We start from the raw sequence: 57671 nt of genomic DNA, 5'->3' as shown, positions 1-57671 counted from the left end.
TCATTGGAACTGCTCCGGCTTGTTTAACTATAGCCTGTCCTTCAGCACTCATTGTAAAGTCTATAAAGTCTTTAACGATGCCAGTAGGCTGGCCTTTAGTTAAGAAAATGAATGGTCTTACTATTTTGTAAGTATCATCGCTGACTGTTTTTTCTGAAGGAGCTACCCCGTTAATTGTAACTGCTTTAACATCACCACTAAGGCTTGCTAATGATATGTATCCAATAGCGTTAGGGTTTCCTTTAACTGCCTGTAAAACAGCTTCTGTTGAACTCTGGACTATTGCATTGCTTACAATTTTAGTTCCATTCTTACCGCCCATTACTATATTCTGGAATCCATCTCTGGTACCTGAACCATCTTCTCTGGTTATAACACTTATAGTACCTGATGAACCACCTACTTTGCTCCAGTCGGTGATATTTCCACTGAATATATCTTTTGTCTGGTTAACTGTAAGGGCACTAACCTTATTATCGTTGTTTACTATAACAACTATTCCATCTTTTGCAATTTGAGTTTGTACTAATCCTTGTGCATCGCTATCTTTAGGTTTGGAAGATGCTGTACCGATATCCGCTGTACCTTGTTGAGCGCTTGTTATACCTACAGATGTACCTCCACCCTGCACATTTATTTTAACATTAGGATGCTTCTCCATGTAAGCTTGAGCTAACTTCTCTGCCACTGGTTGTACGGAAGTTGAACCAGCAATCTGTATTGTTTGTTGATTTGAGCTTCCTGCAAGTGCAAAGTAAGCACCAATTATTACTACTATGGCTACTATTATTCCAATCAAATATTTTGAATTCATTTGATTCACCTCATCCTATAATAAACTGTCACCCATATTTAAAGGTTCCTATTTGTGTATAAGTTATCACATTATAGGAACTATCACATTTTAGACCCTAAAAATTACCCCATTAAATATCACTAAATGTGTCCAATATTGCACTAAAAGCGTTAAATTTAAATAAATTCATATTGCATAGTTATTCAATATGATAACGGAAGATGTGTTAAAAGATATATTCAAACCGAGAACTCTAAAGTGGAGAACTTCAATAACAAAAGTTGAACCCAACAAATTAACCACACGGGGCTATTTACAGGAAGATCTCATAGGAAATATATCTTTTGCCGAAATGATACACCTGCTCATAAAAGGAGAGCTGCCTTCCAAAAATGAAGCCAAAATGTTAGGGGCAGTTCTGGTATCATTTTGTGACCATGGTGTTACTCCCCCAAGTACACAGGCTGCAAGGATCATGGCATCCACAGGATCTCCGCTGCATGCATGCATCGCAGGCGGCCTTCTTGCATTTGGTAAAAACCATGCAGGAGCCATAGAACATGCCATGAAAACTCTCCAAGACGGAATTAAAAGAACAGAAGATGACATTAATAGAATTGCAGAAGAAATAGTTGGTCATTTTTTAAAAAATGATGAAAAGATATGTGGTTTTGGACATAGATATCATGATGAAGACCCGAGAGCACGGAGACTTATAGAGCTTGCAAAAAAATACGGGTGCTTCAGCAAACATTCAGAACTTGCTATTACAATTGAAAACCTGCTCTTTGAAAAAAAAGGTATTCGAATGAATATTGATGGTGCAAATGGAGCAATTTTATCAGATATGGGTTTCAACTGGACAGTTGGAAGCGGCATGTTTATGATCGGCCGCTTACCTGGTATTTTAGCACATGTAAATGAAGAAAAAACAAGAGAATCTCCATTTAGAAAATTTTTTGAAATAGACGAAATTTACTATGATGGAGTATAACTAAATTAAATTACCTAACCCAGTACATATTCATTTTAATAAAGAAATGCCTATTTTTAGATATCAACACATATTTTGATTTTTTTTAATCCCACAACACATTATATTCTTTTTAATCCAACTATAAAACTGATTTAACAGAATAATCTTTTTAGTGAACTCCCTTTTTTTAAAAAAACTTTAAATGTCTTAAAACCTATATATTAAGTTATATACTGCTCTATAATTTGTACAATTCAAAGGGGAGGTTTACAAAATGGTTGATGAACCATATGAAAAAGATGCATATATCCGAGCTAAAAAAAGAGTTGAAGAAGTGAGAGGTTTTTACTCACATTTAATTAGTTATATTGTCGTGAATGCATTCCTGGCAATCATTAATTTCTTTACGACTCCGGGTTTCTGGTGGTTCCTATTTATATCCTTCTTCTGGGGAATAGGTCTTGTTGCACATGGATCATCAGTTTTCATGAAGCGAGGGATATTTTCCAAAGAATGGGAAGAGCGAAAAATCAAAGAATACATGGAAAAAGAGAAAGAATAATTCACATCTCTTTTACTTTTAAATAAAATAAATTGTTAAAAATTAGTTATTTTAAATTAGATAATTTAGGATTCCGTCTAAATCTTTCAGGAGTTGTAGTTCTAGGTATATTTTCATAAAATTCCCTTGAAACATCTATTATTTCAATAGATATATCTCCAATCCTTTCAAAGGCCTTAACTACCCTTGATAAAGACAGGTAATATGTCGAACGTTCAGTATCATCAAAGGATGCTTCTGCCATTTGAGTTGCGATGCAGTTTAATGCTTTTTTCTGCAAAGCATGTATTTTTTCTTCGTAATCCATTACTTTACTCTTTAATTCAAGTTTTTCATTTAAGAAGATATCCATTGAGTAATTAACCATTTTCTTTGCAGTCTCATACATTTCACCAAGATATACAAGCATTTCTGGATCAACTTCATATGATTCTTTCATTGTAAAATTAGCAAATTGACAGGAATGGTCACCGATACGCTCTAAATCATATGCTACCTCACTGAAAGCCATTGTTTTACTGAATTCTGAAGAAGGATTCATAGATAATGCCATGTCTACAGAGGTTCTTACTTTTTCATGCATGTTATTTGTAATATAGTCCATATTCAGTGCTTTACTTGCCAGTTCATCATCATAAGTTGAAAGCGCTTCAAAAGATCTGTCGAGCTGTTTACAAACATGATTAGACATGTTTTTAATCATTTCTTTGATGTATAATGTCCCAGCATGTTCCCTTGATGTTTTTTCTTCTTCAAAAACTTCTGAAAATTCATCGAACTTTTTTAAATCAAGAGTGTATGCTCTCTTTACAACCCCCTTAGTTATAAGGGGTTGAAGCAGTTTTGTAACGTATCTCCGAGTTATTCCAAGTTTTTCAGCGATTTCATCCTGAGTTGAGGGATGTTCATATAGGATGATATCCAGTATCGCTTTTAAAGTGCTATTTTTTGTTTTCTTAGTCATAATATCATCTAATGAGTATTACTATCTTTTTCACGGCTAATTACTATCGATTCCTGAACTATCGATAAAATTACATAGGATAGCGCTGCAATAACTGCAAGCGAAATTACCAGGCCAAAATCTGCGAAAAGATTCGCATATAATTTTACAAATGGTGAATGTGTATCTACAAACCCATTTAAAAGTTTGATTATACCAACTGATAATATTATGTATCCGTATGATCTTTTTATATTCTCCGATTGTATTATCGGGTAGATCCCCATAATTAGAAGTCCTAGACCAATAGTTCTAAAAAGAGTCCCATCAGTTACCTGTTCCAAATAATTGAAAATCTGGTCTGGTTTCCAATATACTGAAGAGAATAGATAAATTAACTCAACAACAACTATAATTATAAGCGGAAACACGTAAACTATCCTAGTTTCAATTCTGTTTGTGTTTACACTCTCTTCCCTATTTCCAATATTTTTTGTGTTTACACTCTTTCTTGTATGTACCTTTCTTGTATGTACATTATTTCTTGTATTCACATTTTCAAGCGGTTCTTTTATAAAATGAGACATTACCTGATAGAGCATTGCCCCAATAACTGCACCAATAACAGTCCCACCTATTCCAAGTTTGGTGGTAGTAAGTGCAACTATTCCCGAAATTACACCTGCCATTATGACATCTAACATTTTTGACATTATATCACATTATCAGTTCTATTTTCTCCTTTTTGTATAAAAAGCATTTATTAGTTGTTATATATTTTTGAATTTTGAAGACCTCAAACACTCTTATGTTTGATTTTATCTCTTAAATATTAAGATCAATATATCTGCTTTAAAAGCTGTTTTGATTAAAATACTTTTTAGTATTGTTTATTTCATCTATTATTAAACAGCCCTCAGATCAATTTAATTAAAATAATTTCAGATTAAAAGTTATTAAATCTCAAATCTTCAAACGTGATGAAGTTTAAGCTAAGCCATATGGTTACCGCTATGTATCCACAGCCATTAATAAGTAATTATTCCAGAATTATGCCCCAATTGGTACCAAATGTTTAAAAATTACTGCTGTTTCTTATTAAAACAGCAAATTGTCAGAAAGAATGAAGCAGATTTTATTTCGTTATATAACAAATTAAAAAGGTTAAAAAGAAAAATTTAAACTAAATTACCCCGTTTAAATTACAGGTAGTGAATTATGTTTATATGAACATATCACATACTCTTCTTTTTCAACTTTTACAGAGTAATTAGCCAGTTCTCTTTTATATCCTGTTTCAGTATTTATTAAATTGACAAGAATCTGGTCGTCTTTAATGATCAATTGATTGTGTGACGGATAAGTATGGCCCCTCAGCTTTCTGGTTGTTGCAGTTCCTGAATTTAATGTAACCATCTTTTCTATCATCCAAACATTAGGAACATGTTTATGCCCATTTAAAACAAAATCAACTCCAGAATCTCTGAAAACACTTAACAAATCTCCAGAATCAAGCAAAATATTTCTTTCCCTTCCAGTTTGAGGTATAGGAAGTAAGTGGTGATGGAAAGTTACTATTTTGCACATATCACTTGGTATTTTATCAAGCTCACTTTTAAGCCATTCCATCTGATCAGTTCCTATCTGCCCATCATTTATATCAGGTTCTGATGAATCTAATCCAAGGATAGCAAATCCACAGCTTTTGTCCATATGTAAAAATTTCCTTTCCCCAATCTGCTTTTCAAAATGGAGTAATCCTACATTTCTTGCATCGTGGTTTCCAGGAATTATATGAACTTCTGTTATAGCTTTGAGTTCATCTACAAATGCAGCTGCATCGTTGTATTCATGGACATAACCTTCAGTAGTTAAATCTCCAGCCACAATAATAAGATCCGGATTTTCATCTTCCAGCTGCTTTAAAAGATTATTTTTTAAGTCGTGGGAGAAGTTCTTCTCACCAAAGTGTACATCAGATAACTGTGCTATTTTTTTTTCCATTACTGTCACCTAAATAAAAGATAAGTGTTAGATGAATTGAATTGATTAAACCCAGATATATACTTTTAGTGAGAGGGCTACTTTCCACATTCATATAATGCTAAAATTGAATGAATGATTAAATTGTAGTAGTGGCCAATTTAAAGGACATCTTGTTTGATAATATTTGATTTAATTGACAGCAGATTGCAGAATAATCATTTTATAATGTTATCCTATCTTGCCAAAATAACCGAACATAAAGAAAGCAATGATTGACGTATGAATTTTACCATGATTTACCACTATTGCAGAATTCAAATTTTAATGCTATTTTAACTTCAATGAGATTAAACAATAAAAATACTTATATTACCTTAAAAAAAGAGTTATTATGAATTATATTTACTTAATAATAGGATTACTTTTGACAATTGTCACTATTTTAAATCTATATTTAATATATAGACGCCCTGAAGGCTATGGATCTTCAAAGACCCTAAAAATTAAGCATTTAAATTATTGTACATCTTAATGTTAATAATAGGAATTTATTTTATTATACGGGCTTTCTATTAAATTTCATTTCTAAAATAATTCGTGAAACGAACGCACTTAATATCTAATGAATTTAATATGGCAAATATACTATTAAACTAATTATCTAGCCTTTTTAATGGAATCGTTAGAGAACCTTTCGATTTCATAAAAAAAGAAGCCATAAAATAGAATTTAATTTGTGGTCTCATAGTAGAACTCATTTGATTGGTACCTTTTAATGGATTCACTTGTGGTACCGGGGTAGAACTACCGTCCTTTTATCCAGGGTTGCATTACTTATCTAAAGCTCTTTTAAGAATCTAATCTCTCACTTTTCTAAACTATTTAACCCCACTAAGGACTACTATTCCAGGATTATATTCTGGATCCAGCTAAGGAATTCTATAAAATAGAGCTCGTCTTTGCTACAGAAAAAAGCATTACATACAGGCAAATTGTATAATTATCTCCTAAAATTAAGAATTGTTATAGAATACAGAATAGAAAGAAAAAACTGTCAAAAATCAGGGACTTTTAAGTCACTTTTAATAGAAAAAATAGTGTTAAGCCCTAGGGGGGATTCGAACCCCCGGCCTATGCCTTACCAAGGCATCGCTCTACCGGCTAAGCCACTAGGGCATGTTTATTATTTTATTTTTTATAGTTAAAATAGAGTTCTATTAATTAAATTTCCTTTTTAATTTATTAAATTAAGTGCAGGGGATGGGATTCGAACCCACGAAGGCCTACGCCAGAGGATCTTAAGTCCACCCCCTTTGGCCGCTCGGGCACCCCTGCATAACATAGAAATTATTTGATGTCCTATATAACCTTAACGGTTTTAATAAAAGTGATGCTAAATTCATTAAAATTAAATCCAACATTTTTACTTAAAACCCGTATTACATAGGTACACTATATAATAAACAATCTGGTATTTAAGTTTTTAGTATAAGAGTCCAAAAATTCCGGCACTCTAAATGAGTATCATATTTTCACTCAATTTTATTCCACCTCGATATGGCAAAGAATTTAGGAGCCAATTACTATTTAAAAGCCTCAAAAAAGTATATATACCCTAATTATACAATATTAAACATATAGTTATTTTTTCTTAGCTACTGTCTTAAATCGGTGATAAATAATGGAATTCAACACTGAAAAATGCGGATGCTGTGGAGCTTGCATCAGTGTATGCCCCAATAGATCTTTAGAACTTACAGAAAACAGAATAATCATAAATAAAAACAAATGCGACGACTGCGGAAGATGCACATATGTATGTCCTCTTGGAGCATTTTACATAGAGGGGAATGTATGAAATATGACGTAGTTGTGGTAGGGGGACGTATAGGAGGTTCTATTTCATCACTTTTTGCATCTAAAAACGATGTAGATGTTTTAATGATTGAAAAGCGCCAGGAAATAGGAGTTCCAGTTCAATGTGCTGAAGGAACAACCCATTCTACCTTCGAGATCCTGGAAATGAAGCCATCCTCCAGATATGTCTGTGCTGAGGTTGAAACAGGTACGATTCACGCACCTAATGAAACGTATATTAATGCAGAAGATTTAGTAGAATTCAACAATTTAGACAAAAACATAGCTAAAGGGTATATCTTAGACAGGAAAGTGTTTGATAAACATCTTGCCATTGAATCAGCGAAAGCAGGGACTGATATAATGCTAAAAACCACAGTGAAAGACCTTATTAAAAAAGACGGCAAGATCTGCGGAGTAGTAGCCAAACATATGGGAAAAACAATGGAGATAAAGGCAGATGTTGTTATAGCCGCAGATGGTGTTGAATCAAATATGGCACAGATGGCAGGGCTCAAGGCACCAGATAACCCTATGGATATCTGTTCATGCGCCCAATATGAATTGGTATGTTCTAATTTTGATCATGATAGAGTACATCTTTATTTCGGAAGAGATATAGCTCCAGGAGGATATGCATGGGTATTTCCAAAAGAAGAGGGGACTGCTAACGTAGGACTTGGGATAAGAGGCCCCGCAGAAACTGCTTATCAGTATCTTAAAAAATTCATATCAAAATTCGATGCCACACCAGTAGAATTAAATGTTGGAGGAGTACCGTTATCTGGACCTATCGATAAAACTTATACTGATGGTTTTCTGGTAGTGGGAGATGCAGCCAGACAAATTGATCCTGTAACGGGAGGAGGGACATTTACAACGGTTCCATGTGCAAGAGTAGCAGGAGAGGTTGCGGCAGAAGCAGTAAAGGCAGAGGATTCATCTGAAGATTTTTTAAAAAGATATGATGATGAATGGAGGGTTAAAATTGGAGACATGCTCAAAATGTCCCTGAAATGTAGAAAAGTAGCAGATGATCTCACAGACAATGAAATGAATGCCCTGGTAGAATTTCTAAATAACAGTAAGGGGAAAGAAATATCTAAGCTATCCTTTATTAAGTTTTTAGGAAAACATCCGCGCCTTTTAAGGCTTGTAAAAGATCTTTTGTGATGCTAATCAAAAGATAAATTTCCAATTCATGCATTATAATTGAAAAATTAGATCCCAATTGTAGATCCATATACTGGAGCCAAATAATGAAATATGATGTAGTTGTGGTAGGGGGACGTATAGGAGGTTCCATTTCATCACTTTTTGCATCTAAAAACGATTTAGATGTTTTAATGATTGAAAAGCGTCAGGAAATAGGAGTTCCTCTCCAGTGTGCTGAAGCTACAAACGAAGTAACCTTTGAAACTGTCGGAATAAAGCCTTCAAAGAGATACATATGCTCTGAAATTGTGGGAGCCGATCTTTATTCTCCCAATGGTACTCATTTTCGGATGACACCTGATAATGAAAGAGGTTTTATTTTAGACAGGAAAGTGTTTGATAAACATCTTGCCATTGAATCAGCGAAAGCTGGAACAGACATAATGCTAAAAACTACAGTTAAAGACCTGCTTATCAAAGATGGAAATGTTAAGGGAGTTGTTGCAAAACACCTTGGTAAAACCATGGAAATCGAAGCAGATATTGTTATTGCTGCAGACGGCATAGAATCAAATGTAGCGCGAATGGCTGGTTTAAATTCAACACGCAGAATAAATGATATCTGTTCCTGTGTTCAATATAAAATGGTAGGTATTGATGTAGAACCAAATTATATGCAGTTTTATTTCGGAAGTAAAGTCGCTCCTGGAGGATATCTCTGGATTTTTCCAAATGAAAATGGGGTGACCAATGTCGGAATTGGAATTAGAAATACTAAGGAAACTGCATACCATTATCTCCATAAATTCATATCAACTCTTGGTGGAACACCCGTTGAACTTAATATTGGAGGAGTACCTGTTTCAGGCAATATTAAAAAAACATATGCCAAAGGACTGATGGTCGTTGGAGATGCTGCCGGACATGTAGATCCATTAACTGGTGGTGGAATCCATTTAACCGCTGCAAGTGCGAGAATAGCAGGTGAAGTTGCAGCGGAATCCATAAAAAGTGAAAATATATCTGAAGGGTTCTTAAAAATATATGAAAAGCGCTGGAAAGATCAAATTGGGGGCATCATTAACCAGTCACTTAAATATAGAAAAGTTCTTGACAAAATAAACGATGATGAATTCAATGCACTTGCAAGATTCTTAGAAGACAAAGATATCTGGTCAATTTCAAAAAGGGAGTGGTTTGGACTTTTAAAAGAATCGCCAAGCCTATTTAAACTTATAAGGGCACTTATTTAATTTAATAAAAATATAATACGATCCAAAATACAAACAAACAGTTTTAAATCAGCCCCACTATTTAATACATAGGATCCGATCATGAAATAATACCTATATCTATTTAAATTATTCCGGAAATAAATAGAATCATCTGAAATTTAAAGTGGAAGTATTACCCATAATAAATTTATTATTTATCACAGCATAGATGTTGAAGGAATTCATAGAATTCTAAAACCTTCGGAAATCACAGATTTCCCATGGCCTCTAAATTCTTATGAATTTTAGAAAAATGTTTACAAAATCTCTCAAAATCCTTCAAAAATCGAAGATTTTTCGGGCATTCGAAATTTATAATTTCGATGTTTGAAAATTTTCAACCGGAAAAATTCGTAGAATTTTTCCATGCCCCGAAAACCTACGGTTTTCGAGGACTGCAAAAACTATGTTTTTTGCAAGCTTCGATTTTGTAACCGCGAAAATTAAAAATTTTCGAATGCTTTGCGTTTGAGGGTCCCAAAATTTTGAGGTTGAGAAAAATCAAAAGATTTTTCGAACCCCAAATTTTTGTTAAAAATTTGAGGTTATACATGGCAATTGGTAAAATTAAACCAAATATAGATCGGTTGGAAAAAACCAGGGACGTTGAAGGCCTAATAAGTGCTCTTAAATTTAATGACTGTAATATCCGAAAAGAGGCTGCTGCCGCTCTTAAAAAGATAGGAGATAGTAGAGCATTATTTCCACTCATAGACGTTCTTGAATATAAAGAATGGCATGAATACTACGCAGTTATGGGTTCTGTAAGAGAAACCGCAGCTGAGGCTCTGGGCGTGCTAAGAGATAGGAGAGCTGTAGAACCTTTAATAAAAGCTTTAAATGATAAAGACGAAGAAGTTAGATGGAAAGCCGCGTGGGCCCTTGGAAATATTGGAGACATGCGTGCTGTAGATCCCTTAATCTATTTATTACATGATAAAAGCTGGGCAGTTAGAAGATTTGCTGCTTCTGCACTTGGAAAAATAGGGGACGGGCGGGCAGTAGATAGTCTAATAGAAGCTTTAAGTGATGATGAATGGCACGTTAGAAAGTATGCTGCAGATGCACTTGGAAAAATAGGGGATGAAAGAGCAATTGAAAGTCTAATGGATGCCTTGAACGATGAAGACAATGACGTTAGATGGAAAGCCGTGGTTGCCCTTGGAAAAATGAAAAATGTTGCTGTTGAACCTCTTATAGATCTTTTAAAAAATGAGGACTGGCATATTCGAGGAAGGGCCGCAGAAGCTCTGGGAAGAATAGGGGATAAACGGGCGGTTAAACCCCTTATTAGTATACTTGTTGGGTGGACTAAAGACAGGAATAAATATGTTAGGGGAAGAGCCGCAGAAGCCCTTGGGAAAATAGGTGATGAAGAAGCACTTAAACCATTGACTCAGGCTTTGGATGATCCTTATATTTATGTACGTGTTAAAGTGGAAGAAGCATTAAAAGAAATGGAAAATGCAACGCAGATTCTAACCTATGATGACGGAGAAATATCATTTGACTATCCAGGATCATGGGAAGTAATTTCTACTGCAAATAAAAAGAAGATAGTCAAAGGAAATTCTGCAAATGGCAATATCACATTTTCCATCAACAAAAACACCAATGTAGGTGATCTTACATCAAAAGAAGTTGCAGATACAATTAGAGATGTTTTTATAATTCAAAACAGCACAATCCTATCTGAGACGGAATTTAGAGCAGAAGGAATAGATGTACATACTATAATTGGTGAAAATGTAAATGATATTGCACCCACCAAAATTATGGTTATTTCATTTAAAATAGATGATTTACTGTACTATTTATGGTTCTCTGGAGGCCATGAAAGTTTTGAAAGGGCTAAAGAAGACATAGATCTTATAATAGATAATTTCAGAGTGTATATTTAATTTTGATAAATAGAAAAATTTATTTTTAGTTTACAGATCATTAAGTGCACTGATTAAAAGGGGGAATTCAAATTTCTAACGAGGTTACAATTTCAACCTACAGTGATGGAGAGCTGTATTTTGCAGTTGCAGTTGGTGAAGGAAAAATATTAAGGGCAACCCTTCCAAAGACAGATGAAAAAAGTGTGCTGGACGAAATTTCAAAGGAATATACTTCTTTTGAATTATCAGATGAATATGAACATTATGCAAAAGATGTTTGCATGGCCTATTATGGGAAAAAAACAGAATTTGAAGCCGTTATCCCTAATAAGAGTGATTTTAAAAGTAAAGTGCTTCAAGAAGTTGCAAAAATCCCATACGGAGAAGTTAGAACATATAAACAGATTTCAGAATCTATTGGAACCAAAGCTTACAGGGCAGTTGGAACTGCAATTGGCAGGAACCATCTTCCAATAATAATTCCATGCCATCGCGTTGTAAAATCAGATTTACATGTGGGTGGATTCTTCGGTGGTACTGAAATGAAGAAAGAAATGCTGGAAAATGAGGGAATCTGTATTGTAGACGGTAAAATTAAAAAATAAATCAACTAATTACAAACCAAAGTAGAATAAATTTAAGCTTAAAATGCAGAATCAAAAATTAAATAGATGGATAAGTTCTATAACTTATCCTGACACATTTTTAGGGTCTCTTCAAGAACCTTTGCAAATGAAACGTCTGACTTCAGTTTTTCTAGTTCTTCAACTGAAAATACCTTTAAAACATTGTCTTTACATGCTTCAACACATGCAGGAAGTATTCTGTCAGATTCCATGCATAAAGTACATTTTTGAACTGCTTTTTTATCTTCGTCAATTACTGGCATTCCTATAGGGCATGCTATCAAACAGAGCTTGCAGACTATACATGCATCTTCGTTCACTATAAGAGTTCCATCTTCCTCTTTTATGGCCCCAGTTGGACATATTCTAGCACATGGTGCTTTGTCTGGATGACACTGCAGACAGAAAATTGGAATTGAACTGCTTTTTTTTGCCCTTGCGGTTCCGTGTTCTTTTTCACATGCGGTGATACAGTCTTTACACTCAGAACACATTTTTGGGTCAATTACCATCAATGTTTTCATACTATCTACCTAATTACATTTTTTCTCTAAGGAAATCTGCCAGAGCTGATGAGTCCCTTGGTCCTACCAAAATTTCCCATCCACTTTCATCTTCGATTTCGCCACTTACTGGTGCCCCAAGGCCGGGAATAACCATTTTTCTGGTTTTTACCTTGTCTTCAATACCTGTTTCTTTTATTAGATCTGCCACGGCTTTACCATTAAACTGGCTGCCAGCTACTGACACATCGACAGCTCTACCTTCGGTATCAAGTACCAGTAAATAACCGTTGGCTTTCCCGGCCTTCAGGTCACCCTCAACTGTGTAATAGGTGAGAGCAAAGTTTGTAGTTAAAGCGACAGGTGAATCTTCATTTATTTCACCAAATTCATACAATCCAGGATCTACTGCTTGAGGTTTCCTTGGATCAGTGTAAACACTTTGTCTTAATGTTAAAACAGGGATTAGCTCCCATATTTCAGTTCCATGGATTATCATCATATCTGCATATTTATCCATAAGTGTGGCTGCAATTGTAGCTTCTTTTATCGCAGTATTAATATCATCTTCACCATTATCAAGCCATGCAATTGCTGGAACTCCTAAAATTGGGAATCTGAAATCATCATCTCTTTCTTCAACTGCAAGCCTCCTCATCATGACAAAGTTATCAAGGGTATCACCAATTCCATCATTTACAAAGGTTCCAGGGTCAAGGATTATGTCCTTAATTCCTTTAGTCCTCAAGATTCTTGAGAGTTCCTTCATTTTTTCAAGGTCATTTGGAACAAATAGTGCAATTGGACAGTTGTACTCAAGTGCAAGTGCCGCCATTTCCTCTATATTGTTTTCTGTTGCACCATAGATCAGCGGACGTTCATCTCCAACAGCCTCAAGTGCAGCTTTCATAGCTTCTGGATCAAATGAACATAATACTAACGCTAGTTTAGAACTTTTAAGTTTTTCTGCAGCCTCTTTGAATTTTGAGACGTCACCGGACTTATTTCTAAGTGCTATAGCATCAAGTGTGAGTAATTCTCCGGTTCTTTCAAATTCAGTGCCTTCTATCTTTTTGACCCTCTCTTCAAATTCAGCAGGGTCCATGTCATCACTTATATCAATTACAAGAGGAGTTGGATTGTAATAAGTTAGTTCATATCTGTAAAGGACTTCATCTCCACCAACCATCATGGCTTTATTGCCTTTACCTATCATTATTTCTCTTACAGCAGGTGCTAATACATCTGCAAGTTTATCAGCTTCATTAGCTGAAAGTTGTGTGCATAGTTCAAGATCTGTTTCTTTTTCAGAGAGTTTTGTGGCAAATGCCATGCACGATGCCTCTCCACATTTTGCACAGTTTGTTTTTGGAAGTAGTCTGTAAACATCCATTGCAGTAACGGCCATTTTAAAACCTCCTTTTACCCCAGTTGAGTAATCCAGTTTGAGATATCTGGAACTTCTGTGGTCATATATTCTTTTGTAAATGTTTCTCCAATTTCCCTTAGCATTTTTACGGATTGTGGATGGAGCATCATAAATATATCAACACCACAAAGCATCATGGTAAGTCCAGTTACTATTTCCCAGATTGGTCCCCTGTACTCAGTTGGTCCCCATTCTTCTTTTTTCATCCATGCCTCACGAGAACCCCATGCATTGGTTGTTCCGGAAGACATTGGCATTTGTAAGTCTGTATCTCCTTTAAGTGCGGCGAGTCTTGTTCTGGTTATAACATCTATTGAAAATTCAATACCGTAACCAAGTGCACATGTTGTAGGGTCCATTACAATATCATTTTGAGTTAAACCTTCTTTCATAAGGTATTTGTTTAAGGTTTTCTGCATGTTGATATCTGTTATAGCCCATGAGAGAACCGCATGATTGTAGTCTACTGCTGCTTTTGCAACTTTTTTGTAGTCTAAATCCATGTTTGCTGATGCAAGAAGACATCTTTCATCTTCAGCAGCTGCTGCTGCTGCTTCAAGAACAATTGGATCCTTTTGCGGGTCACCGGAACCACCTATAACTAAAGGTACATCTACAGCCTGTAAAACTTCTTCAATATCTGCTGCAGCCTGCTGAGGAGTTTTATCCATAACTTTTGGTCCAGTTCCAATCAAGTGTATAGTTACCATATTGGCTCCAAAGTCCTTAACGGCCTTTTTAGCCCAGTCACCAGGATGTTCCATAACATCTTCAAAATGTTCCCTTATCGGTTTTGGAAGCCCGGGCATCGGAATATCAAAAACATCAAATGTAACAACAGGAGGATTTGGCTGAGGTTCTTCAAAACGGTACAGTGCGTTTTGTCCTCCTAAAAATACTGGCTTTCTTGAACCCGCACCAAGCTGAACTTCTGCTACCGATCCGGGGTATTCGTGGATTGGAGGTGAAAATTCTTCAATCTCCGATATTATTCCTTCTTTTATTCCTGCCTGTTCAACCTGTCTTTCGACCCTTTGAACAGCCTGCTGAATAGCTGGCATTATTTGAAGTTCTAATTCTTCAAAGTCCATTCTAAATTCATTTATTTCTATAGAATCTGTTTTTTCAAGTAGTTTAAGAAGTTGTGTCATTTTATCCATAAACCCACATCCTTCAATTTTTTGTTATACGTTTAAATCTAAAACCTTCGAAACAATTTCAGAAACTGCAGTTACAGATGCAGAATCATCTGGAAGGTACATCAATGGTTTTCCTTCAATATCATATTCAGCAACAGTTTCGTCTTCATATACTGTTCCAATAAGGTCCAGTCCAATTTCATTAATTTTTTTAATTGTTTCTTCCTCTTTTCCAGGGACAGCACGGTTTAATATTAAATACATCTTTTTAAACTGGATATCAAGTTCGTCTGAAAGGTCACCGATCCTTTTTGCTGTTAAAATCCCTCTTTTTGATCTATCAGTCACTACAAGCATGATATCAACATTTTGAGTTGTTCTCCTGCTTAAATGCTCAAGTCCTGCCTCTGTATCAATGACAATTATATCATAGTTAGAGGTAAGTGTTTCAATGATCTTTCGGAGCATGTTATTTACAGCGCAGTAACAGCCGCTTCCTTCTGGCCTTCCCATTACAAGGAGATCAAAATCAGGAGTTTCAACAATGGATTCCATGATTTTATAATCAAGTATGTCCCACTTATTTGATTCTTTAGGGATATTGCCTGCTGCAGTGTCCTTTTTGAGCTCTTCTCTAACATCACCTACCGTCTTTTCAACATCTATTCCAAGGGCTTCTGGTAAATTGGAATCAGGATCCGCATCAATCGCCAATATATCTTTACCACATGATTTTAAGGATCTAACAATGAGGGAAGTAATCATGCTTTTACCAGTTCCCCCCTTTCCACTTACTGCTATTATCACTAAGCTACCTCTCATTTAAATTTAAAGCTATTTCCTTTTGATTATTATCTTTTCAGCGTAGACTTTAGCGTTTTTAAGTATTATTCTAACTCCACCAGCTGCCGGCACTGAAATTTCAGGTGCATATGCAATCTGGGCCATTGGAGCTTCAGATACTTCAACTTCTTCTGTTTCATTTTCCACAATTTCAGGTTCTGCTGCAGCTGCTTTAGATGCTTTTAATCTTTCAATTACAGGATGTTCTGATTCGCGCAGGAATCTTCGGATTTCTTTAATGCTTGATGCATCCTCTTCAGTTGGAATTTTATCAAATAACTCTTCAGGTATGAAATCAGTTAGAGACTCTTTTATCTCTTTTGGGAGCCAAATTATCCTTTCATAACTTCCATCTGCCTGTAAAAACTTAGGTGATCTCATGTATTCTAGACTAAGCCCTGTAAATCCTTCTACCTGTTTTCCACCAGAACACTGCCCAGCCATTGCCGAAAATGGAATTCCAAGCGGAGTTTCTCCCCTAAAGTCACGATCTACTATTCCAATTCCATCAAGTTCAGGAATATAAAATGCGACCGCTTCAAAACACCCACATGAAGTGTGAGGATATTCAAATACACTGTGTAAATATACTCTTTCAGTTATACCCTGTGATTTTTCAGCCATGACAGTGTTTACATTGCTGTACTCACCCCTTACATCATCTAAAACTTCACCTTTTTCTACTTCAAATATTGGCCCATCAGGATCCATTTTAGCTGCAGCTCTGCAGTCAAACCAATTTATAGCTCCACAAAGTGCGGTTCTATCTGGTGTAACAATACACACGTGACTTGGTGCAAATGATTGGCACATTGTACAACCGTAGAATACATCAACATCCTCATCGCTCAATTCTCTTGCCCTTGCATCTCTTACTTCATACTGTGCTCGTGCTGTTTCTAAGAATGATTCTACTTCGCTTTCTTCTGTAAGTATGCTGACTGATATTTTTTCTATGATTGGAAACTCTTCCTTAAGGAGAATTGAAAGCGCTTTTCCAAGATCTTCAAGCTTAAATCCTGCATTTACTGATTCTTTACTCACACGGCACCATATCTGGTCTCGCTGGTTCAGGTGCATGAAACCTTTAACATAGTTACATAGTTCATGTATCCTACGTTCGATAACTCCTTCTAACTCTTTTTCGAGTTTTTCTCCTTGAATTTGTGCAAGTATCCCGAAAGGATAGATTTCCCCTTCCTTCATGTCACTGAGTTCAGGACCTACGACTTCTATCTTGCCGTCTTCAACGCCGTCTGCAACTTGAATTAGTTCTGCACCGACAGATTTAGGGCCTGCAAGTTCAACAAACATATTTGCTGATCTTATACGTTCTCCTTCATACATTGGGCTAACATCAACAGGTATATCCTCAAACATTAAATTCCTCCATGATTCTTATTCGCTTTATAAGTTATTCTGCTAATTTTTCAAGATATTTGATCCATTCTTCATCTTTCATATTAGGGAACGATGCGTCTGCATTGGAATGGAAAAATTTACAGAGTGTAAGTGTCTTAAGGTGAGGTGCAAAGTGCTTCAGGGTTGAAAGTCCCTGAGAACCTATATAATAAATTACACCAATAAACAGGACTAAATCATGCTGTCCTTCTCCATTTATTCCTCCCCAATCTGGATCTTTAAGAAGATTTACAATTTCAACTACTCCATAAGGCTTGCTCTTAATATCTGCTTCATTTAGTGTTTTAAACATATCTCCAGTACTTACAATTGGAATATTCCACTTTTCTGCAATTAGTACGGCGAGTGATAATACAGGACTATCTTTTACAAGAGGCCCCATTACCATTAAAGGCCTTTTTGCTTTTTTAAGCATCATTTCTGCCGTTTCTGGAGTTACAAGCAGCGCCTGTTTTGGGCCGGCTATAACTGTCGGTTGCCATGGGATTACTCTTTCATTCATTTAATCACCTTTTATGCAATCATTTACCCCTTGCTTTTTCCCTAAAGGCCATTGTGGATGGTTCCTGCGGAAGTGCACGTGGTTCCCAGCCTGCCTCTTCCAGCATATTCATAACGTCTTTCTTGTAGGTTATAGGGATGTCTTTCTCATTTCTTATAAATTTAGAGATGTCATCAGGTATAATACCAAAATACTTCTTGTGAAGGTCTATATAATGATTTAATTTTATCTGTCTTCCTTTTGGAGTGTCATTAGGCCTTATACATAATTTTGCAATCATCACGGTTGCTTCCCCGCGGTTTTCAGCTGCGTACATCAAGTGCTCAGGTGCTGGTTCTCCTTCAATTACTTCACCAGACCTTAAATCATTAAGGTTCCATTTTTCTTTCTTATCGGTTCTTCCTAAGTAAAGTCTACGATATTTAGATCCGTGCGGTCCTACAACAACGGGTATTCCCCATCTGTTAACTCCAGTTGCTATTGCGGCAGCTTTCTGGGAATAAGCACCCCATGCAACACCGCATGCACCCACTCTATTTAATATGTAATCTGCGATTTCTTCGAAGTTTCCTTCAAGGGGTTTCTGAGCAAAAATATTGGCTATCTTTATACATGCACCTGAAACATGGGCATTTGAAACACATGAACCCATGTTTACAAGACCTTTAGCATCGAATTCTCCACCATACCTTTCATAGAGTGTTTTTCCTTCCTCATCTCTGTATTCCCCTATAGACATTGCACCACAACCAGTAGTTACAACTATGTAATTTCGCTCGAGGAATTCTTCTGCCATTTTTGCAACTTCTAAACCGCCTTCAGGATAATTTGAGCACCCTACAAATGCTATAACTCCAGGAATATCTCCAAGAACAATTGGGGCACCTACTCTTCTTATTTCAACATCCTGAACTGGCCCCCTACCTGCCCTCATATTGTACTTCTGGTCTTTTATGTAGTGTTCTCCCACCTTGGTAATCATTGACATGAGCGGAAGTTCCCTTTCACACTCCTGTTCACACCGGCCGCAGGAATAACATGTGTCGTATTCGTACAGCTCAACAAATTTAGAAAAATCGCCTTTACCAGCTGCAACAACTGCATCCATCATAGGTTTACCGTTTGGACATACACGTACACACCATCCGCATTCAGTACATTCTTTAGCCATTTCCTGAATTTCGTCAAGATCTGGAAGTATTTTGAGGTTTTCACGTTCATCTGCAATTTTCATTGCTACCCTTGTGGCAACTTCACCAACTTTTTCAGGATCAAGTATTAAAGCCCCATCAATCTCCCTGCAAACAAGTTTTGAAACTATTTCATCTGCATCTTCATCTGTAAGGTCTGGAAGTCCAAGACACATTTTATCTGTAGTGGCTATGACTGCTGCTTTATTTTTTACGGCTTCTTCAAGCACATCTGTCCGTATACATTGCTCATCAACAACTATTACATCTGCAACACCACTTCTAATGAATTTAAGCTGCTTTGAAAGTGGCCCTACCACTTTAGCTGCTTTATTGTATCTTGAAATATCAATAGCGGCACAGCATATCCCGCACACTTCTACATCTTCTTCAAGACCATGATCTTCCATATAGTCCATTATTCCAGCACCTGGGACTACATTATGCCCTATACACAGAACTACAGGTTTTTTGCTGTCAATTGTTCCAAGCCCCATTTCTATTAAAGGAGCATTTTCATCCCCTTCAGGCATTCCAAGGGCTACAATCTGTGCAAGATCCCCTGCCTCTCTTGCAAGGTCATCCATAAGTCCTGCATGCATTGCTTTTGATTCAAAATCAAGATGACTGCCCTCCTGTCCAGTATGGCAGGCTGAAAGAAGGTGTGATAATTGCTCTTCAGTATAACTAAGTACTTCTTTTAAATCGCCCAGTTTCTTAGGCTTTTTACCTATAAGTGTCCTTATCAATGGAGCTTCTATGTCTATATTCATTCCAAGATCAATTGCAAAATCAGCCCCATATTTTTCTATTAAATGGTCAACAAGGTGACGTGCATGTCCAGCATGAGCAGCCGTCCCAATACAACAGGCTAAAAGCACTATTCTTGCTTGCTGAGCCTGTATATCAATTCCACATGCCCCTTTTTTACCAGTTAAATCACACTTTCCAAATGTACATAAACAGCACATATCACAGAAAGGTGCGTAGAATGGTTCATATCTTTCCAGTAATTTCATGTCCCAAGATCTTAAATCAGTTACATTAGGTTTAGGGGTCGGCCCCATCGATTCAGGAGCTGTTTCCACTTCCTTTTTTTCAACTATTTCACCAATTGAGACTTTGAAATTTTTTGACTTCCAAAAATCATTTTTGAATTCTTTAGGTTTGTTTTTCGGTGTCACAGTAATCACCAAATTAGTAATGATTTATAATGATAGTTTAGATAGGGTTCCACCATTATATAAAGTTTGCTTTAATTATTAATGATTTATAATGATATTTTAAAGTAGAGCGTCACCTTATATAAATTTTATCCTTATTTTTCAAAAAATGAGTTATTTTGTAATACCAGAATTACACTAATATAACCTAATTTATTGATTTTTAATTTTCATATCCTTATATTGATCATTATTTTAACTTAAAACCAATTCAGTACCCTTTTTCCAAAATCCAATATTTTTTTATTATTTATTATAATTTACTTATTATCTTATGAAGTTCACTTAATTTGAAAACACTCCCAAAAAAAGTTATATTAAATAATTCTCTATTTTTCTAACTATCTCCTACATAAAAGAATAAAAATTAAATTTGAAGTTTTAAAACAATATATTAAAAAATTAAAAGTGAAATAAAGAATATATAATCTGTTTTGATTATCTCTTACATTTCAGTTATTACAATATATAATTATCATTCATATAGAATAATTGTTAACCGTTGAAAAAAGCTTTAATCAATTTTAACGGTATTAACAACCATTTTATACGTTTCAACAATTATAATACACGAATTTTATAAAATACCACTTTAGTTGAACTTATCTCGTTTAAAATAGCCTACTGCAATCAACACTATAAGAGCCAATATTCCTAGACTAGCATAAGGATTACTTTTTATCGCATTTATAGTGCTTTTAATTGATACTTCCACACCATTTTTTCCACCACTTGATCCTCCACTTAACCCCTTAGATTCAAGATTTCCAAATAATCCAATTCCAGATCCGGTCCCATTACCGTTAGCAGTTCCGCTACCACTACCAAGAAAAGAACCGTTATTATTGCCTCCACTAGTACCATTACCATTACCAATAGAAGAGCCATTACCAGAATTTGTTTTTCCACCTGTCTGATTATTTTTATTGGTATCTTCATCGACGAAATCCAACGAACCTACTTGATCTGAAAATAACATACCGCACATCCCCACCATAGGACATACATGAGTCTGACTAGGGTCATTGGTACCGTACCAGTTAGCTCCTACTACAAAATCATGGGATAATGCTGGAGAACCTCTAATAGAAAACTGTTCATTATTTGTTATACTATTATCCTCAATTTTAATCAATGAATTAGATTCCTGATAATAAGTTCCGGCAATAATTCCATTTCCTGTTTCAGATACATCTAAACCGGCAAAAATAGATTTATGGCTGTCTGTAAAATAATTATTACATACTGTATCATTGACACTGTAAGAATCTATATATAATCCATTTAAATTCCCAGTGACATTATTTTTAGAAATATAAGTGTTTTTTGTCGTATCCTCTAAAGTTATACCATTTAACCGATTGTTACTGATCTTATTGTAAGAAACATTAACTTTATCAGTACCCGATAAATAAACACCATGCCCGTTTTTATTGATGTTATTGTCTTTAACAGAAACATTTTTAGAAGAATAAATCGATATTCCACTTAAAGTATTATTTGAAACATTACTTTTTTTTACATTAATATTATCTGAATTATAAACATGTATTCCGGAGTAAGTATTGTTTGATATCTGATTTTCATTTACAGTTATTTTTTTAGAATTTTCAATGTTTATACCATTTCCTTTAGAGTTAAACAGATCATTTTTACTGACAGTAGCATTGGAAACATTATTTAACTTAATTGAACCTTTATATCCTCCAGAAATATTATTAGAACTAATGGTTATGTTTTTAGCATTCTGGGCAATTATACCATAGTCTGAATTGGTCAGGATATTGAAGCCTGAAATTACACTTCCAGAACTATTTTTAGCAAAATAGAAAGCAAACGTTTCTGTTAGCCCCATACTAGATCCATTAATACCAATAGAATTATTACTACGGATAATCGTGTTTATATGGCTAATGATGTCCAATTTTTTGTTTATTATTAAAGAGATATTGCTGTAACTGTTTCCCATGAAATTAATGGTATCCCCTGACTGTGCTCCATCGATTAATGATTGAATGTCATAATTCTGTAGTCCCGAGCTCACATTAATAGTAGCTGCCGAAACCGGATTCAAGCTTATTCCAAGAAAAATGACGATAGATAACAGTAAAAATATCGAACAGAAATTTATATTTTTAAAAGAATCTAAACTCATTTTATCACATTTTGTAAATACTGATTATTTTTAAGACGGTAATACACTTTTTTAAATCTTAATTATTCATTTTCTTAAGTATTTGCCCTTTAATCAGGATTAAGTTTAGCTGATTTATATATTTATACTTGACGATTGGCAAATTTATTCTTTATATAATAAACTAGATTTAACTTATTTTAGATCAAAAATAAGCAATTTTAGGCCTTTTAAATTATTAAATGTACACCAATAAATATTATATTAAGATATAAGCCCCATTAAATCCCCCTATCGATATGTATAAATATGATGCTCCATAATTATTCTTTTTATATTATATAAGATGGGAGAGGATAAAATTGAATAAAAGTATGAAGTCTTTAATAGTCTTCCTTGTTTTCCTATCGATTATCGGTTCTGGAATTTCCAGTGCTTCTGCAGCTACAGTTACTGTGAAAGATGGAGCAACTAATACAGAAATCCAGTCCATTATTGATGGAGCACAATCAGGAGACACAATAAAATTTCTAGGAAGCGAATATGATAACATATCTCTAGTGATAAATAAAACACTGAATTTAGCAGGTGCAGCAGGTGGAACAGCAATAAAAGCTATCATCAACTGGAGTTATATCCCTTCAACTGTACAGAATAGGGGCATAAACAATACAGCAGCTTTTTATTTCTTAAATGCAGCAGAATGTTCCATATCCGGATTTAATATAACAAGCATGGCCAATTCAGCCAGCAGCATAGGTTACAACAATACATTGATCTATGCACAAAATGCAAGTAAACTTAATATATACAATAACAACCTGAATTTCTCCTCATGGGGAATATATTCCAACGTATGTCCAAACGTAATCATCAATAACAATAATGTCAGCAATATGACCACCACAGGTATTATCAGTTTTGGTTCAGCATACGCATTAATAACAAATAATACTGTCTTAAATTGTGCTAATCATGGTATTGATGTAAGGCACGGACTTGGTCCTAATGCCACAGTTTGTGGAAACTTGATTAATGGTACCAGTGAAGGTATCTATTTAATGCACTCTGCAGGACATGATGTCTACAACAACACTATCTTAAATTGCGCATTAAGTTCAATAACAGCATATGGTGCAGGAAACATCAATATAACAAATAATACCATGACTAAATCCCTTGTAGGAGTAATGCTCTCATCTGGTTTCTACAATGTAAGCATACAAAATAACAACTACAGTTTGACCACAACTGCATTCCCTTATACATTCCCGTACTATGTAATGGTAGCTGACAGCAGTACCGGCAGTAAAACTACCGCTAATGGAACATTTACCGACTCTGCACGTGAGGTTTCAGATATTTCAATGAGTTCATCTTACTCAAATTCCAGCATAACCAACGGTAAAAGCACCACTTACACCGTAAAAGTTTCAAACAATGGAAAAGGTGCAGCAAGTAACGTCAACGTAAGTAAAATTTTACCTTCCTCAAATTACACCAGCTATAAAGTAGTAGCTGTTTCTAAAGGTAATTTTAACTCAGCCACTGGAACATGGAACGTTGGTAACTTAAGCTCAGGCAATGAAGCCATGATTGTATTCACTGTAACAGCTAAAAAAGCAGGAAACATATCAACCAGTGCTTCTGCAAATTACACAGACTATGCTGGCGATAAATCATTAAATGCATTAAAATCAACTTTAACAATAAATAAAGACATTAGATTATCGTATACCAACACAGTCAGCAGTACTAAAGTTAAAAAAGGCAAATATGTCTACATAGCAAGTGCTGTTAGCAACACAGGAATAGACAAATCAGGTACTGTTAAAATCAAAATAACATTACCCGCAGGAATGAAATTAATTGCCGTTAACTATCCATCAGTTTACAATTCAGCCACTAAAACATGGACTTTCACCGTACCTGCATCAAAAGCATATACATTCAAAGTCAAAGCACAGGTCACATCCACAGGAAGCAAAAAAATAACATTCAACGACAACGGTAAAATCCAATATAAATATATCACTGGATATTAAACTGTAAATTAACAGTTTAAATTTCTTTATTTTTTTTTGAATTATTCAGTTTTACAAAATTAAATTTTAAATGGTGGATAACATGTTAAATTTAATATGGCAGTTGGGAATACTATCGGTAGTTCTATTGTTCGGCGTTAAAATCGGCCTTGCTATGGGGTTTTCGGGCCTTTCAAAAAAGGTTGCAGTTGTCATAGCGGCAGGTTATGGTTTAGGAATATACATTTTGTCTTTTATAATCTCAAGATATACCAGTACATTTTATAACTTCATATCTGATTATAATTCTGCCATTTTTCTAATAATGGCATTAATTATCATATATACCGGTTTTTATACAATTAAAGAATGGAAAATACACCAAAAAAATCACGCTAAGGCCACATGTGCGGCCATGATAGCTCCAAGTCCATGTTGTTTTGGAATGATTGGGGCAGCAATAATAATGATATCTCCAATAATAGGAGCTTCTAGCGTAGTTATTGGGCAATATGCGGGGGTTTTTTTAAGTTTAACCATATTAATAGTTTATTTTGCTTCAGAGGCTATAACCCGGATCACAAAAAAACCATATCCCCTTTTACTGGGTAATTTTATGCTTTTTGCAGGATTCTATTTCATAGCATCAGTAATTGTGATTCCCAATATAAATAAAGTTCTTGAGTCTCCAATGAGCCCCATGAACATACCATCTAGCGAAACATTAACTTACGTATCAATATTTGCCATCATATTGATATTTAGTGGGTTTTATGTAACAAAAAAACGAAGTAGTCTAATACAGAAATAAAAGAGGCGATTTAATGACAGCAATTCTTGGAAGTGAAGCATTAAGCAGTTTAATGTATGTAATAGCACAGAGTTTAATTATACCTGTTATTGCAGCGCTGTTAATATTCATGGTGTATACGATTATACAGGTTGGAGGAATATTATCTGAATATTCCAGTAGAATCAAAACCGATGTAAACGAAATTGAAGAACTTTTAAACAGTATTTCCACTCAGGAAACTCCTGATGGAATTAAGGAAGTTGCAGAAAAAAGCAATCTCCCAAAAAGCCACAGGGAAATACTGAGCAAAATAGCAGTAAATAGCAATCTAGGCGAAAAATCAAGGGAAGCATTTGCCAGAAAGTTAATTGAAGCAGAACAAATTAATGCGGCCAAACGCATCGAAAAAACTGATGTTATCGCGAAAATTGGCCCAGCTATAGGATTAATGGGAACATTGATACCCCTTGGACCCGGGCTGTCTGCCTTAGGGTCTGGAGACATAACTTCCCTGTCACAAAATCTAGTGGCCGCATTTGATGCAGCAATTGTTGGCCTAGGAGCAGCTGCAGTTGCATTCACAATATCTAGAATAAGAAAAAGATGGTACGAAGATCAACTTTCAACTCTTGACACTTTAGCAGAATCTACATTGGAGGCATTACAAAATGCTGAGAAGAAGACCAAAACTAATGGATACCAATGAAGAAATCGATCCAATGTCATATGCAGTAAATATGGTTGACTGCATGTTAGTTTTAGCTGTAGGATTTCTGATATTTACAGTAATGTCCTTTGGGATGCAGAGCGTTGTATTCAGTAATGCAACACCGCAGGAAAAACAAGAAATCATGAAAACTGTTCAGCAAACAGTTGAAATCCAGGAGGGAAAAGAAATAAATAACACTTCTCAAACCAAATCAGGCGAAGGTAGTGGGTATGAACAAGTAGGAACCGTCTATAAAGATCCGAAAACTAATAAATTGATTATGGTTAACTAAAAATTTTATAAAAGGACCTATTTTTACTGTACAAAAAATTAATAAAATGCAGATTAATTCTTTTAATCTGCACAAAACTGACAGACAGGTTTACCATCCACAATAATTTCTTTTTTATCCATTACATGTTCACCACAGACTGAGCATGTCACTATATGCTGTGGAATGCCCGGAATTTCAGTGTCATCTATTTGCAATTCCACTAAAGAAAGCAGGTCCTCATCTGGCATTTCAGATAGTTTTTTAATTGCAGATTTCTTTTCCTCCATAACCTTAGGCATATTTTTTTCTTTAGCTAGTTCTGCTACATTCTTAAACCATGTCCAAAGACCCGGAGTGGAATCTACCAGATCATCTTTTGCAGATGCCCTTACTGCTTCTCCAGTAGTCATATCCACAAATGTAGCCACAAATTTACCATAATCTCTGCATTTTAGAGTTCTGCGGCCAACAGTACATCCTGTTATTGCCTGTATAGCATCAGGCATGCACCTATCTGTTTCTACAGTTACTATAAGGTTCTCATTTGGTTCTAGAGGATCCATATTAAGCTTTTTCATAGCGGCGATGCTCATTCGGGTCCCCATAATTACGCCCGGACACACTTCACCGTGCAAATCTTTTGCCCTATTAAGTAAAACTTCATAATCATTCATATTTTTCACCTTTACTTATTTCAAAGTTGTATTTAGCGTCTTATATATTTAAACGTGACGAAAAAAGTAATTCAAACTTTTAAGATTGGCCATAATCAATTAAATATAAGTTATAATTTTCTCGTGATGTTTTCAAATGAAACTTGAAGTGAAGTTCTTTCAAATTATCACCTAATAAAATAGACATCAAAGAAACTGGTTTACCCTATGGCCTTCAAAATTTAAAACAGTTATAACACATTACTCAATTAATATTAATATCAAAAAGAAAATAATTTATATAATGAACTCTATTTACAAAATTAGTTCATAGTTCAAGCTTCTGTTATCTAAAATTGATTATTACTATTTCTACCAAAAATCCCTTTTTAGTAGTACTTTTTTATTACATTTTCTACTAAAATCAGCCGATAAGTAATACTTACGAAAAAGTTTATATTATAAAAAATAGAACCTATTTTGTAAAAATCAAGGAGATTTAATGATATGCATATACCTAACGGTTTTATTCCTTTGTGGCAGTGCGCCATTTATTTTGTTATACTTTTTATTGCATTGTATTTCTCCCAGAGATGGGCTAGAAATAATCTTGATGAACGGTCAGTTCCTTTAATGGCTGTTTTGGCCGCAGGTATATTTGCTATAATGTCCATGAATATTCCTATAGCCTTTGGAACAAGCGGGCATATGGTGGGCGGAGCTTTAATTGCACTTGTATTCTGTGCCCCAGAGGCAGCAGTTATAGTATTCACTTTAGTACTCTTAGTTCAGGCATTATTCTTCGGTGATGGAGGAATAACAGTTTTAGGTGCTAACGTGCTTAATATGGGTATTATAGGCGGATTTGTAGGACTTTACGGATTCCGCGCCCTTAGAAAAATAGTAGGAAAAATACCCGCCATAGCCATAGCATCATGGTTATCTATTTTCTTAGCAGCAGAAGCAGTTGCAGTTGAAATGTGGCTGGCTGGAACATTCCCACTCATAGCCGGACTTGAAATGATGGGAATATACCATGCATTAATAGGGATCATCGAGGCAATTCTAACAGTTGTTGTAATCATGGCATTAGAAAATGTGCGCCCAGACTTACTGGCATGGAACCAGAAGAAGAAAACAGATGATACAAAATCTGAAAAACTAGAGGTGTCAGCAAAATGAGCCCAAAAGATAAAAAATTTGTCATGGCAGGTTTAGCAATCTGCATAATAATTGCAGTTCTAGCACCATTTATAGCTTCAAGCAACCCTGACGGGCTAGAAAAAACCGCAGAAGACATATCCACTACCCAGGAGTCAAACAGCTACAACGCACCAATGTCAGACTACACGATACCTCTTTTAGGGGAAGACAATCCTTACGGTGGAGCAATAGCATTAATTATAGGTATTTTGATAACTTTAGCAATCGCATACGTTGCAGCAGTTTTATTGCGAAGAAGAAAACCAGAATCATTGGAATAAATATTTTCAGGAGATAGATCAATGAACACCAATTCAATTCTCAATTTAGAAAATGAAACTATGAAGGAAAGTTTTCTTCATCTGTTAGATGGGCGAATCAAATTAGTGATACTGGTGTTCATTACAATTTATGCGGTTTACACTACAGAACCCATGATTCTTGTTTTACTTGAAGTTTATCTTTTATTATTGATTTACCTGTCTCAAATCTCATTTAAAACCACTTTAAAGAGAGTATTGTTACTTTTGCCATTTGGAGGTTTGATTATAGTATTTCAACCATTCATACATCCAGGTAATGTAATGTATGCTCTGCCGTTTGGCATCAACGTTACTTATGAAGGTTTAACATTTGGAATACTGTTAATGTCCCGCCTTATTGTTTCTCTAACTGCAATTGTGCTTTTATCATCCATAAGTCCCATGCAGGAGGTAGTGCAATCCTTCAGGAAGTTAGGTATGCCCAAAGAATTTGCAATGATATTCAGCCTTATGATCAGATTTTTGTTCATGTTCTTTGATGAATTAGACGCAATAAGAAACGCACAGACAACCCGAAACTTTGACATATTTAACAAAAAAACACCATACATGTGGAGAATGAAACAAATTGGTTACACCATAATGATGATGTTTTTAAGGGCTTATGAACGTGGTGAAACTGTTTACCTTAGCATGGTAAGCAGGGGATATTCCGATAAATCCCAGCTTTACAATGATGGAAACAATAAGATAGGTTCAAAAGAGTATGTTTTCACAGGGATAACTGTAGCACTGGTAATATGCCTTGAAATTGCCCACTTTTTTTTAATTGTGTAACTTATTTTTACTATTTTTAATGAAATTAACAAGATATAGTTTAAAAACACTTCATTATCAGAAATTGTTTAGCAATCTAATATATCTCAAACCAATTACTGACTACTTTAGTTTAAAATAAAAAAAAATAGAAGTTAATTTATATTTGCGGTTCCAGCCTTTTAATCATAAATGCTAAAAATCCAACGATCAGTGGGAAAAGGAACAGGTATAAGATTAAAAGAACCACTGGAGGGAACATACTGCCGCCCATAACAGTTGATGCTGCAATCAGCATGATCATAAGAATTACAGGTCCAAGTATAGCGACAAACATGTATATCATAGTGAATGAATTTAATTTTTGAGCATAATCCTTCAGTTTCATTCTCATTTCATAGGCTACATCTTCTGCTATAACATTGAGCGTCCTTGAAAGATCCCCACCACTTGCTAAAGTTCGGGTTATCTGATGAACTGCTCTTTTCATCCCATCAGAGTCTATCCGTTCGCTCATATCCATTAATGCATTTTCGGTTGTTTCCCCATACTTAATTTCCTCTAATGTTCGTGCAAATTCTTCAGAAAGTGGACCATATCCAGATAAAGCTACAGATCTCATACTTTCATGAAGACCAAGTCCTGCACGAAGTTCAGTTGCCATCTGCCTTAAAGCATATGGCAGTTCTCTTGATGCTTCATTTGACTTTTTCCCTTTCTGCATTTTAGGCAGGAAAATGATCATAACAGACATTAAAAATATCAACATTCCAAATACAAGACCTATCTCGATTCCAAATCCAAGAACGGTCATTATAACCAGGATTAAAACAAATGATACTGCACCCATTCCCATAATTAATTTAGGGTCTATACCTTCTTTTTCTTCTTCTTTAAGAAGTTCTTCAAGTGATGCCTTCTGATATGCATCCCTTTGAGCCTTATCTTCTTTAGGTTTATCAGCTCGTTCATATTTTTTATCGATGAGTTCCTTAAACATCTGAATCTCATCTTTATCCATTTTCATCCGTTCTATAACACGGGGAGACTCCTTATTTAAAGATCCAAGCCCCCTAGATCCAAGACTTCGAGATCCAAGTCCTGATCGGGACTTTGCTCTCATATCGTTTAGCTTACTTACAGGTACCTGTACGCCCTCTCCTACCTTTTTACTTGAGTCAATCGTAGCTCCGCCGAGTATGTCGAAGATTTTTTTAAGGCCATCAAAAGCCATTCTATCACCACATCGCCATTATCTATAATATCTTATCTAAAACTTCATCAGGGTCTCTATAATAGTCACTGATCCATTCCCCAACTTCTGTAATGGATCTAATGTTGTTATCTCCCATGTACTCCAGTACTAACCTTCTCTTTTCAATTTCCTCTTCAATTTCAGTGATGGTTATTCCACGAAGTTCAGCCATTTCCCTTAGTGTCTGGCTTGCAATACCAACATATTCCACTTTATCAACCATGTTGTTCCATTCAAATACTCTGTTCAGCTGCACATTACCTTCTTCCATACCTACAACTTCTGCAACTTCAGTTATTCTCCTTATAGACCCTCCTTCAGGCCGATACATCCTATTCTGCATTATTATAAAGTCCAAAGCAGGTATCATAATATTTGGAACATTCATTGGAGGATTTATAAGTCTTGTTATTGTTTCACGCGCAGTATTAGCGTGAAGTGTACCAAATCCAGAGTGTCCAGTGTTTAAAGCAGTGAAAAGAGTTATCGCTTCACCACCCCTTACTTCTCCCACAATTACCCTGTCCGGCCTCTGCCTGAGGGAGTTTTTAACCAGGTGATCCATGTTCAGTTCCCCTTTTCCCTCAATGTTAGGTGGGCGGGTTTCCATACGCAAAACGTGGGCGTGAGGTAGCTGCAGCTCTAATGTATCTTCTATAGTGATTATTCTCTCACGAGGAGGGGTAAATGAAGTTACTGTGTTCAACGTTGTGGTTTTACCAGAACCAGTACCTCCAGCTATAATTGCGTTACATGGCTTAACTCCAAGCCCATCAACACAAACCCATAAAAATCCTGCTAAATGAGAGGACATGGTTTTAAAGTTAATTAAATCAATAACAGTTAATGGATCTTTACGGAATTTTCGTATAGTTAGGGAGGAACCATCTGCAGATACCGGCGGGATGGTTGCATTTACCCTGGAACCATCTTCTAACCTTGCATCCAGAATAGGTGTTTGCTGGTCTATTCTACGGTTTACCTGCCTTGCAATAACATCTATAATCGCTTTAATATCAGTATCATCATCAAAAACGACATTTGTCTGCATCATTCCCAGTTTTCGGTGGTAGACAAACACAGGGTTGCCTGTTCCAATTACCATTATTTCTTCCAGATCATCATCTTTAATCATAGGATCCAGTTCACCATACCCCAGCATTTCCTGAGATATTTGTGCTGCAAGTTTATCGGTGTCCCTTACTCCCTTCATTTTCAGGAATTCTTTAACTTCACCTGCAAATGACTCTTCATTAACTTTGAAATTGTCACCTTGAGAAACAGCAACTTCAACCAGCTTTTCACGAATCTCATTGAGCAGCTGCCTTTCCCTTTCAGTAAATTTAGGAACAGAAACGTTGTAAAGAGGAATTAATCCGTCTTCTATTATTTCGGCTTTTATCCCGCTTGAGGTCTTTTTCATCTTTTTAGGGCGTCTTTTTGGCTTTTCAGCGGTTTTTTCTGCAGGCTCTTTAAACATTCTACTTGAATCAGATTTGCTTACGGAGCCTCCCATTATATTGTCCAGTTTGAACCCCTCGTCATCATCATCAAAAAAAGATCTTCTTTTATGTTCAGATCTATCTTCTAGATAATCAGATCGTCCGGCCACATCTTGACTTTCAGATTTGTCCTCTGCATATTCTGATCTTCCCATCAAATTCTGTTTTTGAGATCTATCTTCTGCATATTCTGACTTTTCCAACAAATCTGGCCTTTCTTTTCTGTGTTCGGTCTGCATTGGTTCGTATTCTTGCCTTTTAACTGGTTCTTCGGTTACTTCATTTTCCCGTTCATCATCGTCCTTGTTAAAATCATCACTGGAACCAAATTCCCCTAAAAGATCCCTGAGTATTTCTTTCCGCTTATTTTTCATATGCCTCACGATACCCTATAGCTACGTATTTATATAGCCTATCCAATATTTAAGTATATGGAAACACAGTGTAGGTGTGGGGATGCATGCATACAACCCGCTTCAACGGTTTTAAAAGATATTGAATCATTTTACAGGGCATGTACCCTCTGTAAAACATGGAACTTAAAGAAATTTTCACCATTAGCCAGCCAAATCGATATAGGCAAAATTAATACAACTTTTGGACTTTGTGATTGCGGCAGGAGACACCTCGATATTGTAATTGCACATGTCATGAAAATAATGATTGATGAGGGAATAAAAGATGAAAGGTCTACATTAAGAGATACATGCGTTCCAATTATAACCCCCGCATATCCCCTGAATTCAGCCCCATATCTACCAGAAAATTCTCTGGTAATATTATCAGACGAAGTAAATGAAAAATGCGCTCAAAGGATAGTAAAAGAAGTTCGTGAAGTCAAAGGAGTTCTTAAAGGAAATATAAGGGAAACTGCAGGGATAAAAGACTCTGATCGCAGCCCAAATGTGTATGAACTTCTAGCAGGATGTGATATGCGGTGTGATATTGTTCAGACACCCTACGGAACATTATGCATCCATAAATACCAGGGAAAAATACATATAGAATTTCCACAGGTCAAATCTCCCAAAATTGAAATCCTGCAGAAAGTTTTAGAAAAATATGATGCCCCTTCTGTTTTGGACTGCACCTGCGGGCCTGGAACACTTGGCATTACCTGTCTTAAGGCAGGAGCGAAAGAAGTTGTTTTTAACGATATATGGCTCCCCGCTGTAGTAATGGCTGCAGTTAACCTGGAAACAAATGGATTTCCAGTGGAAAAATGGAATCCTGATGAAGATGTAATTGCAGAGGGGGAAAAATTTAAGGTCATTTCTTTAGATATAAGGCAGTTAGAGAACGTTCTAGATAAAAAGTTTGATATCTGCATCATTGACGCGTTTCCTGGTGTTGACACCGCTGAATTTGTGGAAGCGGCTGGCAGATTAGGTAAAGAAGTGGTTATAATTTAAATTTTAATTAATGAGGGACTAATATGAGCATAGAAATAGGCAACAGAGTATTTGACGGCCCCCATCTCCTTAAAGATTGGGATCCACTGAACTTTCCCGCAATTTATGCCATCTTAATGAAGCCAGACCCTAAAAATGAACCTGAAAGTTACCAGCTCATTTATATCTGTGAGTCAAAGGAGTTTTCAGGGCTTGAATCTGGTCTTGATCATCCCAAATATGAATGCTGGTTTAAAGAAGCTGGTTTTAAAAGTAATGTTTATATCGGTGCGCATGTGATGCCTAATTCTACTTTGGAAGATAGGAAACTGTTGAAAAATGTGCTTATAAATACGTATGGGCCTGTTTGTAATTCTCAAAGTAATGCTCCCTGAAATAAATAATTTTGACTTATTTTTAACTTATTCTAATTTCGATATAACGCGCTAAGTACAAAAATGGGAAGAGTTAATAATGGAATTGGAATATAAACTTTTAATTACAAATATCAAACTACTTTTCATGAATTATTAAAAGATTTTCAATGGGGGTATTAAATGGGCTATTTAATCTGCAATAAATGCAAGAGCTATTATAAATTACAACATGGTGAGTCTGCAAAAGATTTTGCCCATAAATGCAATTGTAGTGGTAAATTAAGATATGTTGAAAATTTAGATATCATAGATCCCCGATGGAAACAAGTTTCACTTAGAAAAAAACCTGCAAAAAAAGAAATTCTCAAAAACAAGATATTTTCATTTCCAGCAGATATAAAAAACCGATTAAATCAATTTTATTATAAAAACATTGGAAGACATATCTACAATGCTCAACACAGAATGCATAGAAGTCCTCCTGGCATGCATGCAGGTTTTATAAATTCCATATTAAATGAGCTTAATTTCCATAATATCTGGTGGATTTTAGTAGTACCATCAACAATAGCAATAACTCTAATATTAACCTTTACAAGCGGTATCTTTACACTCATACCATTTCTAATATTGGTGATTATTGGTTACTTATCTGAAAACATGATAACTGGAACTAAAAATGCAGTAATCACCGGTGCGGTATCCTTCTTTTTAGGAAGTCTTTTTACAGGCTCTTTCCTCTATATAATACTATATTTGATATTAGGAATTATTAATGGAGGGGTATGTGGACTTATAGGCGGATACATTAAAACAAGAAGATTGACTTATTAATCAATAATTAAATCTAATCTCTTTTTAACATCAATAAGTGGAGCTATTTTATTATTTAATATTCTTTCGTGATATTTCAAGATAGTTAATGCACTTATAATTTTCTATAATGGCTCCGGAAATAACATCTAGAGGATAATGTATACCTACCTAAATCAGAGGAAATCTCATTAAAGATGTTTATAAGATATATAAACCAGTATACTCTATGTTTGATATTTTAGCCTTATTATTGCAGCAGCAGCAAATGAAGTTGCTGTCTGTCCTGAAGGGAATGTGGAAACGAAAACTAGAAAGGGTACTAATAAATTCCCATTAGAAAATTTTTCTTCAAAATCAGTATCATCCATTAATTCATCACATTTCTATTTGATATTTTTAATCCCATTTTTACCATTACAAAATAAAAAAAAACGCTCATGTCCATGATCCTGTGCATGAGTTATACTTTATGTTAAATTGTAATTTTTAATTGATTATATGGGATTTATCTTAAAAAAATATGATTTACTTAACTAGTAATCACATGAAAATGAAGCGATATTATTTACACAACATTCTGGGCATGAGCGTAAAAAAAATAGTACTATTCTAAAGTACATGATATTTATTATATTTTCTAAACTCATTAAAAATTATATCAATGATTTAAAATCCCAAATTAAAGTAAACTGCAATAGCCGGCACAATTAAAACCCCCATCAAGTTCGACTTATTCACTCCAAGGTAATGGGGAAGCAAACCAAGCGCAATCGCAGTTAAATACACAATCAGCATGAAAAAGAGATTTACATGGTACCACAATGAAAATCCAACCACCAGCAGGCTCATAAAAATTATCACAAAGCATAAAAGTTTCCTATAATTTATCTTTTCTATTAACTCGCTTACAATATCTCCTAATTTTAAACATAAAAATACTGAAATTGAGACTGCTGTTAACGCTGTAAATACAAAAAATATCAAATGATTAAAATCAAAGTTTTCAAGGATGTTTTTCACGTAAACTGCAGTCCCACTCCTCGGATTTCCAATCAAAAATATCATTACAAGTGAAAATAATGTATCAGCTGTGTTAACACCGCTCAGTGCAGTGATAAAACTTTCATTATTGTTTTCAAAATCTCCCCCTCCAATTAGTTCTTGTGCAATCAGGCTCCCCTGTGCAGGCCCAAATCCTGGTAAAAACCCAAGAATGCTCCCCGAAACTCCACCTGCAAAAATTCCCTTGAGTATATCACTGTTAATTTTAAAATGATGGAACTTGTTTTGTGTTGGGACAAATGAACGCTGTTGTAAACTATAAATTAATGTGCTTACACCGAAAAGTCCAGTAAAAATACAAAGCAGTGAAACATTAGACGATACAGGTGAATTCAACATGACATAACCCATAATTCCAGAAAATAAAAATAAAACAACTGACCAAATGAGCGACTTTAAGTTGTTGTTCAATCTTATAAACATGAATATAGTAATTATTACAAGTAAAATCCAGATATAAGGTTTAATCTGCCCATAAACTGCAGGTAAAATCATTATGAAAATGGGTAAAAGGACAACTGTAATTAAAATTGCCCCAAATCCACCTGCTGCTGCTAACCTCACTGCTTCTTTACCCCTACCTTCAAGCAGGAGCTGATGACCAGGTAAAACTGATAAAACTGTACCTTCCTCTGGAACTCCAAGAAACATGGAAGGTATAAATTCTAAAAGGGCGTGGGAAATGGCCATGGAAATTAAAAATACACATAAAACTTCAGGGGAATAAGAGGCCAAAAGAAAGGAAGATGAAGCAAAAATAAACGCTCCAACCGTGTTAACATGAATTCCAGGAATTAAACCAGTTACAACACCACATAATACCCCTATTATACATGCAAGTATCAAATCAAACATTTTAAACCCCTAAGTTTCCAATTATGCTTTAAATAGAAATACGAAAATAATGTAGAAAGTTAGTAATCTCTGTATTACATTAATAATAATACATATAAAATTATTTGTTTTATTTTCAGCAATTTGAAAATAGAAAAGATAACATGAGAAAATTGCAGCCAGATGAGAGTTGAAGTCCATTTACATCTTAAAAATCAGGAATATCTTCTAAAATATTTTTCACCAGTTATTTTAGTTTAAATACTACGACAAACTTTTTTAAACATTAAAATTCATAATACAAAGCGTTGAATTAATACTACAAAGTCAATTCAATCAGCTGTAGTTAAACGCGACTCACTATTCCCAATTAAGGAAATGCTTAAATACTATTTTATTAACGCTGAATACTCTAAATCTCCCATAACTTTAACTTAATTGATTTTAATGAATTATACTCCTTAAAGAAGTTCAAGAAGTATAATTTAGATACTTAGTGTAAAAATTGGATAATTTTAGCATGATAATTATGGAATATATTTTTTGTAATTAAACGGGGTAGTTTAAATGGTTAAGGAGAAAAACATCCAGTTTGTAATTATAGCTGCTGTAATTACAGCCATTGGAGGAATGTTATTTGGATATGATACAGGAGTAATTTCAGGGGCAATCTTATTTATCAGAGATGCTTTTTCACTTTCCAGTACAGCTCAAGAAATTGTTGTAAGTTCTGTACTTATTGGTGCCGTAATAGGTGCAAGTATAAGCGGATTCTTAGCTGATAAATACGGCAGGCGAATAATGGTTATAGTTGCAGCCACTATTTTTGGAATAGGTGCTATATTCACTGCACTAACCCCCGAAGTTTATGCTTTAATTGCAGGTAGGATTGTAGTAGGCATAGCTATTGGAATAGCATCATTTATTGCTCCGCTTTATATTGCCGAGGTTGCACCGGTTAGCATAAGAGGTGCACTTGTATCATTAAATCAGCTCGCCATAACAGTAGGCATAGTTATTTCATACCTTGTGGATTTTGCTTTTGCCCCAAGTGGAGGTTGGCGCTGGATGCTGGGATTAGCTGTAGTTCCCAGTATCATACTGGGAATTGGTATGTATCTAATGCCCCCAAGTCCCCGCTGGCTTTACAGTAAAGGGAGAATTGACAAAGCACGCTCTGTCCTTGAACGTATAAGAATGACCAAAAATGTAAGTGAAGAAATGAAAGAAATTAGAGCAAGTCTAGTCTGTGAACAGGAATGTAAATGGTCAGAAATATTAGATCCAGTTGTTAGACCCGCCTTAATAATAGGCATAGGGCTTGCTGCGTTTCAACAGTTAACCGGTATTAACACAGTTATTTATTATGCACCAACCATCCTTGAATTTGCAGGTTTTCAATCGGCTGCTGTTTCAATACTTGCAACTGCAGGAATTGGTATGATAAACGTGATCATGACAATTGTAGCGATTTCATTAATAGACAGAGTCGGAAGGAGGCCATTACTCTTAATTGGCCTTATTGGAATGGTAATCAGCCTTGCAATATTAGGGATAGCTTTTGTTTTACCCGGATTATCAACGTCTTTAGGTTTGCTCGCTGTTATAAGCTTAATGCTGTATGTCGGTTCATTTGCCATAGGTTTAGGGCCTGTTTTCTGGTTAATGATTTCAGAAATTTATCCTCTGAGGATAAGGGGCCGTGCAATGAGCACTGCTACAATAGTTAACTGGGGTACTAACTTAGTGGTGGCAATAACGTTTTTATCCCTTATTCAACTAATCGGAACCCCCGGTACATTCTGGCTTTACAGCACGATTGGAATTATTGCATGGGTTTTTGTTTATTTCCTTGTACCTGAAACCAAAGGAAAATCTCTTGAAGAAATTGAAATGGAGTTAAGGGCAGGAAAACACATTCAAGAAATGAAAAACGCAAAATAAAGGTTGAATTCTACCATGGAAAATAAATTTAAAGATATTGAAAATTACGGCATTATAGGAAACCTTGAAACATGTGCCCTTATTGGTAGTGATGGATCTATAGATTGGATGTGTCTCCCCTACCTGGAATCGCCTTCAATTTTTGCAGCAATTTTAGATAACAAACGAGGAGGACATTTTGCTATTCAGCCTGTCTCAAAATTCAGCTCATTTCAGGTTTATATTAAAGAAACCAATATCCTTCAAACCACATTCAATACTCCCTTTGGAATGGTTACAATAACTGATTTTATGCCCGTCAATCTTTATGACGGGACTAAACACCATAGAACTCTTTATCGGAAAGTTAAGTGCATTGAAGGGCATATTCGGCTTGAATTAAGTTTCAAGCCACGTTTTAATTATGCCAAGGATGTTCCTGATTTCAAGTTAATAGAAGGAGGGGCACTATGCAGTTTTGAGGATAATGAGCTATTTTTAAATACAGTTGTTCCACTCAAAATCAAAGAGGATGAAATAACAAGCCAGTTCAACATGAGAAAGGACATGGAAATATGGTTTGTCCTTCAATATAACCAGCAGGATCATTATTCTCCAGAGTATCCTCCAGATTATGATAAGTTTAATAAAAAATTAGATTCCCTGCAGAAATACTGGCAAAACTGGACTTACAAATGCCAAAAAATCTGTATCCTTGAAGATATCTGGCATGATATCATTGCCCGCTCTGGTTTAGTACTTAAATTACTGGCAAATCCAGAGAGCGGGGCAATTGCAGCTGCTGCCACAACTTCTCTCCCAGAATGTACAGGAGGAGTAAGAAATTGGGACTACCGTTATGCATGGATTAGGGATTCAGCGTATACTATACAGGCACTTTTCCACCTTGAACATGTACAGGAATCCCAGGATTACATGAGATGGATTAACAGCATTATAAAACAGGACACTCATCCTTCAGATATCCGCATAATGTACCCACTCCATAAAGACGAGGCCGTTGAAGAACAGATGCTGGAATATCTTTCAGGTTACAAACAATCAAGCCCGGTTAGGATAGGAAATGCTGCAGTTAACCAAAAACAGCTCGATATTTATGGGGAACTAATAAATGCCATTTATGATACCACCCGTTATGGGAAGGATATTTCAGATAAAACATGGGAATTTATAAAAAATTTTGTTGACTATATCTGCGAAGTCTGGAACACTAAAGACCGCGGGATATGGGAAATAAGGGGCGAAGCCCAACATTATGTGCATTCAAAACTTATGTGCTGGGTAGCTGTTGATCGGGGGATTAAAATAGCAAAATTTAAGAAGACTGAGACTTCCTGCAACTGGGAAGAAACAAAAAATGAGATAGAAACTGCAATACTGGAAAAAGGTTTTAATAAAGAATTAAACAGTTTTGTTCAATCATTTGATTCAAATGCCATCGATGCAACAACACTGCTCATTCCAAGAATGGGACTGCTGCCCTATGACGATCCACGAGTTCATGGCACTATTGAAGCTGTCATGAAAAATTTAATGACTGAAAAAGGTCTTGTCTACCGCTACAAAAATGAAGACGGACTTCCCGGAGATGAAGGCTGCTTTTTACTTTGTTCTTTTTGGCTTGTAGATTCTCTTGCCCTCTCTGGAAGGTTAGATGAAGCTATAAGTATATTCGTTAATGTACTCCAGTTAATGAGCCCTTTAGGCCTTCTGGCTGAAGAAATAGATCCCAAAACCGGTAAATTGCTCGGAAATTTCCCTCAAGCGTTCAGCCACATAGGTCTAGTTAACAGCGCATTATATATAGGAATAGCCAGAGGTAGAAAACATAAAGGACCTAAACCTCAAGGATTCAAACACAGCGTGCCGTATAAAGAAGAAAAATTCAAAATAAAGAAATAGAATCAATGTTCAATAATGAATTAGAAATTAGAATTAAAACAAATTATAATCTAAATAAAAAAAAATAGAGAGATTAAAATTACATTAATCTTCTAGTATCAGTAACTTCTATACTGTTAACTCCGCTTAGTTTAGCGAGGTTTTCTTCAACCTTTTCAGTTCCCCCTTCCTGGTCTTCTACAATGACCATAACGTTGAGGGCTACAAGACCAAACGCAATTGGTTCTTCGTCTATTTTATGAAGTTCTGCGCCTTCAGGAATTGATGTTTGAATATCTGATTTCAGTTGTTCTAAATCAATTTCAGGACTTTCTGGCATTAATTTTATTGTTGCTACTACTTCTCCCATTTAAATCACCAATATAAAATTTTGATTGGTTGTCAAAATAAGTTATCTTAATCAACCAATTAAAAATAGTTTAATTCATATATTATTTATTTAAAATACTTAAGGACCTGTAAATCCACATTTGCAGGTATAAAGGTGCCCAAATGTTCGGCACTTTTGACATCTGTAGAGTACTTCGTCACATTCTGGACATTTGAATTTTACACATGTTTCTACAGGGGATATTTCTTGTTTACATGATACACATTCTGCTTTTGCCATTTAATTAACCTCCAACAGTCTTAATTTTGGATTAAAAAACCTATAGTTTCTTTTCACCACGAATAAACGTACATTTAGAATTCTTACCTTCAATTAGAGAAATAGCTCTCTTGGGAAACTTTCCATTAACAACATAACAATCCAAGTTATATTCAAGTAAAAGCTCAGGTAAGTTTACATCAACTGATGTTTCACTAAAATTCAGTAGTTTTTTTGCATTTATACTTTTTAAAAGTTTCGCACCATCTATAGATGGGTTGACATCATATATACCATCTACATTTGTTACTATTAATATTTTGCTTTTGAGGAGCCATGCTATATAAACTGATAGGGAATCCGATGTCACATCCCATGAGTGTTCAAGCGGATCAAGATACTCAAATAATCGCGAAGGCAGCAATATAGGGAGCATTCCATCATCTATAACCTTTTTTGCATCTTCCATAGAATAAACTGCCTCTGCACCATCTATTTTATCTGCAACAAGCATTCCAAGAATGTCCATGCATAAAATAGCAGTTTTATGGGCAGCTGTATCTGAGAATTTAATATCTGCATCATATTCCCTTAGTTTATTTGCAAGATCGCCTCCACCGCAGATAACTATGGCATTTTTGCCCACGAGTGCTCTGCAGAACTCTATAGCATCATCTGGAAATAAACTTCCACCAACTTTAACTACCCATTCCATGTAATCACACTTTTGCCCAACTTAAAGTTGAGAAAAATCTACGATTTTTCGAACATTAAATCTGTCAAATTCTTTGACAGATTTAAAGTTGAGGAAATACACAGTATTTCCGAACCTTAAAATTTTAAAGCAATTTCAAATCATGAGTTATTTTATCTATCTTTTCATCGTCATCAGGCCCAATACCCAGACATGTCACTGTACCGCTTGGCAGTTCAGTTCTTCCAGCATCCTGAACAAGATAATAAGGGACATCAGAGCGTTTTACTATTTCATATATTTCATAAAGTTCCTTTAAGTCTTTAACTTTAACTACAACTTTCTTTTCGCCGCCTAATTCCCATTTCATAATTTTTCTTTTGTCTGCCCTCTTGAAGGCACCTAAACTTGCATGACAGGATTGGGCTGCAATCTTTCCTTTACCCATCTTTAAATCTGTTCTTATAACCATGACCTGTTTCATATTTTCACCGAATTCAAAAATAAGAATTTTTACGTTGTTTAATTATGATCTAATAAAATTGATATATTATATGTTTAATAATATATGATAAAAGTCTTCTCATGCGAAGTATTGTGCAAATATTATCATTTAAATTATTATGTAATTTTTGATTAAATAAATGGAATTTTTAAAATAAGTTCAACTTAAAATTAACAAGCAATGAAGTATAACCCACGCACATGGAAATGAGCGAAAGTCTTTTTGAAATTTAGATATTAAAATAAAAAGAAAAGAAACCCTACAGAAATTCAATGAATTTCTGTGGCCGTCGAACACGAAGCCCTCAAAATCTATGATTTTGGGGCCTGCAAATCTTCGATTTGCGGTTCAGGAAATCGAAGATTTCCTTCAACGTCAAAATTGAAAATTTTGACAGTGTTCGGTGCGTCAAAATCAAATGATTTTGACAGTATTCGGTGCCCTAGGAAACTATGTTTCCTGGGCCCCGAAAATCATAAATTTTCGAAGAAAAGAAAAATTACTGTACTTTAAAAGTTTTCAGTACCATATTATAATTGGTTTGTTGGCTATCGAAATCTTCTGGTTGTGAATTGAAAACAATGTAATAAATCTTATTATTTTTCTTAAATAGAGTCATTACCTGTTTAGTATCATTTCCTGAAGATCCACTTCCACTGAAAATTATCTGATGGGCCTTTACCCCGTTTACTGTTGTTGTATTCTCTGATAAAATGGCATAACCCATTTTTTTAATACTTGCCTTGTTTAAATTTACAAAATCAGTCAATGATTGAGATGAAGAAGGAGTACTTTGTATCAAAACACCTGTCTGTCCACTATCATCACTAACAGCTACAATTGCAGAAGCAGAACCGCTGGTGAGATTAATTTGATCTGATGATAATTCACTCCAGGCACCAGGATAATTAAAATAAATACCACTTGAGTTATACGTCTTGTTTTGAGTTTCTGATGTACAACCAGATGCAAAAACCACAAGGGCCAAAATAGATATTACTAAAATCGCATATTTTCTCATTGAATCCCCCATTTCATTTATAAAAATCGTTATTATTCTTATTTATTTATATACTTAACCTTAAAACGAGTATCATGTATTAAAGTATCATATAAGATTATACATATATTATACTATTTTAAACAGGAAATATAAAAAATCTGCAGGCTATTAGCCGTCTAAACTACATTTAAAAGATACTGCTTGAAATATTAAATTCAAAAAGAATTTTAAGATTTACTTACTAAAAAATCCCATATAAAATAAAATCCTAATTATCGAATCAACCAAAACCTAAAAAATAATAACGAATTTTAAAAAGATAAAAAGAGATTATTGAATCTTGAAAGAGTTTATGACTATGTTAAAGTTTGATTGTTGGCCATCAAAGTCACCAATTAATGCCCCGCAGAGTATAACATAGGCATTGCCATTTTTTTCAAGCCAGACAACCCGTTCTTCCTTTAAAACCCCATTTACCATAATTTTGTGGACGTTCTCATAACCAGTCAAACCATTTACTTTAATAGTTTTATTAGAAATAGTCTGAAAAGTTGAATCCTGAGCATATTGAGCATATGTATCATCATAAAACTGTTTTAATGTAGAGTTAGAAGATATTGGTACTTTTTGAACTATTACAAGTGTATTTACACTGTTTGTTGGTTTATCTACCGAATCTGGATCTCCAACTCCCACAAGCGCATCCTGTGTTTTAATATTTGAAATTTCCTGCCAGCTACTAGAATAATTAAAGGATATTCCCTTAAAATTATAGGTATTATTACCCTGACTTGTACAACCCGAAGAAAAAACTACAACTGCCAAAACCGCCATTAGAAGAACTGCATATTTTTTCATTAAATCCCCCCATATTAATTATATAAGTATGCATTTACTCCAATTACATATAAACCTATTTTAAACCATTTAAATTGTATTAAAATAGAAAATAGCAATGTGATCATTATTTGAAATAAGAAGAGGCCTTTAAAATTAGAGCTAATTCACCCATTTAGGGGTATGCCAGATAAACAAATATTTTTAATGCCCATATTTTTACTCAAAATTTGAATAATCATCCTATTATATCCCTAATTTTAATAAAAATTCCTAAAAGCAAACATATTTCATAAAAAGCATGAAAATATTAATAAAAATTCAATTAGAGTTAATTTACTGTTATAAAAGTACCGCATTATGCCTTTAAATAAAAGTTTATACCGGTTTTTTAACATACCTATTATAATGTCATATGAATTCGTTCCAGTTTCACTTATAATTATAATTTTGTATGCAATATCATACCTGCTCTATAAAGAAGATGTAATTACAGAGGCGATGCACGCCAAAATATGGAATATAGCGATTTTTATAATAGGTTTAATTCTGGCCGTAATTGGGCTCTTAATTAGTATATTTGCAGAATATGGGATGAGCATCGCTTTAAACGCTCTCCTCGTTTTTTGGCATGTAGAAATTGGTATAGTCCTATTTATAATAGCTCTGTTCCACATTTATCTTCACAGGGACAGGTTTAAAAAAATCACTCTGAGGATATAGTGATACAATGAAAAAAATGTTGATAATTTTACTCATAATTGCTTTTTTAACTCCAGCAACAGCTTATGCTCAAAATAGTGATCAGTCAAGCAGTCAAGGAGACGTCAGCGGCGGCGAAGCCTATAATCCCGACTACAATGTTTTACCGATAGCATTAGCACTAATTATGCTATATTTAATAAGTTACCTTTTATATGACAGTAAAATTTTAAGAAAAGTCCGGTACAAGCAAATATGGAGCATTGTACTTGTTGGGAGCATGTTAATTTCAGGAATCACAGGGATAATACTGGTACTTATAACCGATTACGGGGTGCGGTTTAACCTCAATTTCAATTTACTTTTCTGGCATGTAGAAACAGGCATAATAATGGCCGTTGTATTATTCTTCCACATTCATATTCACCGGAACAAGTTTAAAAGAATTCTAAAGGCCAGATGATACTAATAAAAATCTAAATCTTTGGTAATTCTGCCATGTTAAACCAGAAACTTTTAATTGAATTCATTGTATTTGCAAATTCATCAAAATCAAGAGGTTTAGTGATGTAACAGTTTGCATGATTGTTATAACACTCATTTATGTCTTCTTCTGCCGTTGAAGTTGTAAGAATTACCACAGGTATTCTCTTTAATTCATCATCACTTTTAATTTCTTTTAAAACTTCACGGCCGCTCATTTTCGGTAAATTTAGGTCTAAAATTACAAATGTAGATTTACACTCCCCATTATATTTACAGTTTAAATACAGAAATTCCATGGCTTCTTTTCCATCACGTACGATGTGCAAAACTGCATTTATACTAATCTCCTTTAAAAATTCTTCTATTAATCGGGCGTCTGCAATATTATCCTCAACTAATAAAACAGAGAGTGAACTAATAGATTTAGAGTCCAAATTATCCGTCATTTTATTACCTATTACCCTTTATAATAAAACCCACAATAGAACTGAACTATATTATTATTAATTTAATAATATTTAAACTTACTTAAAAATCTTTGAATTTTATATATAAATTTTTTAATGTTTATTAAGCACTTAACACCTTTTTTATAAGTAAAAACATACTAAAAACCCATATTTTATTTAATTTTATAATTGATGAATTCTTAAATCCGCAAATTGTTAATTATATCCCATATAATCCAAAAAAGTAGTGAAATAATTTAGAATATACTAATTTCAACAAAATTAAAATCATTAATTATCCTTGCCCAATATATCCAACTAAAAAAATAAATAGAGGTATAATCCCCGTTAAAATAAATCACATCTTGGTAACGTTAATTTTTATTCCCATATCTTGAATTCTACCAGGTAACTGACTCATACCATTAGTACTGCCATTTAAGCGCGTTATTTCATGTTCAATATAGATCCTATCTGTTTTATTTGATATGAAAATACCTATCTGAAATGACTTGCCTACACCTTTAAATCCATTTATACTGGGTATATAATAGTATTCCCATGATCCATCTGCTGAATGAGCATTATTTAATTTAATTACAGGCACTATTTCAGGATAGTACTTTTTAGTCATTGAGGGAACTGTATACAACCATATATCCTTATTTTCAGGGATGTTTTCAAATGAACCATATATTACAAACTGTGAATTCACAGATGATCCTGTACCCGGGTTAATAACGCTTACTCCTACTTTATTTAGTTCTTCAATATTTAAAAATCCAAATCCAATAGAACATAGAACTATAATCCAAATAATACCAAGATATATCCCTTGATCCTTCCATGTATCTTTTAGAAACACCATACTGCCTATGGCAATGGAAACTATCAAGATCATCATAAAATAGGAGAACTGTACCGATTGATCAAAACCATTTAAAATTCTTACATAAAAAGTGACGAGGATCACTAGAAGAATTACCATCATGGATATAAACAATTTCGTAACGTTTACAGATTTTTTAAAATCATTTTCAGTTTCTGCGGACTCGTTTCTAGATGAAATAAAATCCCCACTTAAACTGTGTATCCATCATATAAGGTATTACTTTTTATTCCCATATATGCAGTTATTCTCCATTTTCATCTATATTTTTAGTATTTATTAGCAACAAACAAAAAATTTAAGTATTAATTTCAAAATGCATCATTAAACATTCAAAATAAGTTTATAAATTCATTTAATCCATATAACGCCCATGCCCTGGGATTGTATAAATAATGTAATTATATAAGCGTATCTGTAATAAACTACAATTTTTTTAATTCATATATTCAAATTAGATTTAAAGAAAGCATAATTCATACACATAATCGTTAAAAAAAATAATTTGAGACTTACCATAAAAATGGAATAAGCCTGCTTTTTACTTTATTCTGGTAGTCAGAGTATCCTTCCAGATCTTCAACCAGCATCTTTTCTTCCCCAACGATCCTCACTGCAATGATAAAGAGCATCACTACTCCAAGTATAAGTCCATATTTAGAGCCTAAGAGAAGTGGGGTCCCTATAAAGAACAGCGCATCTCCCAAATATAAAGGGTGCCTTACAAACCCATAAACTCCAGTTGAAACTACCTTCTGCTTTCGTTCTGTTTGTATTCTAACTAATGGGGATAAGAAAGTGTTGTCTGTATATGCCCTGTATGAGAAGAAGAATGATATTACAAGTAAGATTCCACCAACAACCTGCAGCCATACTGGGAAGTTAGTGGTCCATGCAAATCTTTGAGCATCCAGCGGCATGATTAAAAACCATGTTATAAAGATCGCTCCAATTATGTACATGAGATATTTATCCCATCCCTTCTGATTACCTGTTCCAGGTTTCATAGATCTTTCTTTAAGTAATTCAGGGTCTTTGCGATGTAAATAAATGTTTCGGGCCAGGGTAAGTCCAATAAACCACAGAGCAAATATCCAACCTCCAATCCAGAACCAGTTTCCTGAAAGGAAAAGAATAAATGCGAACCATATGCAAAGAGAAATAGTTTGCGTTATAATTTCTTTTTTTCCCTCATCTACTGTAAAGCCCTCATAATTCTTTTCAGTATCCACTAAAACGTCTCCATATCAATTTTATAGCCTTTTATTCAAATTTTCAGACTATCAATTTTTAATACTCATTATAGTATTTATTAATACATCGTTAAATATTTTTTCATAAGTTAATAAACACGCCTGTGATTATAGAAATAGATATATAAAATCAGAATTTGTTTAGGGGTTTTTAAGTGTATTAACTATTTATCTAATAATTAAACTCAAAAGAAATTGTTTAAAAAAAATCATTTTTAAATATTCAAAATAAAAAATTAATACTTTTACTACCAAACAAAAGGAATTAACCTGTATTTAACCTTCTTTTTGTAATCTTCATAACCTTCTAATTCTCCAATTAGCGCCTTTTCTTCTCCAATTATTCTTACCACAATAAAAATTCCCATTAATATACCCAGCAAAAGCCCATATTTAGAGCCCAAAAGTAAGGGCGCCCCTATTAAATATGTTATTCCCCCAAGATACATTGGATGCCTTACAAACCCATAAACACCTGTTGAAACAACCTGCTGTTTCCGATCTTTTTGTATTCTAACTTCAGCCGATGCATAGGGATTATCAGCCAGAGCCCGAAATGTAAAGTAAAACCCAATTAATAATAAGATTCCCCCAATAACCTCCAGCCACAATGGGAAGTTAATGGTCCATAAATATCTTTTAGCATCTAAAGGCATGATTACAAACCAGATCATAAACAGGATTAAAAATATAAAAAGCCAGTATTTATCCCATCCCTTTTCTCCGCCTGTTCCGGGCTTTCTAAGTCTTTCAAGAAGTAATTCCGGATCTTTAAAATACAGATAAATAACAGTTGAAAAACCCAGCACAATATACCATATATTAAAAAACCATCCTTGAATCCAGAACCAGTCCCCCGCAAGAACAAGAAGCAGTACTGGAAGTAAAACGATCCATACAACTGAAAATATTATTTGACCAGAACTGATTTTGCTGTTTTGGGCTGCCATCTAAACATACCTCAAATTAAAAATCAAATAAGTACAACAGTTTACTATTAAGTAATATAAACTAAATATTTTTTCATATATCCCGCCGATGATAAATAAAAAAGGAGCAAATTTTAGATAAAAAATCGTTTAAATTTTTATAATAATAAATTTTAAAGCATAAAATAAGGAATAAAGCCAGTAAATGCCATTTTAACTGGCTTTTGCCCTTTGCCTGAGCCTCTTTCCAACCCGAGTAGTATCAATAGAATAAACTTCCAAACCCGGAATTATAACCCTTACAACAGGAATTTCAATTTCTTCTCGGGTAAGGTCCACAAATAGAACATCTTTAAACCCTACTTTTTCTAAAAGATTCATGGACGTTTCAATATCTTCCTTGAAAGATTTTCCAGCATGGTTTTTGATCTCATTCAAATCAATAACTTCTTCAGATTCACCGAACCAGTGCTTATTCATCCGTTTCATCCGCTCATAGCCCGCTTTTCTCATGAAAACTGCCCTAGTGGTGTCTTCTCTTGTACCGTGAATCTGGGTGGCGCGGCTCTGGGCCACTTCAGTCAACGCCCTCATAGCTGCTATTTCAGGGTCTAAATGGGTTCCAACACCAAGTGTGAGTAATGCAGGGTCTTTTAAAACAGTATCATCTGAAACTGCCGCGATTGTGGCCGCTTCAATATCAGATGTTAAATTTACAAGCTTAACATCCACTCCCTCTTTTCTGAATTTGTCCAGGAGTTCCTTGATAAGGGGATTTTCGATGGATTCAAGGTCTATTTCAACCGCCTTTTTTCGCTTAGTTTCAAATATGCTCCATGCATCCCTTTCAATAACTTCCATCATACCATGAAATATAGCTTCTTCTACCCTATTTCCAGATGCAAGTCCATTTGTATTTGATTTAAATAGGCTGGTGTCATTCGAAGTGACATACGGGTGAAATACAGAATTAGCCGGCACCAGATATTCTTTATCGTCCCTTATATTTACTGACTTTACCCAGTTCAATTCTTTTTCCCGCAGATCAAAGGGTAAATTAGGCAGTATAAGTGATTCAGGATCCATGCACCCATCCATTTCTCCAAAACATGCTGAAATTAAATTATTTTTTATGTCATCTTCTGAGAGCTCTGCAGAATATCTCTCAAAAGCTTCCATCATGGCTGATGCTTTAGCCTGATCTTTTGTAGCCCCTTTTCCAGCGTAAATACTTACAGCGCCCTCTGCAGCAGACGGCCTTATTGCAGAATAAACAGGTATCCCAATTCTATCAAGGTGAGTTATTTCAGCCACCCTTGTTACCCCTGCAGCTTTTAATTTACCTTTTACCCAGTTTATAGTTTCTTCTGGAGGCATTGCCCTGTGTGTACATCCGAAATATTTTACTGGAACTTCTTTAAACATAACATCACTTGAAACAGTTCATATTCAAAATTTTATTTTATCTAAGATTCATTAGGTGTTTCCATATCCTTGAAATATTTGCTGTTTTATAATATTAAAAATTATTTAAAGCATGCTGAAGATATTGACACCAAATAATGAATAGGCCAGCAGTATTAACGCCAGTACCATTGAAGCTATCCATATTAAAGGATTCCACCTGAAAATTTTAGCTCCGTCAAGTACAACGAGGGGTATTAAATTGAAAACTGCTAAAAAGCTGTTTATTGTAGCCCCTAAAACAGCCAGCCCTAAAAGATTATATTGTGCAGCTAAAGGCATTGCCATTAAAAACAGCACAGCCAGTATTATATTAGTAGCAGGTCCTGCAAGGGATATTATACCATTTTCCGATTTTTTGATATTATATCCGTGGATATAAACTGCCCCTGGCGCTGCAAATACAAATCCAAAGTATGATGTAATTAAAGCTAAAATTAAACCCTGGAACCACATCTTATATTCTGCCCAGTAGCCGTATCTTATAGCCGTGAATTTATGAGCTAATTCATGCAGCACAAATCCAAACCCAACTACAACCACCATATACCCAAAGTTAGCGATTGTAGCGTCTAGATCGCGTCCATTTATTATGTAATCAAATGCAAGTGATATAACAAGCAGTGAAATTATAATATCTCTGATCTCTCTTGCTGTGAATTTTACCATATTTACTGAATGTAATTTAATATATAAAATACTTTCTACTGCGTCCAAAATTTAATATTTTTACCTTAAATTGAAAATAACGTTTAAATTCTTAAAAAATAGAGACAATATCACCTTAATTAAAATATTTGCTTAAATCCTTTCTTTATACGCTAATTTTGTAAACTCTATTTTAAAAGAAGTTCCATCACATTTATCAAGTGCGATAACACCATTAATCTGGCTGACTAAAATATTGACCAACCTTAACCCCAGTGTTTCTGTATTCTGGAAATCTAAGCCTTCAGGGAACCCAACACCATCATCACTAATTGTAAGTACACATTTTTCCTGATCTAACTGAAGATCCACGCTGATTTTGCCTTTTCTACCATCAGGGAAAGCATATTTTAAGCTGTTGGATATGAGCTCGTTTATAATTAACCCGCATGGAATTGATGTGTCAATATCAAATAGAACACCTTCAAAATTTATGGAAAGTTTTACAGCACTTTGATCAATGGAGTAGGAGCGGAACAGGTGAAAAGTTAGACTCCTTATATATTCTGCAAAGTCTATCTTTGTCAGATCCTCGGACTGATACAATTTTTCGTGGATAAGTGCCATCGATTTAATCCTGTTTTGACTTTCCTTAAATACACCCCGAGCATTTTCATCTTCAATATATCTTGATTGGAGGTTCAAAAGAGAACTTATTATCTGCAGGTTATTTTTAACCCTGTGGTGGATTTCCTTTAAAAGTACCTCTTTTTCGTTTAAGGATTGTTTAATCTGCTTTTCATAGGTTTTACGCTTTGTAATATTATGCAAAATTACCTGGATTGAAGTATCACCCCTGCTTTTTTCCAACAGTGAAAGATGCGCCTCCATCCAGCAAATTTGACCATTTATATCAATTACCTTAAACTCAAAGGGTTCAACAAATTCTCCATTCATTAATTCCTGACCAATTTCTATAAAATCTCTAATATCTTCTTCAGACAGCACACCCAATTCCAAAATGGATTTACCGATAAGATCTTCCCTAAATAAATTAATAAATGATTTAGTTGATTTGTTGATATCAATAATTTCCCCATCAGGAGTTATAAGTATAATAAAGTCTGGGGAATATTCAAATAATGCCCTATATTTCTCTTCACTCTGCATTAGTGCTCTTTCAGCTTCCATACGTTCAGTTATATCCCTTGCAACCATCACTACGTAAAAATTATTCCCAAATTCAACCAGACTTATGCTAATTTCTGCAGGTATTTCCTCCAGACTGCTTTTTAAAAACGTTGTAATAACGTTTCTTCTATCTGGAGTTCCCCTATTTTCCATTAAATCAGAGAATATTTTTTCCATCTGATTTACTTCCCATGGGATTATAAAATCATTTATGGACATATTAAGTATTTCACTTTGAGTATATCCAAGCTGATCCAGTGCAGATTTATTTACATCAGCAATTAAACATGAAGGCATTTCCAAAAGAAAAATAGCATCATTGCTTTGGTCTAAAAGAGCTTTAAAACGTTTTAATTCAGCTATTTGTTGTTGAAGTTCAGGGTAGTAACTTTTATGGACTGAACGTTCTCCCAGGCCAATTATCTTCTCACGCAGTGAATCCCAATTATCAGAAGCATTAGAGGGCATTTATATATCTCCATTATTTAAAAAATTAATTTCTGCATGTTTCATCATCGGTTCAAAGGACATTTGCATATCTCCCTTATTCAAAGAGTTAATTTCCGCATGTTTAATTATGAATTAAATGCACTGCAGCCAATTTAAGAGTTTAATCCATCGTCAAAGTTAATTTAAATATTTCCCATATTCCAAGAGTTAATTTTAATATTTAGTCGCGAATTTAGGTATTTAACTTGTATTTAAGCCTACGATCCAACGTGCATTTACATATCTCCTTTACTTAGAAAGTTATTTATAATAATATTTAATCATGGATTCGCGGCATTAATCTATTAAGCGTACAATCCAGAATTAAAGTGCATTTCTAAATATTTCCTCTATATCTTTCTGCTCTGGCCTACGGGGGTTAGTTACAATACATGAATCTTCCATTGCATTTTTTGAAAGTTGAGCAATATCACTCTCTTTAACTCCCATTTGTCTAAGGGTGTGATCAATTCCAATCGATTCTTTTAAATGCTTTAATTTATGTATAATTGCTGTCTTTTTCTCGATTTTAGTCATTCTGCTGAAATTAATTCCCATCGCTTCACCTATACGCTGATACCTTACAGGTTCTGCATCAAAATTGAAATCAACAACATGGTCTAAAAGAACTGCATTGCATTCTCCATGAGACAAGTCTAAGAAACCACCTAAACTATGTGCCATTGCATGGACAGCTCCCAGACTCGCATTTGAAAATGCCAGTCCTGCTTCCAAACTCCCAAGCATCATATTTCCACGCAGCCCAAGATCATTAGGATTATGAATTATTTTTGCTAAACTTGACCATATAAGGCGTATTGCATTTAAAGCATGAGTATCAGTAAGTGGAGAACTTGCATTGGAAACATAGGCCTCAATAGCGTGAGTTAACGCATCTAAACCCGTACAAGCTGTCAAATAGTTATCCATAGTTGTTGTGGTGATAGGATCAATCAAAGCAACATCTGGAACTACTGCTTTACTGATAATTGATATTTTTACTTTTCTTTTTTGATCCATAATTACTGCAAACTGTGAAACATCTGCTGATGATCCTGCAGTGGTGGGTATACAAATTAAAGGAGGTATAGGGTTATAAACTTTATCCACACCTTCAAATTCAAGTATGTTTTTATTATTAGAACTTACAATTCCAATGCCTTTAGCACAATCTAAAGTACTGCCGCCACCTAGTGCAACTATAGCATTGCATTCTTCATTTTTATACAGTTCAGACCCTTTTATTACATCATTTTCCTTTGAATTAGGCTTAACATCTTTATAAATTTCATATGGAAGCCCTTCACTTTCTAAAACAGGTAGTATTTCATCCAGCCATCCTGCATTGATAATTCCCGGATCTGAAACTATCAAAACCTTCTGGGCTCCGAAGTTTTTAGCGTATCTGCCAGCTAAAAGTCGAGCATCTAAACCAAATACAAGTTCCGGAGCAACAAATTTTCGAAGTTCCATATTTTGAATATCCATAATCTGCCTCTTTTAGCTTGATAATTACTTTAAATCCCTTAAGCTGCCCAAACAAACCATCAAATTAATTAATGCTTAACTAATCATTATTTTCTATAATTCTCTGTATTTTTTCACATATTTAAAAATTACATATGAAACTCCACAATTTATTAATAAATAGGATTATTTTAGCTATAAATTATAAAAAACAGCAGTTAATACTATAATAACGTCCAGACAGTCCATATTCATATAATTAAAGGGAAGAATTTAAATAAATATAAAGAGATAATTATTAATCTACATAAATTATTTTTAAGTTTAAAAAGGGTATAAAAATGGAAGTAAAATGTGAATACTGTCAAATACCTGGTGCTTATGGAAATTTAATTTATGAAACAGAACACTGGATGATTTTCCTTGCTCCAAGCCAGAGATTCCTTGGAACAGGAGTAGTTGTGCTTAAAAGACAGTGTAATAAATTAAGCGACCTGGAAAGTGATGAATGGGAGGAATTTAGGGAAATTGTAGAAAAATTAGAAATCACTTTAACCAAAACATTCAATCCAACACTTTTTAACTGGAGCTGCTTCATGAATAAAGCATACAGGGAGAATCCGCCTAATCCTGAAATTCACTGGCACTTCATACCGCGTTATGCCCACAAGGTAGAATTTGAAGGTATAACTTTTGAAGACCCTGATTTTGGATACATTCCCCAGCCGATAGAAAGGAAAGTACCTGAAGACATCATGGCAAAGCTTATGGACGCGATTAAAGGAAACTTATAACTTTAAAAAATTAACTCAGTTTCTGAAACCACGAAAATAAAGTCTGCGTAAGGAATATATAGCTTCCAAACCAAAAAACAACATTTTTGAGGAAAAATCATGAAAATAATCGACCAAATGCAGAAAGAAAACATAGATACACTACTTATCTTAAACCCAAATAATATAAACTATTTAGCAGGATTCATGCCCTCAGCAGCGTCAATTTTGGTGGTAAAAGATGAGCCTGTACTTTTAACCAACCAGATGGACATGGAAGATGCCATCTTAAATTCAAAAATCCCTGTTGAAGAGCTTAAACCACTAAAAGAACTTAAAGAATCATTAAATGGTGTCATTGGGCTTGAAAGCTCCATGAACATTCAAACATTTGAGAGGCTGAAAAAAGACGCCCCTTTTGAAACCAAAATCACAGGTATTGTTGAGCGAATGAGAAGTGTAAAAACAAATGAAGAACTGAAAAACATTGAAAAAGCACTTGAAATTGCAGAAAAAGCATTTAAAAGTACTGAATTTGATGACGGTAAAACCGAGAACGAAATTGGGGCTGAGATAGAGTATAACATGAGGCTCAACGGCGCCAAAAAAGCTTCTTTTGATACTATCGTCGCGTCAGGGAAACGTTCTTCACTCCCACATGCTGATGTGTCCATGAATAAACTGGAAAGACCCATAGTAATTGATTGGGGCGCCCTTTACAACAACTACTGTTCAGATACCACAAGGACCATTATAGAAACTGAAAGACATGAAGAAATATTCGATATAGTACTTGAAGCCCAGAAAAGTGCAATAGCTGCCATAAAACCCGGTGTTAAAGCCTGCGAAGTGGATAAAGCTGCAAGGGATGTGATTACCGAGTACGGCTACGGTGAATCATTTATACATTCAACCGGCCACAGCGTAGGCCTTGAAGTGCACGAAAGCCCGTCTTTATCTAAACGCGACGAGACAGTGATTGAAAAAGGTATGGTCCTAACTGTAGAACCTGGTATTTACCTGAAAGATGACTTCGGTGTGAGAATTGAGGACATGGTATACGTGACAAATAAGGGACGTGTTTTAAACAAGATTGATGCAAAAATAAATGTTTAAAGATGATTATTGCTAATTAAATACCCTTTTGAAATAAAGATATTATTTAATAACTTTTTCAACTTCTTTTTTCGCTTCCCTGGCAGGTTCAAAGTCAGGGTTTAATTCAAGGACCTTTTTATAACATTCCAATGCTTCACCGTACTGACAGAGCTGTTGATTGGTCTTGCCTTTATAATAATATATTTCTTCTACTGGGAGCATAGTGCTCCTTGACGGTTTTTTAATTAACCATTTATTTAATGCCTCTTTCTGCTTTTTATCCTCAAATTTGTATGAGAATAAGTACGCGAAGATATAACCCACTAAAAATATTATGAATAAAAAAAACAGCCAGATATAACGGAAATGAGACTGAAGAAGCACTGGTATAAATGTAATAACTGCAGCAATTCCACCCATTACGTATAAGCAAAACCGCACATTATTTGAAGTTTTCCTCTCTTTTTGATGGGATTCCTTCTTAATCGGATGTCCGCAGTAGTAGCATCTCGTTGATTTTGCACTTATCTTATTTCTGCAGTTAGGACAGTATATCCAACCCATTTTATCATCTCTAAAACTTTAATTTAATATTAAAATCCAGAACTAAAAATAAAAAAGAAATTAGTACCGGCCTGTTTTAAACCGGAACGTATACCCTGCAGCTAAACTGTTGCCTGCACTGTCTTTTACTGCAGATATCGGAATATAAACCTGATACCAGCTGTAGGCATATCTTTTCGAAGCCATTTTAATATAAAGGGTGTTTCCCAAAATTGATTTGCTGATTACAACTGTTTTTCCTGTCTTTAGGTTTTTAATGTAGATTTTAGACCAGTTAATACTTGATTTAATGTTTTCACTGAATTTGATTTTGATTGTGGCTGTTCTTGAAACCCCAACGGCACCTGCTTTTGGAGCAGTCAGAACCACCTTTGGAGCTGTTTTATCAATTGTATAAGTGCATGTTTTATGTGCAGAAGGGTTTCCTGCAGCATCAACTGCATAAAACTCAAGCTTGTTAGTTCCTGAATTATTTATGGATACCTTTCCTTTGCCTGTGAAAGTGTGCCAGGATCCTCTGTTTATCCTGTAGTAAATTTTTGCATTTGATTCGCTTGAAAGGGTTACATTAATACTGCCCGCTAATCCACCAGTTGGAGTTGCAGTTACTACAGGGGCTGTTTTATCGATTGTATAACGGTAAGTTGTATGTTGAGATGGATTACCTGCAGCATCCACCGCGTAGAATTCAAGCTCATTAGTACCCACACTACTTATTACAACTGTTCCGCTGCCTGTAAAAGTTTTCCATGAACCGCTGTTTACCCTATAATAAATTACAGCATTAGATTCACTTAAAAGATTTACACTAATGCTACTATTGGATAAGCCTTTTTTTGGGCTTGCATCCACTACAGGAGCTGTTTTATCAATTACATAACTGTACATTGTAGGATTTGAGGGATTACCTGCCGCATCAACAGCATACATTTCCAGATCGGTAATTCCTTCACCGCTTATTAAAACAGTTCCAGAACCTGTAAAAGTGCTCCATAAACCATTATTTACCTTATAATAAATAGTCGAATCCAGTTCACTTGAAATAAGAACACTAATTGAATTTTTAGACAAAGGAACACTTGAAGGTGTTACTGATACTGCCGGAGCGGTTTTATCAATTATATAAGTGCATGTTTTATGTGCAGAAGGGTTTCCTGCAGTATCTACCGCGTAAAACTCCAGACTGTTAATTCCTTCAGCATTTATAGATACTGCACCACTGCCAGTGAATGTATTCCACGAACCGCCGTTTAATCTATAGTGGATAGTTGAATCTGGTTCACTTGAAATAGCAACATTAATTGAATTTTTAGACAAAGAAACACTTGAAGGTGTTGCTGATACTGCTGGAGCTGTTTTATCAATTATATAAGTGTATGT

General features: G+C 34.8%; 56 protein-coding genes and 2 tRNA genes (1 of these 58 running past the window's edge). 23 read left to right on the top strand and 35 right to left on the bottom strand.

Annotation, left to right across the window (positions count from 1 at the left end; translation table 11 throughout):
• Positions 1–814 carry the 5' portion of a phosphate ABC transporter substrate-binding protein gene (locus tag EJ01_RS11375; RefSeq protein WP_048082873.1) on the bottom strand. 11 nt of this gene lie to the left of the window's left edge, so the window shows 814 of its 825 coding nt (coding positions 1–814); it begins with the start codon at positions 812–814; the stop codon falls past the left edge of the window.
• Positions 815–1004: 190 nt separating this feature from the next.
• On the opposite strand from EJ01_RS11375, the gene EJ01_RS11370 reads away from it, so the two are divergent.
• Both EJ01_RS11370 and EJ01_RS11365 read left to right on the top strand, forming a co-directional pair.
• Positions 1005–1790, top strand: a complete 786-nt coding sequence (locus EJ01_RS11370; protein ID WP_048082874.1) for a citryl-CoA lyase — start codon at positions 1005–1007, stop codon at positions 1788–1790.
• 256 nt (positions 1791–2046) lie between these two features.
• Positions 2047–2334 (top strand): 2TM domain-containing protein, encoded by a 288-nt coding sequence (locus EJ01_RS11365; RefSeq protein WP_048082875.1) that lies wholly within the window; start codon positions 2047–2049, stop codon positions 2332–2334.
• Positions 2335–2380: 46 nt separating this feature from the next.
• On the opposite strand, the gene EJ01_RS11360 is transcribed toward EJ01_RS11365, so the two are convergent.
• The 5 genes from EJ01_RS11360 to EJ01_RS11340 form a co-directional block, all read right to left on the bottom strand.
• Positions 2381–3298: a phosphate signaling complex PhoU family protein gene (locus EJ01_RS11360; RefSeq protein ID WP_048082876.1), complete on the bottom strand. Its 918-nt coding sequence runs from the start codon at positions 3296–3298 to the stop codon at positions 2381–2383.
• Between the two features lie 8 nt (positions 3299–3306).
• Positions 3307–3990, bottom strand: coding sequence for a hypothetical protein (locus EJ01_RS11355; protein ID WP_048082877.1), 684 nt, complete (start codon positions 3988–3990; stop codon positions 3307–3309).
• 484 nt (positions 3991–4474) lie between these two features.
• Entirely contained in the window at positions 4475–5281 is an 807-nt protein-coding gene (locus EJ01_RS11350; RefSeq protein WP_048082878.1) for a metallophosphoesterase family protein, read from the bottom strand.
• 1085 nt (positions 5282–6366) lie between these two features.
• Positions 6367–6439 (bottom strand) — tRNA-Thr (locus EJ01_RS11345).
• A 76-nt stretch (positions 6440–6515) separates the two neighbouring features.
• Positions 6516–6598, bottom strand: a tRNA-Leu gene (locus EJ01_RS11340).
• Positions 6599–6944: 346 nt separating this feature from the next.
• Between EJ01_RS11340 and EJ01_RS17000 the strand changes: the two genes are divergently transcribed.
• The 5 genes from EJ01_RS17000 (at position 6945) to EJ01_RS11320 (ending at position 12037) form a co-directional block, all read left to right on the top strand.
• Positions 6945–7121 (top strand): 4Fe-4S binding protein, encoded by a 177-nt coding sequence (locus EJ01_RS17000; protein ID WP_069584187.1) that lies wholly within the window; start codon positions 6945–6947, stop codon positions 7119–7121.
• Positions 7118–8293, top strand: a complete 1176-nt coding sequence (locus EJ01_RS11335) for an NAD(P)/FAD-dependent oxidoreductase (RefSeq protein WP_048082879.1) — start codon at positions 7118–7120, stop codon at positions 8291–8293. The genes EJ01_RS17000 and EJ01_RS11335 overlap by 4 nt, the downstream gene beginning before the upstream one ends.
• A gap of 86 nt (positions 8294–8379) precedes the next feature.
• A complete protein-coding gene (locus EJ01_RS11330; RefSeq protein ID WP_048082880.1) occupies positions 8380–9528 on the top strand; it encodes an NAD(P)/FAD-dependent oxidoreductase in 1149 nt (382 codons plus the stop codon).
• A 572-nt stretch (positions 9529–10100) separates the two neighbouring features.
• Positions 10101–11450, top strand: coding sequence for a HEAT repeat domain-containing protein (locus tag EJ01_RS11325; RefSeq protein WP_048082881.1), 1350 nt, complete (start codon positions 10101–10103; stop codon positions 11448–11450).
• A gap of 185 nt (positions 11451–11635) precedes the next feature.
• Positions 11636–12037, top strand: a complete 402-nt coding sequence (locus EJ01_RS11320) for an MGMT family protein (RefSeq protein WP_211251462.1) — start codon at positions 11636–11638, stop codon at positions 12035–12037.
• A gap of 77 nt (positions 12038–12114) precedes the next feature.
• Here the strand turns inward: EJ01_RS11320 and EJ01_RS11315 are convergent, their stop codons facing one another.
• From EJ01_RS11315 to EJ01_RS16625, 8 genes are all read right to left on the bottom strand, one after another.
• Positions 12115–12582, bottom strand: a complete 468-nt coding sequence (locus EJ01_RS11315; RefSeq protein ID WP_048082883.1) for a 4Fe-4S dicluster domain-containing protein — start codon at positions 12580–12582, stop codon at positions 12115–12117.
• Positions 12583–12595: 13 nt separating this feature from the next.
• Positions 12596–13969 (bottom strand): acetyl-CoA decarbonylase/synthase complex subunit gamma, encoded by a 1374-nt coding sequence (gene acsC, locus EJ01_RS11310; protein WP_048082884.1) that lies wholly within the window; start codon positions 13967–13969, stop codon positions 12596–12598.
• A 14-nt stretch (positions 13970–13983) separates the two neighbouring features.
• Positions 13984–15150 (bottom strand): CO dehydrogenase/acetyl-CoA synthase subunit delta, encoded by a 1167-nt coding sequence (gene cdhD, locus EJ01_RS11305; protein ID WP_048082885.1) that lies wholly within the window; start codon positions 15148–15150, stop codon positions 13984–13986.
• 24 nt (positions 15151–15174) lie between these two features.
• Entirely contained in the window at positions 15175–15936 is a 762-nt protein-coding gene (locus tag EJ01_RS11300; RefSeq protein WP_048082886.1) for an ATP-binding protein, read from the bottom strand.
• Between the two features lie 27 nt (positions 15937–15963).
• A complete protein-coding gene (cdhC, locus tag EJ01_RS11295) occupies positions 15964–17352 on the bottom strand; it encodes a CO dehydrogenase/CO-methylating acetyl-CoA synthase complex subunit beta (protein ID WP_048082887.1) in 1389 nt (462 codons plus the stop codon).
• Between the two features lie 34 nt (positions 17353–17386).
• A complete protein-coding gene (cdhB, locus tag EJ01_RS11290) occupies positions 17387–17896 on the bottom strand; it encodes a CO dehydrogenase/acetyl-CoA synthase complex subunit epsilon (RefSeq protein ID WP_048082888.1) in 510 nt (169 codons plus the stop codon).
• Between the two features lie 19 nt (positions 17897–17915).
• Positions 17916–20279, bottom strand: a complete 2364-nt coding sequence (cdhA, locus tag EJ01_RS11285; RefSeq protein WP_157197663.1) for a CO dehydrogenase/acetyl-CoA synthase complex subunit alpha — start codon at positions 20277–20279, stop codon at positions 17916–17918.
• Positions 20280–20901: 622 nt separating this feature from the next.
• On the bottom strand, positions 20902–22464 hold the full coding sequence (locus EJ01_RS16625; protein WP_052376109.1) for a right-handed parallel beta-helix repeat-containing protein: 1563 nt from the start codon (positions 22462–22464) through the stop codon (positions 20902–20904).
• Positions 22465–22805: 341 nt separating this feature from the next.
• Here EJ01_RS16625 and EJ01_RS11275 point away from each other — a divergent pair, with 341 nt between their 5' ends.
• The 4 genes from EJ01_RS11275 (at position 22806) to EJ01_RS11260 (ending at position 26261) form a co-directional block, all read left to right on the top strand.
• Positions 22806–24488: a right-handed parallel beta-helix repeat-containing protein gene (locus EJ01_RS11275; protein WP_048082890.1), complete on the top strand. Its 1683-nt coding sequence runs from the start codon at positions 22806–22808 to the stop codon at positions 24486–24488.
• 82 nt (positions 24489–24570) lie between these two features.
• Positions 24571–25278, top strand: a complete 708-nt coding sequence (locus EJ01_RS11270; RefSeq protein WP_048082891.1) for a DUF2162 domain-containing protein — start codon at positions 24571–24573, stop codon at positions 25276–25278.
• 13 nt (positions 25279–25291) lie between these two features.
• On the top strand, positions 25292–25966 hold the full coding sequence (locus tag EJ01_RS11265) for a MotA/TolQ/ExbB proton channel family protein (RefSeq protein WP_048082892.1): 675 nt from the start codon (positions 25292–25294) through the stop codon (positions 25964–25966).
• A complete protein-coding gene (locus EJ01_RS11260) occupies positions 25929–26261 on the top strand; it encodes a DUF2149 domain-containing protein (protein ID WP_048082893.1) in 333 nt (110 codons plus the stop codon). Before EJ01_RS11265 ends, EJ01_RS11260 begins: the two co-directional genes overlap by 38 nt.
• 62 nt (positions 26262–26323) lie before the next feature.
• Here the strand turns inward: EJ01_RS11260 and EJ01_RS11255 are convergent, their stop codons facing one another.
• Positions 26324–26917, bottom strand: coding sequence for an FmdE family protein (locus tag EJ01_RS11255; RefSeq protein ID WP_048082894.1), 594 nt, complete (start codon positions 26915–26917; stop codon positions 26324–26326).
• Positions 26918–27403: 486 nt separating this feature from the next.
• Between EJ01_RS11255 and cbiM the strand changes: the two genes are divergently transcribed.
• Genes cbiM through cbiQ form a run of 3 tightly spaced genes read left to right on the top strand, consistent with a single transcriptional unit; the run spans position 27404 to position 29199 of the window.
• Positions 27404–28078 carry a cobalt transporter CbiM gene (gene cbiM, locus EJ01_RS11250; protein WP_048082895.1) on the top strand — a complete coding sequence of 225 codons (675 nt, stop codon included), beginning with the start codon at positions 27404–27406 and terminating at the stop codon, positions 28076–28078.
• Positions 28075–28380: a PDGLE domain-containing protein gene (locus EJ01_RS11245; protein WP_048082896.1), complete on the top strand. Its 306-nt coding sequence runs from the start codon at positions 28075–28077 to the stop codon at positions 28378–28380. The genes cbiM and EJ01_RS11245 overlap by 4 nt, the downstream gene beginning before the upstream one ends.
• A 21-nt stretch (positions 28381–28401) precedes the next feature.
• Positions 28402–29199 carry a cobalt ECF transporter T component CbiQ gene (gene cbiQ, locus EJ01_RS11240; protein ID WP_048192884.1) on the top strand — a complete coding sequence of 266 codons (798 nt, stop codon included), beginning with the start codon at positions 28402–28404 and terminating at the stop codon, positions 29197–29199.
• 139 nt (positions 29200–29338) lie between these two features.
• Here cbiQ and EJ01_RS11235 read toward each other — a convergent pair whose 3' ends face one another.
• Complete coding sequence (locus EJ01_RS11235) at positions 29339–30412, bottom strand: type II secretion system F family protein (protein ID WP_048082898.1); 1074 nt, start codon at positions 30410–30412, stop codon at positions 29339–29341.
• Between the two features lie 22 nt (positions 30413–30434).
• Positions 30435–31856 (bottom strand): CpaF family protein, encoded by a 1422-nt coding sequence (locus EJ01_RS11230; RefSeq protein WP_048083037.1) that lies wholly within the window; start codon positions 31854–31856, stop codon positions 30435–30437.
• Between the two features lie 510 nt (positions 31857–32366).
• Between EJ01_RS11230 and EJ01_RS11225 the strand changes: the two genes are divergently transcribed.
• The 3 genes from EJ01_RS11225 (at position 32367) to EJ01_RS11215 (ending at position 34537) form a co-directional block, all read left to right on the top strand.
• The gene (locus EJ01_RS11225) at positions 32367–33347 is read left to right on the top strand and encodes a 50S ribosomal protein L11 methyltransferase (RefSeq protein ID WP_048082899.1); all 981 of its coding nucleotides are present in this window, start codon (positions 32367–32369) and stop codon (positions 33345–33347) included.
• A gap of 23 nt (positions 33348–33370) precedes the next feature.
• Positions 33371–33721 carry a hypothetical protein gene (locus tag EJ01_RS11220; protein WP_048082900.1) on the top strand — a complete coding sequence of 117 codons (351 nt, stop codon included), beginning with the start codon at positions 33371–33373 and terminating at the stop codon, positions 33719–33721.
• A 162-nt stretch (positions 33722–33883) separates the two neighbouring features.
• Complete coding sequence (locus EJ01_RS11215; RefSeq protein ID WP_048082901.1) at positions 33884–34537, top strand: hypothetical protein; 654 nt, start codon at positions 33884–33886, stop codon at positions 34535–34537.
• Positions 34538–34743: 206 nt separating this feature from the next.
• Here the strand turns inward: EJ01_RS11215 and EJ01_RS17330 are convergent, their stop codons facing one another.
• The gene (locus EJ01_RS17330) at positions 34744–34887 is read right to left on the bottom strand and encodes a hypothetical protein (protein ID WP_157197664.1); all 144 of its coding nucleotides are present in this window, start codon (positions 34885–34887) and stop codon (positions 34744–34746) included.
• A gap of 298 nt (positions 34888–35185) precedes the next feature.
• Positions 35186–36436, bottom strand: a complete 1251-nt coding sequence (locus EJ01_RS11210; protein ID WP_048082902.1) for a tripartite tricarboxylate transporter permease — start codon at positions 36434–36436, stop codon at positions 35186–35188.
• 546 nt (positions 36437–36982) lie between these two features.
• Here EJ01_RS11210 and EJ01_RS11205 point away from each other — a divergent pair.
• Both EJ01_RS11205 and EJ01_RS11200 read left to right on the top strand, forming a co-directional pair.
• Complete coding sequence (locus tag EJ01_RS11205; protein WP_048082903.1) at positions 36983–38359, top strand: sugar porter family MFS transporter; 1377 nt, start codon at positions 36983–36985, stop codon at positions 38357–38359.
• A gap of 15 nt (positions 38360–38374) precedes the next feature.
• Positions 38375–40261 (top strand): glycoside hydrolase family 15 protein, encoded by a 1887-nt coding sequence (locus tag EJ01_RS11200; protein ID WP_048082904.1) that lies wholly within the window; start codon positions 38375–38377, stop codon positions 40259–40261.
• 79 nt (positions 40262–40340) lie between these two features.
• On the opposite strand, the gene EJ01_RS11195 is transcribed toward EJ01_RS11200, so the two are convergent.
• The 6 genes from EJ01_RS11195 to EJ01_RS11170 form a co-directional block, all read right to left on the bottom strand.
• Positions 40341–40610 (bottom strand): elongation factor 1-beta, encoded by a 270-nt coding sequence (locus tag EJ01_RS11195; RefSeq protein ID WP_048082905.1) that lies wholly within the window; start codon positions 40608–40610, stop codon positions 40341–40343.
• Between the two features lie 99 nt (positions 40611–40709).
• A complete protein-coding gene (locus tag EJ01_RS11190; protein ID WP_048082906.1) occupies positions 40710–40871 on the bottom strand; it encodes a zinc finger domain-containing protein in 162 nt (53 codons plus the stop codon).
• 40 nt (positions 40872–40911) lie between these two features.
• A complete protein-coding gene (locus EJ01_RS11185) occupies positions 40912–41565 on the bottom strand; it encodes an amino acid kinase family protein (protein ID WP_048082907.1) in 654 nt (217 codons plus the stop codon).
• 124 nt (positions 41566–41689) lie between these two features.
• Positions 41690–42028, bottom strand: coding sequence for an aminoacyl-tRNA hydrolase (gene pth2 / locus EJ01_RS11180; protein ID WP_048082908.1), 339 nt, complete (start codon positions 42026–42028; stop codon positions 41690–41692).
• A 520-nt stretch (positions 42029–42548) separates the two neighbouring features.
• Positions 42549–43070, bottom strand: coding sequence for a hypothetical protein (locus tag EJ01_RS11175; protein WP_048082909.1), 522 nt, complete (start codon positions 43068–43070; stop codon positions 42549–42551).
• Positions 43071–43382: 312 nt separating this feature from the next.
• The gene (locus tag EJ01_RS11170) at positions 43383–43910 is read right to left on the bottom strand and encodes a PsbP-related protein (protein WP_048082910.1); all 528 of its coding nucleotides are present in this window, start codon (positions 43908–43910) and stop codon (positions 43383–43385) included.
• Between the two features lie 339 nt (positions 43911–44249).
• On the opposite strand from EJ01_RS11170, the gene EJ01_RS11165 reads away from it, so the two are divergent.
• Positions 44250–44612: a hypothetical protein gene (locus tag EJ01_RS11165; protein WP_052376108.1), complete on the top strand. Its 363-nt coding sequence runs from the start codon at positions 44250–44252 to the stop codon at positions 44610–44612.
• A gap of 7 nt (positions 44613–44619) precedes the next feature.
• Positions 44620–45054: a hypothetical protein gene (locus EJ01_RS11160; protein ID WP_052376106.1), complete on the top strand. Its 435-nt coding sequence runs from the start codon at positions 44620–44622 to the stop codon at positions 45052–45054.
• A 13-nt stretch (positions 45055–45067) separates the two neighbouring features.
• Here the strand turns inward: EJ01_RS11160 and EJ01_RS11155 are convergent, their stop codons facing one another.
• The 8 genes from EJ01_RS11155 to ercA form a co-directional block, all read right to left on the bottom strand.
• Positions 45068–45523 carry a response regulator gene (locus tag EJ01_RS11155; protein WP_211251463.1) on the bottom strand — a complete coding sequence of 152 codons (456 nt, stop codon included), beginning with the start codon at positions 45521–45523 and terminating at the stop codon, positions 45068–45070.
• A gap of 361 nt (positions 45524–45884) precedes the next feature.
• Positions 45885–46499: a hypothetical protein gene (locus tag EJ01_RS11150; RefSeq protein WP_157203590.1), complete on the bottom strand. Its 615-nt coding sequence runs from the start codon at positions 46497–46499 to the stop codon at positions 45885–45887.
• 428 nt (positions 46500–46927) lie between these two features.
• Positions 46928–47647 carry a methyltransferase family protein gene (locus EJ01_RS11145; RefSeq protein WP_052376104.1) on the bottom strand — a complete coding sequence of 240 codons (720 nt, stop codon included), beginning with the start codon at positions 47645–47647 and terminating at the stop codon, positions 46928–46930.
• A gap of 269 nt (positions 47648–47916) precedes the next feature.
• Entirely contained in the window at positions 47917–48618 is a 702-nt protein-coding gene (locus tag EJ01_RS11140; RefSeq protein ID WP_048082912.1) for a methyltransferase family protein, read from the bottom strand.
• 192 nt (positions 48619–48810) lie between these two features.
• Positions 48811–50022 (bottom strand): YcaO-related McrA-glycine thioamidation protein, encoded by a 1212-nt coding sequence (locus EJ01_RS11135; RefSeq protein WP_048082913.1) that lies wholly within the window; start codon positions 50020–50022, stop codon positions 48811–48813.
• Positions 50023–50127: 105 nt separating this feature from the next.
• Complete coding sequence (locus tag EJ01_RS11130; protein WP_048083042.1) at positions 50128–50730, bottom strand: zinc metalloprotease; 603 nt, start codon at positions 50728–50730, stop codon at positions 50128–50130.
• A gap of 132 nt (positions 50731–50862) precedes the next feature.
• Positions 50863–52368, bottom strand: a complete 1506-nt coding sequence (locus tag EJ01_RS11125; protein ID WP_052376102.1) for a sensor histidine kinase — start codon at positions 52366–52368, stop codon at positions 50863–50865.
• 345 nt (positions 52369–52713) lie between these two features.
• A complete protein-coding gene (ercA, locus tag EJ01_RS11120; protein ID WP_048082914.1) occupies positions 52714–53877 on the bottom strand; it encodes an alcohol dehydrogenase-like regulatory protein ErcA in 1164 nt (387 codons plus the stop codon).
• Positions 53878–54197: 320 nt separating this feature from the next.
• Between ercA and EJ01_RS11115 the strand changes: the two genes are divergently transcribed.
• Together EJ01_RS11115 and EJ01_RS11110 are read left to right on the top strand one after the other, a co-directional pair.
• Positions 54198–54650, top strand: a complete 453-nt coding sequence (locus EJ01_RS11115; protein ID WP_048082915.1) for an HIT family protein — start codon at positions 54198–54200, stop codon at positions 54648–54650.
• 99 nt (positions 54651–54749) lie between these two features.
• On the top strand, positions 54750–55745 hold the full coding sequence (locus EJ01_RS11110; RefSeq protein WP_048082916.1) for a M24 family metallopeptidase: 996 nt from the start codon (positions 54750–54752) through the stop codon (positions 55743–55745).
• 42 nt (positions 55746–55787) lie between these two features.
• Here EJ01_RS11110 and EJ01_RS11105 read toward each other — a convergent pair whose 3' ends face one another.
• Complete coding sequence (locus EJ01_RS11105; RefSeq protein ID WP_048082917.1) at positions 55788–56291, bottom strand: tetratricopeptide repeat protein; 504 nt, start codon at positions 56289–56291, stop codon at positions 55788–55790.
• Positions 56292–56351: 60 nt separating this feature from the next.
• Positions 56352–57671, bottom strand: a 1320-nt coding sequence (locus tag EJ01_RS17560) for an Ig-like domain-containing protein (RefSeq protein WP_048192882.1), incomplete at its 5' end; no start/stop codon positions are given.

It is taken from the genome of Methanobacterium veterum, from assembly GCF_000745485.1.
Taxonomy (GTDB): Archaea; Methanobacteriota; Methanobacteria; order Methanobacteriales; family Methanobacteriaceae; genus Methanobacterium_D; species Methanobacterium_D veterum.
Note: the sequence above shows the minus strand (reverse complement) of the source record. Positions and strands in the feature narration are given on the sequence as shown.

Coding starts and splice junctions, on each gene's coding strand:
- EJ01_RS11370 (WP_048082874.1), top strand. CDS start 1,005: ATGATAACGGAAGATGTGTTAAAAGATATATTCAAACCGAGAACTCTA.
- EJ01_RS11365 (WP_048082875.1), top strand. CDS start 2,047: ATGGTTGATGAACCATATGAAAAAGATGCATATATCCGAGCTAAAAAA.
- EJ01_RS11360 (WP_048082876.1), bottom strand. CDS start 3,298: ATGACTAAGAAAACAAAAAATAGCACTTTAAAAGCGATACTGGATATC.
- EJ01_RS11355 (WP_048082877.1), bottom strand. CDS start 3,990: ATGTCAAAAATGTTAGATGTCATAATGGCAGGTGTAATTTCGGGAATA.
- EJ01_RS11350 (WP_048082878.1), bottom strand. CDS start 5,281: ATGGAAAAAAAAATAGCACAGTTATCTGATGTACACTTTGGTGAGAAG.
- EJ01_RS17000 (WP_069584187.1), top strand. CDS start 6,945: ATGGAATTCAACACTGAAAAATGCGGATGCTGTGGAGCTTGCATCAGT.
- EJ01_RS11335 (WP_048082879.1), top strand. CDS start 7,118: ATGAAATATGACGTAGTTGTGGTAGGGGGACGTATAGGAGGTTCTATT.
- EJ01_RS11330 (WP_048082880.1), top strand. CDS start 8,380: ATGAAATATGATGTAGTTGTGGTAGGGGGACGTATAGGAGGTTCCATT.
- EJ01_RS11325 (WP_048082881.1), top strand. CDS start 10,101: ATGGCAATTGGTAAAATTAAACCAAATATAGATCGGTTGGAAAAAACC.
- EJ01_RS11315 (WP_048082883.1), bottom strand. CDS start 12,582: ATGAAAACATTGATGGTAATTGACCCAAAAATGTGTTCTGAGTGTAAA.
- acsC (WP_048082884.1), bottom strand. CDS start 13,969: ATGGCCGTTACTGCAATGGATGTTTACAGACTACTTCCAAAAACAAAC.
- cdhD (WP_048082885.1), bottom strand. CDS start 15,150: ATGGATAAAATGACACAACTTCTTAAACTACTTGAAAAAACAGATTCT.
- cdhC (WP_048082887.1), bottom strand. CDS start 17,352: ATGTTTGAGGATATACCTGTTGATGTTAGCCCAATGTATGAAGGAGAA.
- cdhB (WP_048082888.1), bottom strand. CDS start 17,896: ATGAATGAAAGAGTAATCCCATGGCAACCGACAGTTATAGCCGGCCCA.
- EJ01_RS16625 (WP_052376109.1), bottom strand. CDS start 22,464: ATGAGTTTAGATTCTTTTAAAAATATAAATTTCTGTTCGATATTTTTA.
- EJ01_RS11270 (WP_048082891.1), top strand. CDS start 24,571: ATGTTAAATTTAATATGGCAGTTGGGAATACTATCGGTAGTTCTATTG.
- EJ01_RS11265 (WP_048082892.1), top strand. CDS start 25,292: ATGACAGCAATTCTTGGAAGTGAAGCATTAAGCAGTTTAATGTATGTA.
- EJ01_RS11260 (WP_048082893.1), top strand. CDS start 25,929: ATGCTGAGAAGAAGACCAAAACTAATGGATACCAATGAAGAAATCGAT.
- EJ01_RS11255 (WP_048082894.1), bottom strand. CDS start 26,917: ATGAATGATTATGAAGTTTTACTTAATAGGGCAAAAGATTTGCACGGT.
- cbiM (WP_048082895.1), top strand. CDS start 27,404: ATGCATATACCTAACGGTTTTATTCCTTTGTGGCAGTGCGCCATTTAT.
- EJ01_RS11245 (WP_048082896.1), top strand. CDS start 28,075: ATGAGCCCAAAAGATAAAAAATTTGTCATGGCAGGTTTAGCAATCTGC.
- cbiQ (WP_048192884.1), top strand. CDS start 28,402: ATGAACACCAATTCAATTCTCAATTTAGAAAATGAAACTATGAAGGAA.
- EJ01_RS11235 (WP_048082898.1), bottom strand. CDS start 30,412: ATGGCTTTTGATGGCCTTAAAAAAATCTTCGACATACTCGGCGGAGCT.
- EJ01_RS11230 (WP_048083037.1), bottom strand. CDS start 31,856: ATGAAAAAGACCTCAAGCGGGATAAAAGCCGAAATAATAGAAGACGGA.
- EJ01_RS11225 (WP_048082899.1), top strand. CDS start 32,367: ATGGAAACACAGTGTAGGTGTGGGGATGCATGCATACAACCCGCTTCA.
- EJ01_RS11220 (WP_048082900.1), top strand. CDS start 33,371: ATGAGCATAGAAATAGGCAACAGAGTATTTGACGGCCCCCATCTCCTT.
- EJ01_RS11215 (WP_048082901.1), top strand. CDS start 33,884: ATGGGCTATTTAATCTGCAATAAATGCAAGAGCTATTATAAATTACAA.
- EJ01_RS17330 (WP_157197664.1), bottom strand. CDS start 34,887: ATGGATGATACTGATTTTGAAGAAAAATTTTCTAATGGGAATTTATTA.
- EJ01_RS11210 (WP_048082902.1), bottom strand. CDS start 36,436: ATGTTTGATTTGATACTTGCATGTATAATAGGGGTATTATGTGGTGTT.
- EJ01_RS11205 (WP_048082903.1), top strand. CDS start 36,983: ATGGTTAAGGAGAAAAACATCCAGTTTGTAATTATAGCTGCTGTAATT.
- EJ01_RS11200 (WP_048082904.1), top strand. CDS start 38,375: ATGGAAAATAAATTTAAAGATATTGAAAATTACGGCATTATAGGAAAC.
- EJ01_RS11195 (WP_048082905.1), bottom strand. CDS start 40,610: ATGGGAGAAGTAGTAGCAACAATAAAATTAATGCCAGAAAGTCCTGAA.
- EJ01_RS11190 (WP_048082906.1), bottom strand. CDS start 40,871: ATGGCAAAAGCAGAATGTGTATCATGTAAACAAGAAATATCCCCTGTA.
- EJ01_RS11185 (WP_048082907.1), bottom strand. CDS start 41,565: ATGGAATGGGTAGTTAAAGTTGGTGGAAGTTTATTTCCAGATGATGCT.
- pth2 (WP_048082908.1), bottom strand. CDS start 42,028: ATGAAACAGGTCATGGTTATAAGAACAGATTTAAAGATGGGTAAAGGA.
- EJ01_RS11175 (WP_048082909.1), bottom strand. CDS start 43,070: ATGAGAAAATATGCGATTTTAGTAATATCTATTTTGGCCCTTGTGGTT.
- EJ01_RS11170 (WP_048082910.1), bottom strand. CDS start 43,910: ATGAAAAAATATGCAGTTCTTCTAATGGCGGTTTTGGCAGTTGTAGTT.
- EJ01_RS11165 (WP_052376108.1), top strand. CDS start 44,250: ATGCCTTTAAATAAAAGTTTATACCGGTTTTTTAACATACCTATTATA.
- EJ01_RS11160 (WP_052376106.1), top strand. CDS start 44,620: ATGAAAAAAATGTTGATAATTTTACTCATAATTGCTTTTTTAACTCCA.
- EJ01_RS11155 (WP_211251463.1), bottom strand. CDS start 45,523: ATGACGGATAATTTGGACTCTAAATCTATTAGTTCACTCTCTGTTTTA.
- EJ01_RS11140 (WP_048082912.1), bottom strand. CDS start 48,618: ATGGCAGCCCAAAACAGCAAAATCAGTTCTGGTCAAATAATATTTTCA.
- EJ01_RS11135 (WP_048082913.1), bottom strand. CDS start 50,022: ATGTTTAAAGAAGTTCCAGTAAAATATTTCGGATGTACACACAGGGCA.
- EJ01_RS11130 (WP_048083042.1), bottom strand. CDS start 50,730: ATGGTAAAATTCACAGCAAGAGAGATCAGAGATATTATAATTTCACTG.
- EJ01_RS11125 (WP_052376102.1), bottom strand. CDS start 52,368: ATGCCCTCTAATGCTTCTGATAATTGGGATTCACTGCGTGAGAAGATA.
- ercA (WP_048082914.1), bottom strand. CDS start 53,877: ATGGATATTCAAAATATGGAACTTCGAAAATTTGTTGCTCCGGAACTT.
- EJ01_RS11115 (WP_048082915.1), top strand. CDS start 54,198: ATGGAAGTAAAATGTGAATACTGTCAAATACCTGGTGCTTATGGAAAT.
- EJ01_RS11110 (WP_048082916.1), top strand. CDS start 54,750: ATGAAAATAATCGACCAAATGCAGAAAGAAAACATAGATACACTACTT.
- EJ01_RS11105 (WP_048082917.1), bottom strand. CDS start 56,291: ATGGGTTGGATATACTGTCCTAACTGCAGAAATAAGATAAGTGCAAAA.